Origin of the sequence: Mitsuaria sp. CC2 (genome assembly GCF_048957715.1) — a bacterium.
In the GTDB taxonomy this organism is placed as follows: domain Bacteria; phylum Pseudomonadota; class Gammaproteobacteria; order Burkholderiales; family Burkholderiaceae_C; genus Roseateles.
This window is the reverse complement of sequence record NZ_JARVXN010000029.1, coordinates 114,715-171,063: the sequence shown is the minus strand read 5'-3', so window position 1 is coordinate 171,063 and position 56,349 is coordinate 114,715. Positions and strand designations below refer to the sequence as shown.

At 68.2% G+C, this 56,349-nt stretch carries 42 protein-coding genes (1 of these 42 only partly in view); 21 read left to right on the top strand and 21 right to left on the bottom strand.

Annotated elements, in window-relative coordinates; genetic code table 11:
• The 3 genes from PV762_RS20420 to rsmB form a co-directional block, all read right to left on the bottom strand.
• On the bottom strand, positions 1–1,493 hold a 1,493-nt coding region (locus PV762_RS20420; RefSeq protein WP_421036830.1), incomplete at its 3' end, for a sensor histidine kinase.
• Positions 1,494–1,549: 56 nt separating this feature from the next.
• The gene (locus PV762_RS20415) at positions 1,550–2,164 is read right to left on the bottom strand and encodes a DUF4390 domain-containing protein (protein ID WP_421036829.1); all 615 of its coding nucleotides are present in this window, start codon (positions 2,162–2,164) and stop codon (positions 1,550–1,552) included.
• Positions 2,165–2,193: 29 nt separating this feature from the next.
• Positions 2,194–3,588 carry a 16S rRNA (cytosine(967)-C(5))-methyltransferase RsmB gene (gene rsmB, locus PV762_RS20410; protein ID WP_421036828.1) on the bottom strand — a complete coding sequence of 465 codons (1,395 nt, stop codon included), beginning with the start codon at positions 3,586–3,588 and terminating at the stop codon, positions 2,194–2,196.
• Positions 3,589–3,647: 59 nt separating this feature from the next.
• On the opposite strand from rsmB, the gene folE reads away from it, so the two are divergent.
• Positions 3,648–4,367 carry a GTP cyclohydrolase I gene (folE, locus tag PV762_RS20405; RefSeq protein ID WP_421036827.1) on the top strand — a complete coding sequence of 240 codons (720 nt, stop codon included), beginning with the start codon at positions 3,648–3,650 and terminating at the stop codon, positions 4,365–4,367.
• A gap of 22 nt (positions 4,368–4,389) precedes the next feature.
• On the opposite strand, the gene PV762_RS20400 is transcribed toward folE, so the two are convergent.
• On the bottom strand, positions 4,390–4,950 hold the full coding sequence (locus tag PV762_RS20400; protein ID WP_421036826.1) for a LemA family protein: 561 nt from the start codon (positions 4,948–4,950) through the stop codon (positions 4,390–4,392).
• A gap of 23 nt (positions 4,951–4,973) precedes the next feature.
• Positions 4,974–5,747, bottom strand: a complete 774-nt coding sequence (gene queC, locus PV762_RS20395) for a 7-cyano-7-deazaguanine synthase QueC (RefSeq protein ID WP_421036825.1) — start codon at positions 5,745–5,747, stop codon at positions 4,974–4,976.
• A gap of 126 nt (positions 5,748–5,873) precedes the next feature.
• Here queC and PV762_RS20390 point away from each other — a divergent pair, with 126 nt between their 5' ends.
• Positions 5,874–7,499 (top strand): DUF4139 domain-containing protein, encoded by a 1,626-nt coding sequence (locus tag PV762_RS20390; RefSeq protein ID WP_421036824.1) that lies wholly within the window; start codon positions 5,874–5,876, stop codon positions 7,497–7,499.
• Between the two features lie 31 nt (positions 7,500–7,530).
• Here PV762_RS20390 and PV762_RS20385 read toward each other — a convergent pair whose 3' ends face one another.
• Positions 7,531–8,805 carry a glutamate-5-semialdehyde dehydrogenase gene (locus PV762_RS20385; RefSeq protein WP_421036823.1) on the bottom strand — a complete coding sequence of 425 codons (1,275 nt, stop codon included), beginning with the start codon at positions 8,803–8,805 and terminating at the stop codon, positions 7,531–7,533.
• A 225-nt stretch (positions 8,806–9,030) separates the two neighbouring features.
• Between PV762_RS20385 and PV762_RS20380 the strand changes: the two genes are divergently transcribed.
• Genes PV762_RS20380 through PV762_RS20370 form a run of 3 tightly spaced genes read left to right on the top strand, consistent with a single transcriptional unit; the run spans position 9,031 to position 12,409 of the window.
• Positions 9,031–9,441 (top strand): BlaI/MecI/CopY family transcriptional regulator, encoded by a 411-nt coding sequence (locus PV762_RS20380; RefSeq protein ID WP_421036822.1) that lies wholly within the window; start codon positions 9,031–9,033, stop codon positions 9,439–9,441.
• Entirely contained in the window at positions 9,434–11,767 is a 2,334-nt protein-coding gene (locus PV762_RS20375) for a M56 family metallopeptidase (RefSeq protein ID WP_421036821.1), read from the top strand. The genes PV762_RS20380 and PV762_RS20375 overlap by 8 nt, the downstream gene beginning before the upstream one ends.
• 24 nt (positions 11,768–11,791) lie before the next feature.
• Positions 11,792–12,409 carry a LysE family translocator gene (locus PV762_RS20370; RefSeq protein ID WP_421036820.1) on the top strand — a complete coding sequence of 206 codons (618 nt, stop codon included), beginning with the start codon at positions 11,792–11,794 and terminating at the stop codon, positions 12,407–12,409.
• A gap of 127 nt (positions 12,410–12,536) precedes the next feature.
• Here the strand turns inward: PV762_RS20370 and PV762_RS20365 are convergent, their stop codons facing one another.
• The 7 genes from PV762_RS20365 to PV762_RS20335 form a co-directional block, all read right to left on the bottom strand.
• A complete protein-coding gene (locus PV762_RS20365; RefSeq protein WP_421036819.1) occupies positions 12,537–15,425 on the bottom strand; it encodes a M16 family metallopeptidase in 2,889 nt (962 codons plus the stop codon).
• A 184-nt stretch (positions 15,426–15,609) separates the two neighbouring features.
• Positions 15,610–16,470: a GNAT family N-acetyltransferase gene (locus tag PV762_RS20360; RefSeq protein ID WP_421036818.1), complete on the bottom strand. Its 861-nt coding sequence runs from the start codon at positions 16,468–16,470 to the stop codon at positions 15,610–15,612.
• Between the two features lie 19 nt (positions 16,471–16,489).
• Positions 16,490–17,188 (bottom strand): MAE_28990/MAE_18760 family HEPN-like nuclease, encoded by a 699-nt coding sequence (locus PV762_RS20355; protein ID WP_421036817.1) that lies wholly within the window; start codon positions 17,186–17,188, stop codon positions 16,490–16,492.
• A gap of 10 nt (positions 17,189–17,198) precedes the next feature.
• Positions 17,199–18,317, bottom strand: coding sequence for a DUF262 domain-containing protein (locus PV762_RS20350; RefSeq protein ID WP_421036816.1), 1,119 nt, complete (start codon positions 18,315–18,317; stop codon positions 17,199–17,201).
• Between the two features lie 134 nt (positions 18,318–18,451).
• Positions 18,452–19,420, bottom strand: coding sequence for an AEC family transporter (locus tag PV762_RS20345; protein ID WP_421036815.1), 969 nt, complete (start codon positions 19,418–19,420; stop codon positions 18,452–18,454).
• A gap of 202 nt (positions 19,421–19,622) precedes the next feature.
• Positions 19,623–21,452, bottom strand: a complete 1,830-nt coding sequence (locus PV762_RS20340; protein ID WP_421036814.1) for an ATP-binding protein — start codon at positions 21,450–21,452, stop codon at positions 19,623–19,625.
• Between the two features lie 200 nt (positions 21,453–21,652).
• Entirely contained in the window at positions 21,653–24,346 is a 2,694-nt protein-coding gene (locus tag PV762_RS20335; protein WP_421036813.1) for a DNA topoisomerase III, read from the bottom strand.
• A gap of 250 nt (positions 24,347–24,596) precedes the next feature.
• Between PV762_RS20335 and PV762_RS20330 the strand changes: the two genes are divergently transcribed.
• The 3 genes from PV762_RS20330 (at position 24,597) to PV762_RS20320 (ending at position 26,888) form a co-directional block, all read left to right on the top strand.
• Entirely contained in the window at positions 24,597–25,172 is a 576-nt protein-coding gene (locus PV762_RS20330; RefSeq protein ID WP_421036836.1) for an SET domain-containing protein, read from the top strand.
• Between the two features lie 165 nt (positions 25,173–25,337).
• Positions 25,338–26,189: a biotin--[acetyl-CoA-carboxylase] ligase gene (locus PV762_RS20325; protein ID WP_421036812.1), complete on the top strand. Its 852-nt coding sequence runs from the start codon at positions 25,338–25,340 to the stop codon at positions 26,187–26,189.
• A 6-nt stretch (positions 26,190–26,195) separates the two neighbouring features.
• Positions 26,196–26,888: a hypothetical protein gene (locus PV762_RS20320; protein WP_421036811.1), complete on the top strand. Its 693-nt coding sequence runs from the start codon at positions 26,196–26,198 to the stop codon at positions 26,886–26,888.
• Between the two features lie 276 nt (positions 26,889–27,164).
• Here the strand turns inward: PV762_RS20320 and PV762_RS20315 are convergent, their stop codons facing one another.
• The 4 genes from PV762_RS20315 to tkt all read right to left on the bottom strand — a co-directional run bounded on the left by PV762_RS20315 (position 27,165) and on the right by tkt (position 33,781).
• The gene (locus tag PV762_RS20315; RefSeq protein ID WP_421036810.1) at positions 27,165–28,955 is read right to left on the bottom strand and encodes a S8 family peptidase; all 1,791 of its coding nucleotides are present in this window, start codon (positions 28,953–28,955) and stop codon (positions 27,165–27,167) included.
• Positions 28,956–29,175: 220 nt separating this feature from the next.
• Complete coding sequence (gene gap / locus PV762_RS20310; RefSeq protein ID WP_067281231.1) at positions 29,176–30,174, bottom strand: type I glyceraldehyde-3-phosphate dehydrogenase; 999 nt, start codon at positions 30,172–30,174, stop codon at positions 29,176–29,178.
• A gap of 283 nt (positions 30,175–30,457) precedes the next feature.
• Positions 30,458–31,402, bottom strand: coding sequence for a hypothetical protein (locus PV762_RS20305; protein ID WP_421036809.1), 945 nt, complete (start codon positions 31,400–31,402; stop codon positions 30,458–30,460).
• Between the two features lie 318 nt (positions 31,403–31,720).
• Complete coding sequence (gene tkt / locus PV762_RS20300) at positions 31,721–33,781, bottom strand: transketolase (RefSeq protein ID WP_421036835.1); 2,061 nt, start codon at positions 33,779–33,781, stop codon at positions 31,721–31,723.
• Between the two features lie 153 nt (positions 33,782–33,934).
• Between tkt and murU the strand changes: the two genes are divergently transcribed.
• The 4 genes from murU (at position 33,935) to PV762_RS20280 (ending at position 37,636) form a co-directional block, all read left to right on the top strand.
• Positions 33,935–34,624, top strand: coding sequence for an N-acetylmuramate alpha-1-phosphate uridylyltransferase MurU (gene murU, locus PV762_RS20295; protein WP_421036808.1), 690 nt, complete (start codon positions 33,935–33,937; stop codon positions 34,622–34,624).
• A complete protein-coding gene (locus tag PV762_RS20290) occupies positions 34,614–35,120 on the top strand; it encodes a YcxB family protein (RefSeq protein ID WP_421036807.1) in 507 nt (168 codons plus the stop codon). Before murU ends, PV762_RS20290 begins: the two co-directional genes overlap by 11 nt.
• A gap of 751 nt (positions 35,121–35,871) precedes the next feature.
• A complete protein-coding gene (locus tag PV762_RS20285; protein ID WP_421036806.1) occupies positions 35,872–36,243 on the top strand; it encodes a hypothetical protein in 372 nt (123 codons plus the stop codon).
• A gap of 205 nt (positions 36,244–36,448) precedes the next feature.
• A complete protein-coding gene (locus tag PV762_RS20280; RefSeq protein WP_421036805.1) occupies positions 36,449–37,636 on the top strand; it encodes an ATP-binding protein in 1,188 nt (395 codons plus the stop codon).
• 90 nt (positions 37,637–37,726) lie between these two features.
• On the opposite strand, the gene PV762_RS20275 is transcribed toward PV762_RS20280, so the two are convergent.
• From PV762_RS20275 to PV762_RS20260, 4 genes are all read right to left on the bottom strand, one after another.
• The gene (locus PV762_RS20275) at positions 37,727–38,863 is read right to left on the bottom strand and encodes a YbdK family carboxylate-amine ligase (protein WP_421036804.1); all 1,137 of its coding nucleotides are present in this window, start codon (positions 38,861–38,863) and stop codon (positions 37,727–37,729) included.
• Positions 38,860–40,101: a cation:proton antiporter gene (locus PV762_RS20270; protein ID WP_421036803.1), complete on the bottom strand. Its 1,242-nt coding sequence runs from the start codon at positions 40,099–40,101 to the stop codon at positions 38,860–38,862. The genes PV762_RS20275 and PV762_RS20270 overlap by 4 nt, the downstream gene beginning before the upstream one ends.
• A 299-nt stretch (positions 40,102–40,400) precedes the next feature.
• Complete coding sequence (locus PV762_RS20265) at positions 40,401–43,784, bottom strand: two-component regulator propeller domain-containing protein (RefSeq protein ID WP_421036802.1); 3,384 nt, start codon at positions 43,782–43,784, stop codon at positions 40,401–40,403.
• A 117-nt stretch (positions 43,785–43,901) separates the two neighbouring features.
• Positions 43,902–44,882, bottom strand: coding sequence for a potassium channel beta subunit family protein (locus PV762_RS20260; protein WP_421036801.1), 981 nt, complete (start codon positions 44,880–44,882; stop codon positions 43,902–43,904).
• Positions 44,883–45,082: 200 nt separating this feature from the next.
• On the opposite strand from PV762_RS20260, the gene PV762_RS20255 reads away from it, so the two are divergent.
• From PV762_RS20255 to PV762_RS20215, 9 genes are all read left to right on the top strand, one after another.
• Positions 45,083–46,858: an alkaline phosphatase D family protein gene (locus PV762_RS20255; protein WP_421036800.1), complete on the top strand. Its 1,776-nt coding sequence runs from the start codon at positions 45,083–45,085 to the stop codon at positions 46,856–46,858.
• A 144-nt stretch (positions 46,859–47,002) separates the two neighbouring features.
• Complete coding sequence (locus PV762_RS20250; RefSeq protein ID WP_421036799.1) at positions 47,003–48,283, top strand: FAD-dependent monooxygenase; 1,281 nt, start codon at positions 47,003–47,005, stop codon at positions 48,281–48,283.
• Between the two features lie 76 nt (positions 48,284–48,359).
• On the top strand, positions 48,360–49,598 hold the full coding sequence (locus tag PV762_RS20245) for an MFS transporter (RefSeq protein ID WP_421036798.1): 1,239 nt from the start codon (positions 48,360–48,362) through the stop codon (positions 49,596–49,598).
• A gap of 72 nt (positions 49,599–49,670) precedes the next feature.
• Positions 49,671–50,663, top strand: a complete 993-nt coding sequence (locus tag PV762_RS20240) for a Fic family protein (protein WP_421036797.1) — start codon at positions 49,671–49,673, stop codon at positions 50,661–50,663.
• Positions 50,664–50,911: 248 nt separating this feature from the next.
• On the top strand, positions 50,912–52,144 hold the full coding sequence (locus PV762_RS20235; protein ID WP_421036796.1) for an ABC transporter substrate-binding protein: 1,233 nt from the start codon (positions 50,912–50,914) through the stop codon (positions 52,142–52,144).
• An 89-nt stretch (positions 52,145–52,233) separates the two neighbouring features.
• Positions 52,234–53,109, top strand: a complete 876-nt coding sequence (locus PV762_RS20230; RefSeq protein ID WP_421036795.1) for a branched-chain amino acid ABC transporter permease — start codon at positions 52,234–52,236, stop codon at positions 53,107–53,109.
• Between the two features lie 22 nt (positions 53,110–53,131).
• Positions 53,132–55,069 carry an ABC transporter permease subunit gene (locus PV762_RS20225; protein WP_421036834.1) on the top strand — a complete coding sequence of 646 codons (1,938 nt, stop codon included), beginning with the start codon at positions 53,132–53,134 and terminating at the stop codon, positions 55,067–55,069.
• Between the two features lie 34 nt (positions 55,070–55,103).
• Positions 55,104–55,826 (top strand): ABC transporter ATP-binding protein, encoded by a 723-nt coding sequence (locus PV762_RS20220; RefSeq protein ID WP_421036794.1) that lies wholly within the window; start codon positions 55,104–55,106, stop codon positions 55,824–55,826.
• A gap of 156 nt (positions 55,827–55,982) precedes the next feature.
• Positions 55,983–56,349: the 5' end (the start) of a DUF707 domain-containing protein gene (locus PV762_RS20215; protein ID WP_421036793.1), read on the top strand. Its footprint extends 509 nt past the window's final position; only the first 367 of its 876 coding nucleotides appear in the window; the start codon lies at positions 55,983–55,985; its stop codon lies off the right edge, out of view.

Here is a 56,349-nt window from a genome sequence, read left to right as displayed (position 1 = left end):
GAGCGCTGCGCCGACACGACCTCGCTGATGTCGTCGAACACCAGCAGCCGCGCATCCTGCGGCAGCAGTGCGCCCCGCACCAGCAGCGTCAATGCCGTCTTCTCGTCGAGCTGCAGCTCGAACGAATCCTGCCAGTGTTCGCGTTCGCCGGATTCCGAGCTCTGCAGCTCGAAGCGCTGCCAGATGTCCTTGCTGAAAGCCGCCAGCGCCGGCAGTTCCTCCAGCTCCCGGCCCACGTAGGCCGACAGCGGCAGCTTCAGGATGCGCGTCGCGCCGGGGTTGACGGTCTCGATGTGCCGGTCGCCGTCGAACACGATCACGCCGGCGGTCAGGTTGTCGAGGATGGTCTGCACGTGCGTGCGTGCGCGCTCCAGCTGTGTCACGCTGAGCTCGACCAGCGCCCGCGCGTCGGCCAGCTGCTGCGTCATGTCGGCGAACGATTGTGTCAGTCCGCCCAGTTCGTCGCGCGAGCGGAACACCGGTTTGGCCTTCAGGTCGCCGGTCGCGACCTCGCGCATGCCCTCAGCGAGCAGCAGCAGCGGCTGCACCAGCTGGTTGGACAGCGCCACCGCCAGCAGCAGCGCCGCGAACACCGCCAGGATCAGCACCAGCGTCAGCGTGCCCAGGTACATGCGCCGCAGGCCGTCGCGCAGCAGCGAGCGCTGCAGGTACTCCTGGTTCGCCGTCGACACGTTCAGTGCGTTGCTGATCACCTTGCCGGAGATCTGCTTGACGACCATCAGGTAGCGGTCGCTGTTGGTCAACTGCAGTGCGCTGCTCGGCAGCAGTGCCAGCGACCGGATCCTGGCCTCGCCCTGCATCGCCAGCTGTTCATCCTCCAACCCTTCGAGCCGTGACGCGATGCCGTTGCTGCGCGCCTGCGAGATCAGCGCCGCGCTGGGCCGCGCCGGGATCTCGCTCGACTCCCCGCCGGCGGACAGCACCACCTGGCCGTTCCCCGCCACCAGGGCCACGCTGCGCGCGCCGAGCTGGTCGCGCAGCCGTTCCAGCGCCAGCGGCGCCAGCGCACCGTCTTCCCAGCGTTCCGCGGCGGCGCGGGTGCGGGTCGTCTGTTCGGCGCGCAGGTTCTCCAGCGTGTCCTGGCCGAGCGCCAGACCGGCCTCCAGCGCGCTGGCCAGGCGCTGGTCGAACAGGCTCTCGATGCTCCGGTTCACGAACTGGTAGGACACCGTGTAGATGAGGAGACCTGGCACCACGCCGACGATCGCGAAGATCCCGGCGAGCTTGAGCAGCAGCCGGCTGCCGAAGCGGGCGCGTTTCACCCGCAGCGCGAGCCGCGTGCCGGCCACGCCGATGACGATGATCAGCGCGGTGGCGACGGCGACGTTCACCCAGAACAGCCAGACGTAGTGGCGTTCGAGGAAGCCGCGCTGCGCGGTCGTGCTGATGGACAGCAGGAACGCCAGCATGCCGCTGGCGCCCGCGATCGCGGTCACGGAGATCAACCACGCCAGGCGCGCCGACTTGGTCACGGGTCAGGATCCTTGCTGAATCACGGGAGATGGAAGGAGCTTCGAAGTCGGCGTGCTCAGGGTTGCGGCCGGTTCGGCGGCGGCGTGGACGGCGCCTCCAGCGTCAGTGTGAGATTGCGGTCCACGCCCAGCGCCCAGCCCTGGCTGCCGCCCAGGCCGATCTGCATCGGTCGCGGGAGCTGCGCCGTGTCCAGCTTGTAGCTGAACTCCAGGTAATAGCGGCCATCGTCCTCGATGTCCTTGGTCTCGGCGACGCGCCACCCCGACACGCCGCGCAACGACGCGATCGCCTCGCCCAGCGTGTCGAAGCTCTGGTGCAGGCCGCCGGTGCTCACGCGGTACTGGCGGGTGAGCGGCTGCCAGGTCAGTCTCCAGGTCCGCGTGGCCTGGGCGACGCGGGCGTCGCGCCAGTACCAGCGGTTGCGCAAGACCTGGACCTCGGCCACGAAGTACACCGCCACGCCCTTGAGCAGCGCGTCCTCGGCCTGCCGGGGCAGCTCGAAGCGCGTGCTGAAGCTCACCGCCAGGCCGTCCTCGACGCGTTCCGCGTTCAGCACCTGCAAGGCCACGCCCTGGGCCAGCGCCCAGCCGTGCAGCGCCAGCAGCGCACCGACCAGGGTCAGGCGCTGCCACCAGGAACGCAGCGGAACGGGACGGGATGGCGGAGACACGCGGCAGGATTCAGGGGGGAGTTCTCGGGTCAGGACTTCTGCAACAGCGCGTAATAGAAGCCGTCGGTGACGGCCGGCGCGCCGGAGGCGGAGTCCTGCGGACCATTGTCTGCGAGCGGCAGCAGATGCCCGGCCCCCTGGTCGAACTGACGCGACCGCGCATCGCCATGGCGTTGCAAAAACGCGTCGATCTGGTCCTGGCCTTCGGCCTTGAAAACAGAACAGGTCGCGTACAGCAGCCGCCCGCCCGGTCTGAGCAGCGGCCACAGCGCGTCCAGCAGCTCGGCCTGGATGCGGGCGAGCGACGGGATGTCGTCGGGCCGGCGCAACCAGCGCACGTCCGGATGCCGGCGCACGATCCCCGATGCGCTGCACGGCGCGTCCAGCAGAATGGCGTCGAACGGGCGGCCGTCCCACCAGGTGGCGGTGTCGCGAGCGTCGGCGGCGCGCACCGCGCCGACGAGATTCAAGCGTTGAAGGTTCTGGCTGACCCGCGCCAGCCGTTTGGCGTCGGCGTCCAAAGCCAGCAGATCGAGGCGGTTGCCGGCGAGTTCCTGCAGGTGGGCGGTCTTGCCGCCGGGCGCGGCGCAGGCGTCGAGCACCCGCGCGCCGTCGCCCAGCTCCGGCCATTCCTCTCCCGGGGACAGGTCTTGTGGCCGGCGTTGGCCCAGCAGCAAGGGCGCGGCCAGTTGGGCGGAGGCATCCTGGACCGAGGCATGGCCTCCGTCGAAACCGGGCAGGGCCTGGACCGGTCGTGGCTCGTCGAGGACGACCGCCTGCGGGAACAGTGGGCCGGCCGCATGCGCGGCGATGCCGGCGCCCTGCAGGCGGGCGAGATAGCCGTCGAGATCGTCGTGGGCCGGATTGACGCGCAGCGTCATCGGCGGCTTCTGCTGGTTGGCTTGAAGCAGGCCCTGCCACTCGGCGGGCCAATCGGCGCGCAGACGGTCCTGCCACCAGCGCGGGTGGTTGAAGCGGGCGATCGGGTCCGCCTCCGCGGCGGCGACGAGTGCTTCGCGCTCGCGCAGGAAGCGCCGCAGCACTGCATTGGCGAAGCCTGCGCTGTTGGGCGCGCGCTGGCGCACGGCATGTACGGCCTGATCGACCAGCGTGTGGTCGGCGTAGGCCGTCTCGCCGGGCCAGAGGAGGGCGAGCGCGGTCACCAGCAGGGCATCCACCCGTGGCGGCGGATTTTTCGGAGCAAGTGCGGCGCGCACCACCTGCGCCGCGCCGAGGCGGCGCAGCACGGTGAAGCTCAGCGCCTGGACGCCGGGGCGGATCTCGGCGGGGCAGCGTGCGAGCCACTCGGTGAGCGAGTGGCCGTCTCGCACGGCCTGGACTGCATCGGCGGCACTGGCCAACAGTCGATGGAGCGGAGGCGCGCCGCCGGAGGAGGGATTCTTGGGGGAAGAGGGGGCAGACACTGGTGGAGTTTAGTGGCGAAGGCAGCGAGTGTTTTTGGGGCCTGCGACAATCCGTCCTCATGACGAGCACCCTGATTCTGAGCCCCGACGAGCTGGCCGCGCTGCCCGCGTCGGATCGCATCCGTTACCGCCTGGTCCAGGCGGGTCGTCGCCACCATGCCAACGACAACATTGCCGAGTTCATCGAAGCTGGCGAGCTGGAGCAATTGCAGGCTGAGGTCCAGACGCGGATGCAGGCGGTGCTGCAATCGCTGGTGATCGACACTGACAGCGATCACAACACGCAGGAGACGGCCAAGCGCGTGGCGAAGATGTTTGTGAAGGAGGTCTTCGCCGGTCGTTATGCGCCGCCGCCGCCGGTGACCGAGTTTCCCAACGCCGAGCGTCTGAACGAGCTCATGATCGTCGGCCCGATCACGGTGCGCAGCGCCTGTTCGCACCACCTGTGCCCGATCATCGGCAAGGTGTGGATCGGTCTGCTGCCGAGCGAGCATTCGAATCTGATCGGCCTGTCGAAGTATGTGCGCCTGACCGAGTGGATCATGAGCCGCCCGCAGATCCAGGAGGAGGCGGTGGTGATGCTGGCCAACGAACTGCAGGACCGTGTCAAGCCTGACGGTCTTGCGATCGTGATGGATGCGGACCACTTCTGCATGCACTGGCGCGGCGTCAAGGACATGGACTCGACGATGACCAACAGCGTCATGCGCGGTTCGTTCCTGAAGGATGCGACGCTGCGTGCCGAGTTCCTCGCGCTGATGAAGCACAAGAAGGGGTGATCCCTTCAGCGGTCGTTGCGGCTCAGAGGCTGCGCGCCTCGCTGAACCCGACAAAGCTCATCAGCACGCGGGTGGGGAACTGCCGGATCGCGGCGTTGTAGGCCTCGACCGACTGGTTGAAGACCTGCCGCGAGAAGGCGCGCTGGCGGTCGATCATCTTGAGCTCGTCGACGGCGCTCGCGAGGTCCGGATCGATGCTCAGTTCCGCGTGGTGCTCCACCAGCGACACCATGCGCGTCATCGCGGCGCCATGCACGGCGGCGGCCACCGCCAGCTGCGCCACCGGGTCCGCCGCGTACGGCCGCGCGCGCACCGCCTGTGCGGCGGCCTTGGCTTCCACCTGCGCCGCGGCCAGTGCGTCGAGGCTGGCCTGCTCGCTCGGCAGCCGTTCCCGCAGCCGTTCCAGCAGCAGATCGCCATGCGCGAAGCGGCGCGTCAGCGCATCGTCCAGCTGCGCGTAGGCCTTGCCGATCTCATTGCGCAGCAGCATCACGCGGTTGTAGGCGCCGATGCTCCAGAAGACCAGCACTGCGGCCAAGCCCCACAGCCACCAGTTCAAGTGGAACCCGGTCACGTCGTTCATGGCATCGGCGGCGATCACGGGGCTCAAGGGGCGACGGCCGGGCCGGCCGTTGTCGTGCTCTTCGTGAGCTGGAACTCGTTCCAGCCCTTGGCGCGCAGCTCGCAGGCCGGGCAGTGGCCGCAACCCCAGCCCCAGGCGTGCCGGGTCTTGCGCTCGCCCAGGTAGCAGGTGTGGGTGTGCTCGATGATCAGCTCGTTGAAAGCCTCGCCGCCCAGCGACTCCGTCAGCGCCCAGGTCTGCGCCTTGGTCAGGAACATCAGCGGCGTGTCCAGCGTCATCGGCGTGTCCAGCCCCAGGCTCAGCGCGACCTGCAGCGCCTTGAGCGTGTTGTCGCGGCAGTCGGGGTAGCCGGAGAAGTCCGTCTCGCACATGCCGCCCACCAGGACCGACGCGCCGCGCCGGTAGGCCAGCGTCGCGGCGAAGGTCAGGAACAGCAGGTTGCGGCCCGGCACGAAGGTGTTGGGCAGGCCGTTGGCCTGCAGCTCGATCGCGCGTTCCTGCGTCAGCGCCGTGTCGGAGATCTGGCCGAGCAGGCTCAGGTCCAGCAGGTGGTCCTCGCCGAGCTTGGCGGCCCACTGCGGGAACTGCGCGGCGATCTGCGCGCGCACGGTCTGGCGGCAGTCGAGCTCGATGCGGTGGCGCTGGCCGTAGTCGAAGCCCAGGGTCTCGACCTCGGCGAAGCGCTCCAGCGCCCAGGCCAGGCAGGCGGTGGAATCCTGGCCGCCGGAGAACAGCACCAGCGCCTTGCGGCGCGAGGCGTGGACGGCGGGGATGGTGGCGGTGGCGGCGTCGGACATGGGGAAATGGAGGGGCGCAGGCCGGGGGACCCGCGGTTGACAGGGAATGCGGCAGGCCGGAAGTGTGCCAGCACCGTGATAGCGTCGTCGGCCACAGAGGGTGTGGACATGCAACGGGAGAGGCCGATGAAGCGATTCGGCAACGTCAACAGGGGGCGGTCCGCCGCGGTCGCGGTGGTTGTGCTGGGCGCCGCGCTGGGCGGCATGGGCGCGGCACGCGCGCAGGGCGCCAGCGCGATCAGCCAGGTGCTGCTCTATCCGGGCGGCGCTCAGGTCGAACGCACGCTGACCGCCCCGGCCGGGACCGGCGTGGCGCGGTTCGCCTGCCTGTCGCCCTACCTGGATCGCGATACCTTGCAGGCTGAGGCAGCGCCTGGCGTTTCGCTGGGCGACCTGCAGTTGGAGCTGCTGCCCGTGGAGCAGGTGCCGGAGTGTCAGCGTGTCTCTCCGCGCATCAAGGAACTTGAGCAGCAGCGCAGTGCCGTCGATGCGGAGATGGGCGGCGTCGACCTGGCGCTCAAATACCTGCGCAGCGTCACCGATCGCGACGGCAAGCCCGGGGTGGCGTTGAACGCCTCGGTCGAGTCGCTGCGGCGCAGCGGCCAGGAACTGCTGACCCGCGAGAAGGCGCTGCAGACGCGCATCGCCGAACTCGATCAGCAACTGCGCATCGCGCGCGCCGCCGAGCCGGCGGTCAGCGGTCAGGTGGGCGTCGTGCAGCTGCGGTTGTCGAGCCCGACCACCGTACCGGTGAAGCTGTCCTACCGCGTGCGCAACAGCGGCTGGACGCCGCAGTATCGCGGTCGGCTCGACACGACGAAGGGCACGCTGACTGTCGAGCGGCTGGCCCGCGTCGCCCAGGGCAGCGGCGAGGACTGGAACGACGTCCGCCTGAGGCTGTCGACCGAGCAGCCGCGGCAGGCGATCGCGCCGCGCGGGCTGCCGATCTGGCGGATCTCGATGGCGCCGCCGCCGACCGTGTCGTCCGCGGACACCCGCCGATACGCCGAGAGCCCGGCGCCCATGATGGCGATGGCCGCCGCGGCACCGGCCATGGTCATGCGGCCCGGCACGGGGCAACAGGAGCTGTCTCCGCCCGTGGTGGTGAACTTCGATGCTTCCGTCTTCCAGGGCGAGTTCGCCGCCGAATACGCGCTGCCGCAACCGGTCACGCTGCGAGGCAACGGCCAGGAGCTGTCGCTCACGCTGGGCCAGCAGACCTTGGACGCGCGCCTGATCGCGCGGGTCCAGCCGCAGATCGAGGCGCAGGCCTATCTGTTCGCCGAGGCCAAGCGGCCCGCGGGCGCGTTTCCGAACGGTCCGATGCAGCTGTATCGGGACGGCAGTCTGATCGGCAGCATCCCGTTCCGTCCGAACGACGGCACCGAGTGGACCTTGCCGTTCGGTACCGACGACTGGCTGCGTGTCGATGTCAGTCCCGAGCAGCGCGACGGAGCCGACACCGGACTCATCGCCACGCGACGGGAGCGGATCGTCACGCGTCAATGGGCGATCGAGAATCGGCGCACCCGGGCGGTCACGGTGCAGGTGCTGGAAGCCGCGCCGGTCGGCGAACACGCCGACATCCGCGTGCAGACGCAGTTCTCGCCGGCAGTGACGCAGTCGGATTGGGGCAGTCGACCCGGCGTGCAGCTGTGGGAACTGCCGTTGGAGCCGGGCAGGACGCAGCGCTTCAGCGCGGTCTACCGCATCAGCGTGCCCAAGGACGCCAACGTGCTGGGCCTGCCCTGAACGGGGCGGCGGGCGGGATCGCGGGGGCTGATCAGCCCCTGATCTCGCCCTGACCCAGCACCACCCACTTCATCGACGTCAGGCCTTCGAGGCCCACCGGGCCGCGGGCGTGGAACTTGTCGGTGGAGATGCCGATCTCGGCGCCCAGGCCGTACTCGAAGCCGTCGGCGAAGCGCGTGCTGGCGTTGACCATCACGCTGGCCGAATCGACCTCGCGCAGGAAGCGCATCGCGCTGACGTGGTTGGTCGTCAGGATCGCGTCGGTGTGGTGCGAGCCATGCCGGTTGACGTGCGCGATGGCCTCGTCGAGCGAGTCCACCACCTTGATGCTGATGATGGGCGCGAGGTACTCGGTGTCCCAGTCCTCGGGCGTCGCGGGCTTGAGCAGGTCGCGCGGTACCGCTTCCAGCAGCGCGAGCGTGCGCTCGCAGCCGCGCATCTCCACGCCCTTGGCCGCGAACACCATGCCGATGCGCGGCAGGAAGTCCGCCGCCTGCTTCGCATGGACCAGCAGCGACTCGGTCGCGTTGCAGGGGCTGTACTTCTGCGTCTTCGCGTTGTCGACGACGGTCACCGCCAGGTCCAGGTCGACCTCGGCGTCGACGTAGCTGTGGCAGTTGCCGTCCAGGTGCTTGATCACCGGCACGCGCGCCTCGCGGCTGATGCGCTCGATCAGGCCCTTGCCGCCGCGCGGGATGATGACGTCGACGTAGGCGGGCATCGCGATCAGCAGGCCCACCGCGGCGCGGTCGGTCGTGTTGATCAGCTGCACCGCGTCGCGCGGCAGGCCGGCTTCCTCGAGGCTGTCCGCCACCAGCGCCGCGAGCGCCAGATTGCTGTGCAGCGCCTCGGAGCCGCCGCGCAGGATGCAGGCGTTGCCGCTCTTGATCGCCAGCGAGGCGGCCTCGATGGTCACGTTGGGACGGCTCTCGTAGATCATGCCGAACACGCCCAGCGGCACGCGCATCTGGCCGACGCTGATGCCGGTCGGGCGGCGTTTCATGCCGGTGATCTCGCCGATGGGGTCCGGCATCGCGGCGATCTGGTCGCAGCCTTCGGCGACCGTGGCCAGCACCTTCGCGGTCAGACGCAGACGGTCGACCATCGGCGCTTCCAGGCCGGACGCAGTGGCCGCGGCGAGGTCGCGTTCGTTCTCGGTCGCGAGCGCGGGGCCGGCCTCGCGCAAGCGGCGGGCGAGGGCCTGCAGGGCGAGGTTGCGTGCGGCGGTCGGGGCCGCGGCCATCAGCGTCGCGGCCGCGCGGGCCGCCTCGCCGACGCCGGTCATGTAGGCGCTGAGGTCGGTCATAGGTCTTGGATTCTGACCGATGCCCTGCTTCGACCGTCGCGCCGGGGCCATCGAAAGCCGCAAGGAGAGCCTTCGCGGTGTCGACGACGAGCCAAGGCACTGACACGACGATGGAAGTGCGGAAGCCTGGGTCGAGGGTTTGTCCCAGGAACCCGGCCCTTGCGGTGGAGGTGTTTGATCTTCTACAGTTGTAGTACGACAGGTGTAGAGATACGGAATCCGATCATGGACGAGGTCATCAACGACGACGGCAAGGGCGATGTGTCGCTCAGCGAACTGCAGCTGGCGCTGATGCGCGTGCTGTGGACGCGCGGGCAGGCCAGCACCGCCGAGGTGGCGGAAGCGCTGCGCGACCAGCAGCGCCCGCTCGCGCACACGACCGTGGCGACCTTGCTGACGCGCCTGGAGAAGCGCGGCCTGATCGCCAGCGAACGCGACGGTCGCGCGCTGGTCTACCGCGCCGCGGTGAGCGAGCCGGAAGTGCAGCGCTCGATGGTCTCGGGCCTGTTGAGCACGCTCTTCGGCGGCAAGCCCGAGGCGCTGCTGAGCCATCTCGTCGCGGAAGGCGGACTCGGCGACGACGACCTCGCCAGGATGCGTGCGCTGCTGAAGAGCAAGGGAGGCCGCCATGATTGAAGCCCTGACCGGTTGGCTGTTGAACTACCTGCTGCACAGCACGGTGATGCTGGGCGGCGTCTGGGCGCTGGAGCGCGCCGGCTGGCTGAAGCACCCCGCGTGGCGCGAAGCCTTCTGGCGCGCCGCCTTCTTCGGCGCGGTGCTCACGGCGAGCGTGCAACCGTTGACGCAGGTCACGCGGGTGGCGTTGCCGGAACTCTGGGCACCTGTGTCCGAACAGGGAAGGCCCACCGATGTCGCCTCGGAAACAACCGGCGAATCCTCGGCAACGCCGACAGCCGCGCCCACCTTCACGCCACGCCCGACCGAACGCCCGGCCGCCGGTCTGACCGTCGTCGCCGATCAGGCGATCGACATCGGCGACGAATCGATGCACCGGCGTCGCGAACTCCTGCGCGACGGCCTTGCCGCGATGCTGCTGTCCTGGCCGCTCGTCGCGCTGTTCGGCATCGGACTGACACTGCTGCGCTGGCTCGCCTTGCGCCGACAGGTGCGCGCGCTCCCGGTCTGCGATGACGCCGAGCTCGGCCAGGCCGCGACCGAATTGGCCGGCATCGCCGGCGTGCGCGCGCCGACGCTGCGCGTGAGTCCGCACTGGGCCAGCCCGCTGGTCGCGCCGGGCGGGCAGGTCTGCCTGCCCCGACGCTTGATGCGCACGCTCGACGGTCAGCAACGCGTCGCGGTCCTCGCGCATGAGATCGCGCACCTCCGCCGCCACGACCTCGCCTGGCGCCTGGCCGCGCGGCTGGTGTCGCAGCTCGGCTGGCTGCAGCCGCTGAACCGCCTCGCCGTGCGCCGGCTGGATCTGCTCGCCGAACTGGCCTGCGACGCCTGGGCGGCGGCCGAGGCCGGCGCGATGCCGCTGGCCGAAGGCCTCTACGTCTGCGCCCGCGACATGGCCGCCGCCACCGCCGCAGCGGAAGGCCGACGCGGCGCCCGCCCGATGCCGGTGCTGGCCAGCGCGATGGCCGCGGCCCGCTCACCGCTGATGGCCCGGATGGATGCGCTGCTCGCAGGTTCGCCGGCGGCCGGCACCACGCCCGCCCGCCGCCGCCTCGGCCGCGTGCTGATCGCCGGCGGCCTCTGCGCCGTGGCGCTGGCCGTGCCCATGCTGGTCATCGGCAAGGCCCCCCGGCTCAACGTCGACCTGAGCGGCGTCGGCGGCGCGTTCTCATCGGCCTTCAGCGGCATGAAGGTCACGCGGCAGGTCATGATCAGCAACGGCGTCGAGCGCCGCGTGAACTACTCGGGCGACCTGGCATTCAACGCCGACGAGACCGACGTCGTCTCGCTCGACGACAAGCTGTCGATCATGGAGCGCGTCGACGGCGTGACGCGCCGCATCGAGATCGCCGCCGACGGCAAGGGTGGGCAGGTGCGCCGCTTCTGGCTGGATGGCGACATGAAGCCGATCGACGCGCCGGCGCAGGCGTGGATCACGGCGCAGATCGAGCTGGTCGCGGAAAGCGCACAGGGCAGCGGACCGCGCGTGGAGCGCCTGCTGCGCCTGGGCGGCGTCGAGGCGGCGCTCGCCGACATCGGCAAGGCGCCGGAGTCGATGGCGCGCCGCAGCCGCATCGAGGCGCTGCTGGAGAGCGGTCCGCAGAGCGACGACACCGTGTCGCAGCTGATCGCGCTGTCCGGCCGGATGAAAGACGACTTCCAGCGCCGCACCGCGTTCATCGCGCTGATCCAGCACCGGACGCTGGCGCCCGCGCAGCAGCGCGACCTGCTGTCGCTGGTCCCGACGCTCAAGGGCGATTTCGACCGCCGCGAGGTGATCGTGGCGCTGTCGCCGCAACTCGCCAACGACGCGGCCGTGATGACTGCATGGCAGCAGGCGGTGCGAGGCTTCGGCGGCGACTTCGACAAGCGCACCGCGATCGTCGCGCTCATCGACGAAGACCATGAAGCGACGCCGGACCGCCTGCGCACGGCGATCGCCGCGAGCGGCATGATCGGCGGCGACTTCGATCGCCGCACCGTGCTCACCGCGGCGGCCCACCGGATGCGCGGAGACGCGGCGCCGTATGCCGCCACCTACGTCGACGCGGTAGGCGGCATCTCCGGCGACTTCGACCGCCGCACCGCGCTGACCGCGTTGATGGACGAGACCCAGGTCGACCGCGAGGTCGCGCTGCAGATCCTGCGGGCCTCGGGCGCCATGAGCGCCGGTTTCGATCGCGCCGAGCTGCTCATCGCGCTGGCGGAACACCTGCCGGCCGACCAGGAGGTGCTGTCGCAGTACCGGCAGGCGGCGCGCGGGCTGAGCACGCACGACCGGGGCCGCGTGGAGGCAGCGATCGATCATCTGACGCCGACCTGAGCGCCTCGGCGCACAATCGCCTGCATGGCACTGCACACCTGGACCCTCTACTTCCTGGCCGTGATCGGCCTGTCGCTGACGCCCGGCCCGAACAGCCTGCTCGTGCTCGCGCATGGCGCGGCGCACGGCAGCCGGCGCACCGTGTGGACGATCGCCGGCGGCGCGACCGGCTTCGCGGCGCTGATCGGCCTGTCGATGCTGGGCATCGGCGCGCTGCTGCAGACCACCGCCAGCGCGCTGCTGGTGCTCAAGGTCGTCGGCGGCGCCTACCTGATCTGGCTGGGGATCCAGCTGTGGCGCTCGCCGGCCATCCGGCTGCGTCCTGCCGAGGGCGCGTCGGCGGCACAGGGACGCGGTCGCGTGCTGTTCCGGCAGGGCCTGCTGTCGGCCGTGTCCAATCCCAAGGTGCTGCTGTTCTACGGCGCCTTCCTGCCGCAGTTCATCGATCCGCAGCGCGACCTGCTCGTCCAGTTCGTGTGGCTCGCGGCGACCTTCGTCGTCACCGAGGCGATCGTCGAGTTCCTGATCGCGAGCCTGGCCCACCGCGTGCGCCCGTGGCTGGAGCGCTCGGGCCGCGGCTTCAACCGCGTCTGCGGCACGCTCTTCGCCATGATGGGCGCCGCGCTGCCGCTGACGCGATGAGGGGATGACACGGTCCCCCCCTGGGAGACGGGGTCGCTGAGCAATCCAGCGATGCAACGACAACGGGCGCCTCGGCGCCCGTTGTCGTTGGTGCCCGCGCGAGGTCCGCGCGGTCGGGGTCAGGTCATCACGGCTTCGCGGCCGAGGCCGCCGCCGACGGCGCGGTCGCGTCGACCGGCGCGCCCTGCAGGTCGCGGATCTCCAGCGGCTTGCGACCGAAGGCTTCCAGCTGCGGCAGCACCTTCGCCTTGTCGCCGACGGCCACGACGATCAGCGCGGCCGGATCGACGTAGGTCTTCGTCGCCTTGTACGCGCTGCTCGCGTTCACTGCGCCGTACTTGCGCGGCAGCGAGGTGATGCTGTCCGCCGGCGCGCCGACCGCCCACTCGCTGGCGTAGCTCGAGGCCACGACCCGGTTGGTGTCGAACAGCCCCGGCAGCGCCAGCAGCTGCGCGTTGCGCACGCGATTCAGCTCGTCGGCGCCCATCGGCTTGGCGCGCATGCCGTCGATTTCCTTGAACATGTCGGTCAGCGCCGGTCCGGTGACGTCGGTGCGCACGCTGCCGCGGATGCCGAACAGGCCGCTGTCGCGGTTCATCGTGTAGGCCGAGTAGATGCCGTAGGTGTAGCCCTTGACCTCGCGCAGCTGCGTGTTGATGCGCGACGTGAAGAGACCGCCCATCGCGGCGTTCATGACCTTGATGTCCTCGGCGTCGGGCGTGCCGGCCTTCGGGCCCGGGGCGACGACGCTCAGCGCGGTCTGAGGCGCGTTCGGCTTGTCGACCAGGATCACGCGCGCGGCGACCGGCCGGGGCGCGGCCGCGTTCACCGGCGAGGCGGCCGAGGCCGGGCGCACCCACGCGCCGAACAGGCGCTCCGCCAGCGACTTCAGCTCGTCGGCCGAGATGTCGCCGGCGACCACCAGCGCGGCCTGGTCGGGCCGGTAATGGGTCGACCAGAACTGGCGCAGCGCGGCGGCGTCGGTGGCCTTGATCGAGGCCTCGTCGCCGATCGCGGCCACGGCCAGCGGATGGCCGTCGCCGTAGATCGCGCGGTTGGCGACGATCGCCGCCACCGCCGGCGCCTGCTCGCGCTGCTGCTGCAGCGCGGCCAGGCGCTGGTTCTGCATGCGTGCGATCTCGGCGGCATCGAAGGCCGGATGCAGCGCGACGTCCGCCATCAACGCCAGCGTCTGCGCGAAGTTGCGCTTCAGGCTGCTGGCCTCGATGCGGGCCTCGTCGCGGCCGGCGCTGGTGCTGATCGCCGCGCCCAGCGCGGCGGCCTCGTCGGCGATCTGCTGCGCGGTGCGCGTCTGCGTGCCCTGCTGCAGGATGCCGGCGGCGAAGCTCGACAGGCCGGGGCGGTCCGTCGGGTTCGCGGTCTGGCCGGCGCGCACGACCAGCGTCGCGCTCACCAGCGGCAGGCCCGGATTGGGCACGTGGATCAGCGTCAGCCCGTTCGCCAGCGTCAGCCGCTTGCCTTCCGGCAGCACCGAGGCCTTGGCCTTGCCGCCCTTGGGCTGCGTCTTGCGCCAGGCCACGTCGGGGTTCATCGATTCGCGTTCGCCCTTGGCGGCCTTCTCCGGCATCGGCGGGGTCGCCACTTCGGCGGCCAGCTTCTGCTCGCCCGGCGTCGCCAGCACGACGACGCGGGCGTCCTTCTTCAGCTGCTGCGCGACGACGTCGCGGATCTTCTCCGGCGTGATCGCCTGATAGCGCGCCAGGTCCTTGCCGATGTAGTTCGGATCGCCGGCCTGCTGGTTGTAGTAGTTGATCTGGTCCGCCAGGGCCTGGACCTTCTCCAGGCGCGCCAGCGTGCCGGTCTCGATGGCGGCGCGGGCGCGGACCATCTCTTCGGGCGTCGGCGGATTCACGGACAGCTCGGCCACGGCGTCGTCGACGACCTTCTGGATCTCGTCCAGCGACTTGCCGGGACGCGCGATCACCTCGACCGAGAACACCGAGCCCAGCGACAGCGAGTACTGCTGCACCTGCACCGACTGCGCCAGCTGCTTGTCGTAGACCAGCGTCTTGTAGAGACGGCTGGACTTGCCGCCGCCGAGCACGTGCGAGGCCAGGTCCAGTTCGGCGTCGCCCGGCTGGAACACGGCGGGGGTGTGCCAGGCGATGTCCAGGCGCGGGAGCTCGATGCGGTCGGTGACCTCGATGCGTTTCTCCTCGGTCAGCTTGGGCTGCGGCACGTTGACCGGCGGCACCGGATCGCCGGCCTTCAAGGGCCCGAAGTACTTCTGGACCAGCTGCTTGGCCTGCGCCGGATCGAAGTCGCCGGCCAGCACCAGGGTGGCGTTGTTCGGTCTGTAGTAGCTGCGGGCGAAGGCCTTGACGTCGTTCAGCTTGATCGACTGGATGTCGGCGTGCGAGCCGATCACCGTGGCGCGGTACGGATGGCCTTCCGGATAGAGCGCCTGGTACAGCGCTTCCTCGACGATGCCGTAGGGGCGGTTCTCGACCGACTGGCGGCGCTCGTTGCGGACGACGTCCTGCTGGTTGGCCAGCGAGACCGAATCGACCTCGTCGATCATGTAGCCCAGCATGTCGGACTTCAGCCACAGGCCCAGTTCGAGCTGGTTGGACGGCAGCGTGAAGAAGTAGTTCGTGCGGTCGAAGTCCGTCGAGCCGTTGGAATCGGTGCCGCCGGCGGCGTCGATGATCTTGTCGGCCGAGCCGCGCGGGATGTGGCGGGTGCCGGCGAACATCAGGTGTTCGAAGAGATGCGCGAAGCCGGTCTGGCCCGGGGCCTCGTTGCGCGGCCCGGCATGTACCCACAGGTTGAAGGCCACCAGCGGCAGGCGGTGGTCCTCGACCAGGATCACCTCGAAGCCGTTGGCCAGCTTCACCTTCTCCAGCTTCACGTTGAGCTTGCCGTCCACGGTGGTGACGGCGCTGGCGCCGGCCGCTGCCGGAGCGGCCAGCACGGCCGACGTGGCGGTGGCGCCGCCGAGGGCCGTCAGGACGGCCAGGGTGATGGCGGCGGGTGCCGCGGGCATGAATCGCATGGTGGGACGCTTCCCTTCAATGTTGGTGCAGTGCACGCTAACCAAAGCGGGGCACCGTCACAAGTGCCGGAACTCTGAAAGATCAAGGTTCGGCGAGTTGGAACCGATCGGCTCGCCGGCCTCACGTCAAGGCGCCGTCAACACGACGCCGGGGCAGCACAGTATCCGTGGCGGATGCAGCCGGTCACAGCGGACGCAGCATCAGCTGCTGATGCAGCGGCTGCGCGACGGCCCCCAGCGCGCGCAGCGCGCCGCCGCCGAGGTCCTCGCGCTGCAGCTGCGGCACGCGCAGGCGGCGCTCCGGGTACACCGCCGCGAGCGCCTGGATCAGCGCGCGGGCGTCGGCCTCGTGCGGCGCGATGAAGCTGTGCACCATCACGGTCTCGTCGGGAAGGCTGAAGACGATCTGGCCGTCCCCGGTCTGCCAGCCGTGATAGTCGACGCCATGCCGGATCGTGGCGGCCGTGACCTGTAGCGGCAGGTCGGGGATGCGGTGCTCGGCGCCTTCGAGCCAGCCCAGCAGATGCGGCATGTCGATCGCGTGGAGCGCCCCGCCGGTCGAAGGCGCGATCGTGCCGGGCTCGGCAACGAAGCCGAAGAGGTCGTGCTGCCTGCGGAACCCGCGTCCCTCATACAGGCGTCGTGCGCGCTCGTTCTGCGCGAAGACTTCCAGCTCCGCGGCACGCAGTCCGGCCGCGGCCGCGCGCGCGATGAAGTCGTCCAGCAGCGCGGGGGCGGCGCCGGTGCCGCGCGCGGCCGGGACGGCACCCATGGTCGCCAGGCGCCATCGGTCCGACACCGGGCGCGGCGCGACGAAAGCGAAGGCCAGCGGTGCGCCGGCCGTATCCAGCGCCACGCGCGACAGCGGCAGATCGACGCCCTGCCGCGCGAGGAACATCGGCCACTGCGCGAACGGGATCTGGAAGGGGCCGATCAAGTAGTCGGCAAATGCGGCGGTGAACGCGGCGTGGAGGATCTCCGGGGCGACTTCGTCGCCGCGGACGAAGGAGTGGGATTCAAAGCGAGGAGACAAACTCCGATTCATGACGTGGTTCTTCGGTTCGCTAAAGCGCTACCGATGCGCCCGGTGTATTGATTGGTCCGGCCACGAGCGGCGCTCCGGAAGGTACCTTCAAGAAAGTCTTCTGCGCGACCGCGTTCTCGATATCGGTCTTGAACCAACGGAGCATTTCCAGGATCTCGTCGACGAGCGTGTGGAAGCGCTGAGCATCGATCTGAAGGTACTCTCCATGAGCGATTCCGTTTCGAGTCGCTAGCAGTGTCTCGTCTAGAAGCGGAAAGCGCGTTGAATATTGGCTGCAATCGATGCCTAGCCAGTCGGCAATGTTCTTGAAAACCTCCGAGTTGAGGTTGGAATCTGAGCTGACGGCGGCCTTGGAAAGGCGCACGCCTTGATCTTGCTCGTCTCGTAGGAACGTGACTGCCGCAACAGCAGCGTTGGCTTTGTTGGACGCTCCCATCTGAGAAAGCGTGGTCCTCATGCCCAGTGCAACGAAGCAATCCTGCAAATCACGATTCTTATCCGCTCGGTGCGCTAAGTAGGCGATGTAAGCGTTCGCAGCCCCCTTCACGAATCCTTCCCAATGCGCATATAGCATTGCAACCCCTGCGCGCACATGAACATCAACGTTCTTGCCCTTCGCGGAAATGACGGACGACCGAAGCTCATGAACCTCTTTCAGGCGCCAAGCCATTTCGCCGTCCAGATGGACTAAAAGTTGGTCCGCTGATCGGATCTTCATGGTGTGCGGATCATCCGGCGAAGTGATCGCGACCGAACGGGAGCAGGTGCGTCAGACGCGTTGTGCCTCGAACGCCCATGCCCGAGTTGTTGACGTAGCGGGGCTCGCTCCAGAGTGAACGAACTCGCTGCGCCAACCAAGCCTCTCGTGCTTCGGGCTCCATATCCTCAATAGCCCTCCGGTTCAGAGCCACACCGAATGCGATGGCATCGAACCCGGATATCAAGAACTTTCCCGTGTGGCGCTCACCGTCCCAACGCTTGAACACATCGGGTCCTTCAGCAGATCGGAGCGTGTCGAAGACCCAGCGGAAAAGGTCGCGTTCCTCCTCCATCTCTGCCGCAGTCAAATGGGCGAGCTTGCGAGCAGCATCGTCGAGGTACTCGTTCACATCCAAGCCCCGGGCGTAGGGGTGGCGACGATAAGCAATGAAGCGCAACGCCATCTCGACATGTTGCTGCTGCCGCCTCTGAGAGTCGGTGAGCTGCACGGTTTCTCGAAAGCTCTCAATCTCGGTGAGTCGAGCCATCCACGCGAAAAATTCCGGATTGATCATCACGAGGACGCTGTTTCGCACCTCCTGTTCACTGAGCTTGGAGCCTCCCGTGTTGAGTCTTTGGAAGAGTTCGAACTTGGTGTCTTGATCGCTCTCTTTGCGGAGGATCTCCACGCGCATGCGTGCACGCTTGATCTCAAGCTGCAATGCGACGTTGAATGCTTCGTCGTCCTCGGTGCCATCTGCACCTTCCCACTTCATTCCCGCAAGCGCTGGCAGGAGGTTTGTTCCTCCGAGAACCAAGCGATCGTATGGTGCTCCCTCAGGCGTAAGTAGGTCACCAGTCAATTGAAGGACCGTCGAGATTCGTTGTAGCCCGTCGATCAGTTCCCACACTCCGTTCTCACGCTGAAAGACGAAAACCGGAGGCACGGGAATGCCGAGAAGAATGGATTCAATGAACCGGGTCTTTTGTGACTCCTCCCACCGGAAGAGGCGCTGGTAGTTCGGATCAATGACCAGTTCTTTGTTCCTGTACAGGCTGGCGATCTCTCCGAGAGACATGTCGTACCCATCGGTGACGACTTGTCGGCGCGCCGTGTTGAGTTGGCTCTGCAGATCTTGGACTGACATGGCCGAGGGCCTCTTTCGATGGGGAAGGAAGCATTCTGCCCTCGTCATGTGGAGGCCGAAAGCATGCTTGTGTCGATGGCCCGCGGGTGCATCGATTCGTGCTACACGCAGCCGAGAATGACGGGACTGATTCTCTATAGCCACGCCGGGATCGCCAGCCAGATCGGCGCCGTGGCCGCGAACAGCAGCGTGCCCAGCACGATCGCACCGGAGGCTTCGGCCTCCAGCGTGCGGTAGCGTTGCGCGAACATCATCGCGTTGGAGCCCGGCGGCAGCGCGGCCATCATCACGATGACGGCGAGCGGCATGCCCGACAGGCCGAAGCCCCAATGTGCGATGCCCAGCACCAGCGCGGGCAGCACCAGCAGCTTGAGCGCCGCCAGCCCGAGGAGTGTGCGCATCGCGCCGCGCGGCATGCCGTAGTACGACAGCGACATCCCGATCAGCACCAGGCACAGCGGCACCACCGCGCTGCCCAGCATCTGCAGCACCTCGTCGAGCACGGCGGGCAGCGGAATGCCGGTGGCGTGCCAGGCGAAGCCGCACAGCACCGGCAGCACCACCGGATGGATCACGGTGTTGCGCATGGTCATGAGGAGGGTGCGCTTCAGGCTCGCGCCGCCGCTGGCGTGGCGGGCGAGGTCCATCTCGACGAGCACGGTGGCGATGGTCAGCAGCGTCAGCGCGTGCAGGCTCACCACGGTGATGTGGACCGCCAGGCCGCTTTCGCCGAACACGCCGGCGACCAGCGGCACGCCGACCTGCAGCGTGTTGCCGAAGCTGGCGGTGATGCTGCGCACGGCGGGGGCGGCGGGGCTGTCGGGATGGCGCTTGCGCTCGTAGAAATAGACGGCGACCAGCATCAGCACCACCGGCGCGAAGAACGCGGCCACGGTGAGCCAGGGCAGTTGCGAGATCTCCACGCGCGCGGTGGTGCGGAACATCAGCGCGGGGACGAACAGGTAGAACGCGATGTTCGAGAGGATGCGGGCCGGGTCGTTCTCGCCGCCGGCCTTGCCCAGCCAGCGCATGTGCCCGACGAACCAGCCCATGCCTGCGGCGATGAAGATCGCCAGCAGCTTGTAGAACAGGACGGCAGTCATGGCGAAGCAGTATGCCGTCCGACGCGCGCCGCCCGCGCGCCGCCCGCACAGCCGCCTCCGTTCAACGTGAAGTCAACCATCGCAGCGACGACGTGCGGTCAGCGATTGCTGCTGGGGCCGGAATGGGGCTTGGGGTTCGCGGCCGCGAGGCCCCATGCCCCGGGAGAGCCCGCGCTTGGCGGATCGAAGTCTGAGGGCCGTCTCAGGACGCCAACGGCAGTTCCAGCGCGAAGCTGAAGCGGCTGCCTTCATCGGGCGAGGTCTCGACGGTGATCTCTCCGCCCATGAGCCGCACCAGCTGCTGACTGATCGCGAGTCCGAGCCCGGTCCCGCCGGTGCGGCGCGATTGGTCGGCCACCTGCTCGAACGGCTGGAAGAGCCGCTCCATCTGATCCGGCGCCATGCCGATCCCGGTGTCCGAGACGGTGAAGCGCAGCATCAGGCTGCTGGGTCCTTGCGCCACGACATCGACCGCGAGTCCGATGCGGCCGTGGTCGGTGAATTTCACCGCGTTGGACAGCAGGTTCAGCAGCACCTGCCGCAGCCGCTGCCCGTCGGCCCGCACGCGAGAGGGCAGTTGCGGGTCCAGCTGGACAGCGAAGGCCAGGCCCTTCTCCGCCGCGCGCGGCCGCATCGACTCGCTGCAGATCTCCAGGAGCGCCCGCAGGTCGAGCGGGCTCAGTTGCAGCGTCAGCTTGCCGGCCTCGATGCTGGCCACGTCCAGCAGGTCGGTGATCAGCACCAGCAGGTGTTCGCCCGATTCGCGCATGAGGCGGATGCGATGCTTCTGCGCGTCGTTGAGCGAGCTGTCCATCTGCAGCAGTTGCGCGAAGCCCAGGATCGCGTTCAGCGGGGTCCGGAACTCGTGGCTCATCGTGGCCAGGAAGCGGCTCTTGGCCTGGTTGGCCGCTTCCGCCCGCTGCTTGGCCTGCGACAGCTCCACGGTGCGTTCGGTCACCAGTTCCTCGAGATGGTCCCGATGCTGCGTCAGTTCCTGCTCCGCCAGCCGGCGCAAGGTGATGTCGCTGACCAGGCCCTCGATGCGCGGCGCGCCGTCGAGCACCAGATGCAGGCTGAGTTCGACCCAGAGGTCGCGGCCGTCGCGCGTCGTCACCAGCAGCGGCACCTGCTGCAGCAGCCGGTGGCGCTCCAGCGCGCGGGCCAGCCGGCGGTATTCGTCGCGTTCGATGCGCACCACGCGCCGCAGGGTCACGCCTTGCGCGTCCTCCGGGCGGCCCAGCCCCAGCATCTGCGCCAGCGCCTTGTTCACGCGCAGCAGCCGGCCGTGCCCATCGGCCTGGAAAATGCCTTCGGCGGCGTTCTCGAACAGGCTGCGGTAGCGCTGCTCGCTGCTGCGCAGCCCTTCGGCGAAATCGCGCAGCTTGCCGCTCATCGCGTTGAGCTGCTCGGTCAGGTCACCGATCTCGTCGGCATGCTCGGGCTCGATGTGGGCGCCGAGCTCGCCGCTCGCGACGCGCTGCGCCAGGCCGCGCAGCCGCGAGACCGGACGCTCCACCAGCCGCCGCACCAGCACATAGCTGGTCAATCCGATCGCCAGCAGCACGGTCGCCAGCAGGCTGGCCACCAGCCGGCGCGTCTCGCCGAGCGTCTGGTCGATGTGGCTGCGGGTGTAGACGAGCGACGCCCGGCCCAGCGCGCCTGCCGGGCCCTGGGCGCCGGCACGGTGGCTCAATTCGAATTCCAGCGTGATCGGCCGCACCGCCGGCGTCTGGCGGGTGCGCTGCAAGGTTTCCAGGCCCGGGGCCGCCAGCGTGATCGACTGGACCTCCGGATCCGCCATCACGGCGTCCAGCAGTTCCGACAGCGCGGCGCTGTCGAGGTTCCACACGGGCTCTGCGAAGCCTCGCGCCACCAGCTGCGCCATGCGCTGCTGGCGCTCGACCAGCGCCTCGTTGAGTTCGTGCTCGTGACGATCGACCCAGTACAGGCCGATCAAGCCCACCAGCACCGTCGCGCTGAGGCTCAGCGCGGCGACCAGCCGCGTCTGGATGCTCAGCGTCGATCGTCCCATGACCGCATGCCCTCTCCTGAATCGCAGAATTGTTTGCGGTCGAGTGTCGCGCAAATGCGAGGGGCGTCCGGAAAATGAGGCACGGACCGACCCCCTGGATTTCACGGGTTGCGATTTGGGGGCGCGCGAAAGGCCGGTCGCAGCCGGCCTCCATGCGCCCGACTGAGCGGGGAACCCGGTTCAGTGGATCGCGCGCACGATCAGCCCTTGGCCGCCGCCTTCTTCGCTGCGACCTTCTTCGCCGCGACCTTCTTGGCTGCTGGCTGTGCGGCCGGCTTGTCGGCGGTCCTGGCCGCCGGTTTGCCTGCCGTCTTCGCGCCCGGCTTGGCGGCGCGCGGCTCGAACTCGAACATCACCTTGCCTTCCTTCTTGTCGTAGGCGAGGAAAGCCTTGAACTTGCGGCGCGTCTTGTTGGAGACGAAGTTCTCCAGCAGGTCCGTCTTGCCGGTCGCCAGCAGCTTGGTCATCTGCTCGGCCTCGATCGGCTGCTGCAGGATGATCTTGCCGCTCTTGAAGTCGCAGGTGATCTTGTCGCCCACCGCATGCTCGCAGACGTAGTTGCTGCCGAAGTCGAACACACGACCATTGCACTTCGGGCAGTGGCCCAGCGGCGTGTAGGTGCTGAAGTCCACCGGCTCGCCGTTCTCCTCGGCCTTCTTGGCGTCTTCGCCGAAGTCGAATTCCAGCTTCCAGTTGTCGATCTCGGCGTCGAACACCAGCGCCAGCTCGGCCGTGAAGGGCCAGCCCGCCTTGGAGCGGAAGCCCTCCAGCGGACCGACCTTCTTGTCGCGCAGGAAGGTCTCGACCTCGGCCAGCTCGAAGCTGCGGCCGCCCGGGATCTTGGGGATGGAGAAACCGCACTCGTCGCCGTTGCCGACCTTGCCGGTGCAGGTGAAGCGGCGGTAGTTCTCCTTGACCACGCCGCCGCACTTCGGACATGGCGTCTTCAACGTCGCGTAGTCGCCGGGGATGGTGTCGCGGTCGTATTCCTTGGCCTTGCGCACGACCTTCTCGGTCATCGCGGCGATCTCAGCCATGAAGTCCTCGCGCTTGAGGCGGCCCTTCTCCATCTCGGACAGCTGGAACTCCCAGTTGCCGGTCAGTTCGGGCTTGGACAACTCGTCGACGCCCAGTCCGCGCAGGAGCGTCATCAGCTGGAAGGCCTTGGCGGTCGGGATCATCTCCCGACCCTCGCGCAGCATGTACTTCTCGGCCAGCAGGCCTTCGATGATCGCCGCGCGCGTGGCCGGCGTGCCCAGGCCCTTCTCGGCCATGGCCTCGCGCAGCTCGTCGTCGTCGACCAGCTTGCCCGCGCCTTCCATCGCCGACAGCAGCGTCGCTTCCGTGTAGCGCGCCGGCGGCTTGGTCACCAGCGCCTTCACGTCGGTGCTTTCGGTGCGCACCACCTCGCCGGCCTTCACCGGGACCAGCATCGCGCCGCTGGTGCCCGGCTCGGCGTTCTCGTCGGTGGCTTCCTTGCCGTAGACGGCCTGCCAGCCCGGCTTGACCAGCACCTTGCCGTTGGTCTGGAAGGCGTAGGACTTCCCGGCCGTCTTCACGGTCGAGATGCGCGTCGTGACCTGGAATTCGGCTGGCGGGAAGAACACGGCCAGGAAGCGCTTGACGACCATGTCGTAGAGCTTGGCTTCGGCCTCGGTCAGGCTGCCGGGGGCCTGCAGCGTCGGGATGATCGCGAAGTGATCCGACACCTTGGTGTTGTCGAACACCTTCTTCGTCGGCTTGATGTAGCCCTTGTCCAGCGCCGTGCGAGCGTGCGGCGCGAGCGCCTTCAGCGGGCCGGGCATGTCCGAGTTCGCGATCATGCGCGCGGTGTCCTGCGCGACGATCAGGTAGTCCTCGGGCAAATAGCGCGAGTCGGTCCGCGGATAGGTGAGGACCTTGTGCTTCTCATACAGCGCCTGCGCCAGACCCAGCGTCGTCTTGGCCGAGAAGCCGAAGCGCGAGTTGGCTTCCCGCTGCAGCGTGGTCAGGTCGTACAGGCCGGGGCTGGCGGTCGTGCTCGGCTTGGATTCCTCCGTCACCGTGGCGGGCTGACCCAGCGCCGCGGCGGCGATGGCGTCGGCCTCGGCCTGCGTCCAGACGCGGTCGGCGCGCTGTTCGGGATCGTCGGCGTTCTTCTTGAACGCGGTGTCGAACCACTTGCCTTCGTACTGGCCGGCCTCGGCGTCGAAGTTGCCCCGGATTTCCCAGTAGTCGCGGTAGACGTGCTTACGGATCTTCTCCTCGCGCTCGACGACGATGGACAGCGTCGGCGTCTGCACGCGGCCCACGGTGGTCAGGAAGAAACCGCCGTCGCGCGAGTTGAACGCGGTCATCGCCCGCGTGCCGTTGATGCCCACCAGCCAGTCGGCTTCCGAACGGCAACGCGCCGCGTCGGCCAGCGGCAGCATCTGCTGGTCGGTGCGCAACTGCTCGAAGCCGTCGCGGATCGCCTGCGGCGTCATCGACTGCAGCCACAGCCGGCTCACCGGCTTGGTCACCTGCGCCTTGGCGGTGCCGGCGTACTGGACGATCAGACGGAAGATCAGTTCCCCTTCGCGCCCCGCGTCACATGCATTGATCAGCGAGGTCACGTCCTTGCGCTTGATCAGCTTGACCAGCGCGTTCAGGCGGCCCTTGCTCTTGTCGATCGGGTTCAGATCGAAGTGGGGCGGGATCACCGGCAGGTGGGCGAAGCTCCACTTGCCGCGCTTGACGTCGAACTCCTCCGGCGCCTTGATCTCCACCAGATGGCCGACGGCCGAGCTGACGACGTACGCGTCGTTCTCGAAATACTCGTCATGCTTTTCAAATTTGCCTGACAGCGCGGTCAGCGCCTTGACGATGTCTTGCGCCACCGACGGCTTTTCCGCGATCACCAATGCCTTGCTCATGCGCTTGCTTCTTTCGTCTTCATTCAGGCGTCCAGGATCTTCATGAACGTCTGCCTACAATCCGGCCTCGCGCGCGCCCACGCACCTACGTACGTGTGTACACGCGCGCGCACCCATGAATTCAATGTACCGGACTCGCTCCATGCCGCAACCGCGCCCCGCTCCGAGAGTTCCCGCCCCCCTCGATGCCGGCGTCGACCCCACCGCCGATCCGACCGCGGACCCGACCCCGCTCAAGCGCAGCCAGCGCATCGAGGTCCGCGCCTCCGGCGTGCACGGCCGCGGCGTGTATGCGGTGGCGCCGCTGAAGGCGGGCGACAAGCTGATCGAGTACAAGGGCGAACACATCTCCTGGGACGTGGCGCTGGACCGTCATCCGCACGATCCGTCGCAGCCGGACCATACCTTCTACTTTCACCTTGAGACCGGCGGGGTCATCGACGCGGCGGTCGACGGCAACCGGGCGCGCTGGATCAACCACGCCTGCAGCCCCAACTGCGAGGCCCGCGAGGTCGACGGCCGGGTGTTCATCCATGCGTTGACGGACATTTCCCCTGGCGAGGAGCTGTTCTACGACTACGGTCTGGTGATCGAGGAGCGCTATACGCCCGCGCTGAAGAAGCGGTTCGAATGCCGGTGCGGCACGCCGGGCTGCCGGGGCACCATGCTGGCGCCCAAGGAGAAGGCGCCCAAGGAGAAGGCGCCCAAGGAGAAGGCTCCGAAGGAAAAAGCGCTCAAGGGGAAGAAGTCCAAGGCCGAGGAGAAGACGTCCAAGGAGCAGAAGGCGTCGAACGCCTCCCCGCAACGCACATCCAAGGGCGCCTGAAGCGCGTTGGAGGGAGCGTGCTCACCCTGTCAGGTCCTACAGCCACCGATTCATGGTGCGGGGCTCCGGGCGGGACCATCTCCCTCTAGACTCCGACCATTCACGATCACCGGGCAGCTCGGCCCGGGAAGACCAAGACGGGATCGCAGGATCACATTCGCGGCGATGCAAGAACATCAGAACTGGGGCGCAGAGGCCCTGTGGCAAGACCTGGAGCCGTTGCTGCCGGGGCTCAGCATCGAGGTGCTGGCGCGGGTCGAATCGACCAACGCCACGCTGATCGAGCGCGTGCGCCGCGACGAGGGCACCGTGGCCGCGGGCCGCGCGGGCGATCGACTCTACGGGCGACGCCAGCACGACCTGCACCCGTGCCTGCTGATCGCGGAACACCAGACCCACGGACGCGGCCGGCAAGGCCGCGCCTGGCACAGCACGCCGGGCGCGTCGCTGACCTTCTCGCTGTCGATCCCGGTGGAGGTGGCGGACTGGTCCGGGCTGTCGCTGGTGGTGGGCGCCGCGATCGCCGAGGCGCTGGACCCCGAGGGCAGCCGCCTGGGCCTGAAATGGCCCAACGATCTGTGGCTGGACGAGCGCAAGCTCGGCGGCATCCTGATCGAGACGGTGCCGGCCGGCAGTTCGCGCATGGCGGTGGTGGGCGTGGGCCTGAACGTGTCCGACCGCGCGAAGGTGGCGGAGTCGCAGCTCAACACGGGCTTCGCCTGCCTGCAGGAACTGATTCCCGACGTCACCCCGCCGCAGGCGCTGGCGCTGCTGGCGCCGGCGCTGGTGAAGGCGCTGGCGGCTTTCCCGCAGGGCGGCTTCGGCGCCTGGCGTGAGCGCTTCGCGCGCCGCGACCTGCTGCAAGGCAAGGCGATCACCGCCGGCGTCCTGGAAGGCAAGGGCGCGGGCGTCAGCGACCGCGGTGAACTGCTGATCGACACCCCGCAAGGCCGCCGGACGGTCAGCGGCGGCGAGGTCAGCGTGCGGCTAGGCGGCGCTTCCGCCGGACAGGGATAAGCCACGATGCTGCGCGCTGCGGTCGTCCTGCTCTTCGTCGTCAACGTGCTGGTGTTCGCGTGGAACAAGGGGTGGGTGGCCGGCATGGCACCCGCCGCGCCGCGCCTGGACCAGCAGATCAACCCGGAGCGGCTGGCGCTGCTCAACCAGAACGCGGTCACGCAGCTCGCGGCACGGTCGTGCCTGGAACTGGGACCGCTGATCGGCGATGAGCTGCTCAAGCGCGCCAACGCGGCGCTGTCGGGCGCCGGGATTCCTTCGTCATCGATCGAGACGACGGCCGTCAACAGCGGCGGCGTGTGGGCGCTGGCCACGATCAAGATGCCCAGCAAGGACTTCCGCGAACGCAAGGAAGACACCTATCGCAGCGCCAAGATCGCCTTCGAACCGCTGCAAGGCTTCCCCGACGAACAACCCACGCTGGTGCTCAGCAAGCACGACAGCGAAGCAGCCGCGCAGGCGGCGCTCGACGGGATGACCAAGCGGAACTACAAGGGCCTGCGCGTGATGCGGCTGCAGGAACCGCTGCAGCAGACGACGCTGCGCCTGTCACGGCTGGACGGCGTCCAATCCGGCAAGCTGAACGCGCTGGCCAATCCGCCCTGGGGCGAGAAACGCAAGGACTGCTCGGTGGAAGCGCCTGTGGCTTCTTCCGCCGCCAGCGCCGCGAACGGATCGAGCTCCGGCGCGAGCCGCTGACGACAAAACCTGACCCTCTCGCTTCCTCTCGGGGAGAAGAACGCTCAACCCTCCTTACTCCCTCTCCCGCATCGCGGGAGAGGGCAGGGGTGAGGGCCTGCGGCGGTGGAAGTACGGGAACCTTCCTGGAGACCGCCCACCTGAGTCGTCCGGTGCGTTGGCCGCCGAGGCATGAGGCCCCGGAGTCAAGCTCCGAAACCTCACGCCTCACCGTCCCCAACCATTGTTGTACTGCCCCGGTTTTGCTACCGAGGACTTCTTCGATCCCAGGCTCGATTACTTCGAGCGGATCCTGGCGAGACGCGGCTTGGGCCAATGCAGCGCCACGATTGCCATCACCAGAGCGGCCAGCCACAGGCCGCTCATGGCACCACCACCACCACCACCACCACCGCCGCTGCTGGACGGGGTGTCGTTGGTCGGCGTCGGCGTCGGCGTCGACGTCGTCGTGACAGCCGCGATGGCGGCATTCGCATCCAACATGCCGGCGCCACAGGTGCTGGTCGTGCACGCGCATTCGAGCTGAGGCTTCGCGCTGTCGCCGGCCACGCATTGGGCAACGCCTGTTGTGGCTTGCGCCGGGAATGCCCGCGCCGACGACTGCAGCGCTGCCTTGACCTGCGTCGGCGTGAGGTTCGGATTCACCGCCAGCATCAACGCGATCGTGCCGCTGACCAGCGGCGTGGAGAAGCTGGTGCCGGTGCCGCTGTAGTTGAACGCGTTGCTGTTGGCGACCGGCGTGGTCGTGCCGCTGTTGCTGGTGGACAGGATCGGATACAGGCAAGGGCTGCCCTTCTCCGTATTGACGCAGTTGCCACCCGGCGCGCTGATGGTCACCTGCGGGCCGAGGTTGGAGAATCCGACCTTGGTGCCCGCATGGCGCAGGCCGGCCACGGCGATGACGTTGGCGCAGTTGGCCGGCGTGCCGACGGCGATGCCGCCTTCCTTGGTCGGATCGTCGTTCTCGACGCCGTTGCCGGCCGCGACGACGACGGAAGCGCCCTTGTTGTACGCCGCGGTGATCGCGTCCTGGTAGGTCGAGCTGCACGCCCCGTCGCCGCCCAGGCTCATGTTGATGACCTTGGCGGGCGTGGCGTTGACGGGCAGGCCGGGCACCTCGACGCCGGCCGCCCAGCGCATGCCGGCGGCGATGTCCGACGCCCAGCCGCCGCACTTGCCGAGCACGCGCACCGGCTGGACCTTGGCGCCGTAGGCCACACCGGCCATGCCCTGGCCGTTGTTGGTGGCAGCCGCGATCAGGCCCGCCACGCGCGTGCCATGCCAGGAGCTGTTGTCGATGTCGTCGGAAGTGCAGCTGGACCCCAGCCGGCCGTTGGTGATGTCGGACTGGTCGACCCAGTCGCCGGGATCGCTCGGGTCGCTGTCGGCGCCGTCGCCGTCATTGGCGGTGGCGATGACGGTGGTGCCGCTGTTGCGGAAGCCGATCATGTCGTAGCCCTGGACGAACTGTCCGGCCAGGTCGGGATGATCCAGGCGGGCGCCGGTGTCGAGGACCGCGACGACAACGCCGGTGCCGGTCGACTTGTCCCAGGCGGCGGGGGCGTTGATCGACGACAGCACCGTCGAATCGGGCGCCTTGAGGTACCACTGGCCCGCAGTGACGCCGGCTGCGGAGGCGGTGGCGTACAGCGGGTCGTTGGGCACGGAGAAATGCTTCCACCAGCGGTCGACCTCGACCGACTCGACGTCGCCATCCGTGGCCAGACGCTTGGCAAGTTCGGCGGAACTCATGCCGGTGGCCGTGTAGACGTGGGTGCGGTTGTCCAGGCTGCGGCGGACCTGCAGCGTGGCGGCGTGTCTCAAGCCGAGCGTGGTGCCGCGCACCTGCGCGATGTCCTTCGCTTCGGAGGCGGTGGCGCGGGTCGCCAGCGGCCGCGCCTTGACGGCGTCGGCCTGGGCCTTGAAGCGCACGATGACGCGGGCGAAGTCGGGCTGCTGATCCGGCTTCAGGGCGGTCCCGGTGACCGCGCCGGCAGTGCCGACCCCGAACAGACCGATGACGGCCGCGGCGGCGGCGAAACGCTTCGGCAAAGACAGCACGGACATGCAGAAACTCCACAAAACTGAGCTAGCCAGTTTATGGGGGAGGCCGCTAAGAAATTGCTAATGGCGCGACACATTTGCTGCGAGGCATCACCTCTAAAGGGGGATTCCGCACGCAAAGAGCAGCTATCGGCGAACAAAGTGGTGACTGTTCGTATCGACGGCGCTCCGGGAACGAAAAAGCCCCGCCGGGGCGGGGCTTCGGAGGACGGGAAGGAGCCGCTTACTTGGCGACGACCTTGACCATCTCGAGCACCTTGTTCGAGTAGCCCCACTCGTTGTCGTACCAGGACACCAGCTTGACGAAGGTGCCGTCCAGCGCGATGCCGGCGTCGGCGTCGAAGATGGAGGTGCGCGGGTCGCCGCGGAAGTCGGTGGCGACGACCTTGTCCTCGGTGTAGCCCAGCACGCCCTTCAGGGCGCCTTCGCTCTGGGCCTTCATTTCGGCGCAGATCTCGGCGTAGGTGGCGTTGTTGTTGAGCTCGACGGTCAGGTCGACGACGGAGACGTCGGAGGTCGGCACGCGGAAGGACATGCCGGTCAGCTTCTTGTTCAGCTCGGGGATCACGACGCCCACGGCCTTGGCGGCGCCGGTGGAGGACGGGATGATGTTCTCGAGGATGCCGCGGCCGCCGCGCCAGTCCTTGTTGGACGGGCCGTCGACGGTCTTCTGCGTGGCGGTGGTGGCGTGCACGGTGGTCATCAGGCCGCGCTTGATGCCCCACTTGTCGTTCAGCACCTTGGCCAGCGGGGCCAGGCAGTTGGTGGTGCAGCTGGCGTTGGAGATGATGGCCTGGCCGGCGTAGGTCTTGTCGTTGACGCCGTAGACGAACATCGGGGTGTCGTCCTTGGACGGGGCCGACATGATGACCTTCTTGGCGCCGGCGGTCAGATGCTTTTCGCCGGTTTCCTTGGTCAGGAACAGGCCGGTGGCTTCGACGACGATGTCGGCGCCGACCTCGTTCCACTTCAGCTCGGCGGGATCCTTGACCTGGGTCAGGCGGATGCGCTGGCCGTTGACGATCAGCGTGTTGCCGTCGACCGCCACATCGCCGTCGAAGCGGCCGTGGACGCTGTCGTACTTCAGCATGTAGGCCAGGTAATCGGGCTCGAGCAGGTCGTTGATGGCGACGATCTGGATGTCCTTGAAGTTCGCCACGGCGGCGCGGAACACCATGCGGCCGATGCGACCGAACCCGTTGATACCGATCTTGATGGTCATGAGGAAAGTCTCCTGCGAGTGAAATGAATCGATGACGTCATGGGCGCGTCGCCCAGCCAGTGGACGTCGTGCCGCGGAGGTGTTCGGTCCGGCGCGTCGAGCGGGTCTGCGAGGCAGCGGGCCGGGGCGCCGGGAACCCTCGATTTGAACAGATCGGCGGCGACCGACGTTTCGAGCGGGTTACCGGGTTACATCGATCTTCAGAGGCGCGGTACGAGCGGGCACTTCAGCCGTGGTGTCGCCCGAGCGGCTGCCCAGCCAGCGAGCCAACTTGTCGCGCGCGTCAGGTCTTGGCCTGCAGGTCCAATTGGCCGCATGGCACGCGGATCTGGAGGTCCTCGCCGAACAGCGCGCGAGCCTGCTTGGGCGACGAGAACTTCAGGTTCTGCCGGGCGAGCCAGTCGATGAAGATCGCCCGGTCCGGCTTCTTCTCGCCATCCGTGACCTCATTGGGCAGCGCAGGTCCGTACATCGTGTAGTTCACGTTGAACGGGCAGGCCATGGTGTTGAAGTCGAAGCGGACACCTTCGGCTTGGGGGTTCTCGGTCATGGCCAGGAAGTCGACGAGGTTCAGCTGTTCGACCTTGAGGACCTGGCGTTGCTGGCCGGGCGGATAGAGCCTGAAGCTCTGCCGCAGCACGACGGGGGAATCGCCCGCCTTGCGGCACGGCATGCGGGACCAGCGCGCCCACTCGACGACCGTGTCGACGGCGAACCGCACGGCCTGCGCGTGCAGCACCTTGACCTCCGGCGGCTGTTCGCCGTCGCCCGCGAAGGTCATCGCGATGACGATGTTGTTGACCTCGCGACCGGCGTTCAACACGTCGAAGACCATGTCCTGCTTCGGACGCGTGTAGCAGACCTCGAGCCGTCCGCGCGGCGTGGTCTCGTCAGGGGCCAGCGGCAACGGTGCCTTCTGGGAGTTGGAGAACTCGAACTCCTGGACCGCGCTGACCGTGCCGTCGGCCGGCTGGAGGCAGGGAAGGCGATAGCGGTCGAGATGGCGCGTGACGACGTCGAGCATGTCCTCGCGCAGCGAATTGGCCAGCAGCTGCACGTCGGGCGCCTTGTCCGGCGCGGTGAACTGGAGCTTGACGCGGGCGAAGCCGCCGGTGCGATCGTAGTTCCCGCGCTCGGGGAACTTCGGCGGCTGCTCGGGCCGTTGCAGACAGCTGAGCGATTGCGCCGGCGAGGGCGGACTGACGTCCGTGGTGCCGGAGGCGGCCATCGCGCTACCGGCGATAGCCCACGAGAGAAGCGTGCCGCATGCGCGTGCGAAGAGATGCCGTGTCATCGTGCTCCCTGGATTCGAGTCTTGTCCCTGACCCGAGGGCGGCTGAGCACGCCCACGGGCGTCAAGCAGTCTATGCGGGGGCGCAGGCGAATCGAGACCCCCTTCGGAGGGGGAGAGCAGGCGGAGGCTTCTTCTCCTGTCGCCGGCATCGGCGGCATCGAGCGCCCGGAACCGGACGTGAAAAGAGGTGCACGAGGCACCTCTTCCCGTCGTGCCGGAACGGTCCGGCGCGAAACACGTGCGAAAGGGCGCTCAGCCCTTCAGGCGCGCCTTGCCCAGCACCACCTTGACGGTGTCGGCGACGTTCTCCGGCGTGAAGCCGAAGTGCTTGAACAGCACGTTGGCCGGGGCCGATTCGCCGTAGGTGTCCAGGCCGACGACGGCGGACACGCCGTACTTCCACCACAGGTCGGTGACGCCGGCTTCGATGGCGACGCGCGGCAGGCCGTCCGGCAGCACGCCCTTCTTGTACTTGGCGTCCTGGCGGTCGAACAGGCTCGTGCAAGGCATCGAGACCACGCGCACCGGGATGCCGGCCACGGCCAGCTGCTGCTGCGCCGCGATGGCCAGCTGCACTTCCGAGCCGGTGGCGATCAGCACGGCTTGCGCCTTCTTCTTCAGGCCGACGTCGGCCGGCTCGCTCAGCACGTAGCCGCCGGTGGTGATGGCGTCGACGGCCTCGCCCGACTTCTTCAGGTAGGGCAGGTTCTGGCGGCTCAGCGCCAGCACGCTGGGGCGCTGGCTGTTGGCCAGGGCCAGGGTCCAGGCGACGGCCGTTTCCGCGGTGTCGGCGGGACGCCAGACGTCCAGGCCGGGGATCAGTCTCAGGCTGGAGACGTGCTCGACGGACTGGTGCGTCGGGCCGTCTTCGCCCAGGCCGATGGAGTCGTGCGTGAACACGTGGATCACGCGCTGCTTCATCAGCGCGGCCATGCGGATCGCGTTGCGGCTGTAGTCGCTGAAGGTCAGGAAGGTGCCGCCGTAGGGGATGAAACCGCCGTGCAGCGCGACGCCGTTCATGATCGCGGCCATGCCGAACTCGCGCACGCCGTAGTTGATGTGGCGGCCGCCGTTGGAGCTGCCGTCCTCTTCCAGGCGGAAGGCGGGCGTGCTCTTGGTGTTGGTCAGGTTGGAGCCGGTCAGGTCGGCCGAGCCGCCCAGCAGCTCGGGCATCGCGGCGGTGAAGGCTTCCAGCGCGATCTGGCTGGCCTTGCGGGAGGCGACGGTCTCCGCCTTCTCATGCGCGCCGATGACGGCCTGCGCGGCGACGTCGGCGAAGTTGGGCGGCAGCACGCCGGCGATGCGGCGGGAGAACTCGGCGGCCAGTTCCGGGAACTGCGTGGCGTAGGCGTCGAACTTGTCGTCCCAGGCCTTTTCAAAACCGGTGCCGGCGTCCTTGGCGTCCCAGTCGGCGTAGACCTCGGCGGGCAGCACGAAGGGTTCGTGCGACCAGCCCAGCGCTTCGCGGGTCAGCTTGATTTCCTCGGCGCCGAGTGGCTCGCCGTGGGCCTTGGAGGTGTTGGCGCGGTTCGGGCTGCCCTTGCCGATGTGGGTCTTCGCGATGATCAGCGAGGGCTTGTCCTTGCTGGTCTTGGCCAGCGCGATGGCGGCGTCGACGGCGTCGACGTCATGGCCGTCGACCGGGCCGACGACGTTCCAGCCGTAGGCTTCGAAGCGCTTGGCGGTGTCGTCGCCGAACCAGGGACCGACCTGGCCGTCGATGGAGATGCCGTTGTCGTCGTAGATCGCGATCAGCTTGTTCAGCTTCCACGAGCCGGCCAGCGAGCAGGCTTCATGGCTGATGCCTTCCATCAGGCAGCCGTCGCCGAGGAAGGCGTAGGTGTGATGGTCGACGATGGTGTGGCCGTCGCGGTTGAATTCCTTGGCGAGCTGCTTTTCAGCGAGCGCGAAGCCGACGGCGTTGGTGATGCCCTGGCCGAGCGGGCCGGTGGTGGTCTCGACGCCGGGGGTGATGCCGACTTCCGGGTGGCCCGGGGTCTTGGAGTGCATCTGGCGGAAGGCCTTGAGCTCGGCGATCGGCAGGTCGTAGCCGGTCAGGTGCAGCAGGGCGTAGATCAGCATGGAGCCGTGGCCGTTGGACAGCACGAAGCGGTCGCGGTCGGCCCACTGCGGATTGGCCGGGTTGTGGCGCAGGTGGCGCTTCCACAGCGCGACGGCGATCTCGGCCATGCCCATCGGGGCGCCCGGGTGGCCGGAGTTGGCCTGCTGGACGGCGTCCATCGCCAGGGCACGGATGGCGTTGGCCATCTGGGTGGTGTTCGGGGTGACGACGGCAGCGCTGGTCTCGGCCATGGTGTTGGTCTCGGGCAGGGGTTGGGGCAAACCCGAGATTCTAGTGAACGTGCCGGGGAGCGGTTTCCGGGTGTGCGCGGGGTGACGAAAAGTGGCCGAAAGCGTATCGCGGAGCGGGCTCTAAACTCGCGGCCTCAATTTCTGGACCCATCGATGCGAGCCATGATCCTCGCGGCCGGGCGCGGCGAGCGCATGCGGCCGCTGACCGACCACACGCCCAAGCCCTTGCTGAAAGTGCGCGGCAAGCCGCTGATCGAGTGGCACATCGAGGCCTTCGCGCGAGCAGGCATCCGGGACATCGTGATCAACACGGCGTGGCTGCACGAGCAGTTCGAGGCGACGCTGGGCGACGGCGCGCGATTCGGCGTGACGCTGCATTACAGCCACGAAGGCGAGCGCTACGGCCGCGCGCTGGAGACCGGCGGCGGCATCGCGACGGCGCTGGACCTGCTGTGCGCGGATGGCGACGACGCGTTCTGGGCCGTGTCGGCGGACATCTTCATTCCCGACTTCGAGTTCGACGCGGCAAAGGCAGCAGCCTTCGCGGCGAGCCCGCTGCTGGCGCACCTGTGGTTCGTGCCCAAGCAGCCGCGACATCCGACGGGCGACTTCGGCATCGACGCGGCGGGCTTCGCGACGATCGATGGTGACCTGGAGGTCTACAGCAACATCGGCCTGTACAAGCGCGCGTTCTTCGACGGCGTGCAGGCAGGACAGCATCAGCGCATCCGCGCGAGCCTCGATCGAGCGATCAACGCGCGGGCGGTGACGGCGGAGCTCTACACGGGCCCATGGGCGAACGTGGGAGCTCCGGAGCAACTGGAGGAGCTCAATGGGAAATGAACCTGTCCGCTTCGCGGGCGAAGTGACGTGGCCGGAATATCGCCACATCCGACGTCGCCTGCCGCCATGGTGGGGACGGACAGCTACCGTCTTGCCGATAGCGATGCTCGTCATTCTGTGGACCGTCAGCGACTTCACATTGATGCGCAACGACCCCGGCAGGTTCGTCTTCGAACTGCTGCCGTTCGGGCTGTTGTTTGCGATCGCTGTCGGGGCCGGTTTCCTGATCGAGCGCCAACAATGGAAGACCTACAGCCGCACCCAGGCCAAAGCCAGTGGCGAGTTGAGCGCGGCGGGGCTGCTCTGGAAGACGGAAACGATCACGGCCCAGTTGCCGTGGGACAAGATCACCGGATACAAGCTCGACGATCAACTCGTCCTGCTCTATTACTCCGCGATGTGCGCGCATGTTCTGCCGCGAAGCTTCTTCGCCAATGAGGCCTCTTGGAACGCGCTGCAGACCTTGGTGAAGCAGCGCGCGAAGGCGATCGGCTGAGCACTGACGCCTCGGATCTTTGAGATCGCAGATTGCGATCTCAAACGATGCAACTCAGAAACGAGAAACCCGCCTTTTGCACGTCTGCTTGCGCAGAACCCTGGCCGAAAACCAGGACGTGTGGCGGGTGTGTTGCGGCGAAGTTTAACGCGATGCCTTCACTCGTCGCAAGTCTGAAGTGGCATCGCATCACCTGTCGGGCCATCTGCCATGGAAGGCCGATGCCAACAGGAGACACCCATCAAGCAAGACCCGGGACTTTGTCATGCGAGCGCATTCGTGGAGTCGGATTTCGCGCCGCACTTCGAGCTTCTTTGACGCAGATCAGAGGACCGCGAAATCGCGCTATGTCGGACTTGAATTTTGAGATCTGCCGACAGCCGTCAACCTGACGACTCGTTGACAAGACCTGGCCCTTCGGTGGGAAGCGGATACCCAGGCATCCCCCACACAACCCCACGAAGGCGGAATCGCCGGAGCACTTTGATTTTTATCAGAGAGTGATTCGTCGACCGGTTGCACGATGCACGCAGGTGCTTCAAACACACCAGCGCTCCAGGCCTCGCGATCAAAGCGAGGCTCTTCCCGTACTCATCGTTTACGGGCGAGATGGGTCATTCCGTGAGGGTGACCACACGACGGAGTGCTGCGTGGTTTGACATCTCGCCCACCCCTTCGATTCGATCGACCGCATGTCGCGACTCGGCAATCGAAGCCGGTGGTTTCCAAAGTTCTTCGGAGTTTTACGAACATGGGAACCCTGCATCAAACGCGTATCAACGAAACGCGCGGCCCGATCCGCGACCGCCGCCCGCTGGCGGACTGCGACCTCGGCTCGCTCATCCGCCTTCAGAACGAGTGGGGCATGAGCGACGCGCAGCTCTTCGGCCTGCGCCTCGGCGCCGACGCAGTCTGCCTGCGCACCGACGTGTCCGTCGCCTCGGCCATCGCCAACCTGCGCAACACGCTGGTGTCCGCAGCGGCGACGCTGTCGCTGGTCGAGGACAACTGCGTGGAGGGCGATCCCTCCCGCCATGTGGTCGAGAGCGTGCGCCAGTCGCTGCGCGAAGGCCTCGGGATGCTCGGCATCGTCGGCCGCGCAGTCGACGAGGTGCCCGTTTGAGACAGCAATCTGCGATCTCAACGAGCAGAGCACCGCTAGAGCAAAGCCGCCCACGATCTCAGGCCAATGACATGGCCCGAGATCGTGGGCGGTTTCTTTGGCGGCGTGCACATGTCTGAGATCTAGGAGTCCGCTTCAAATTGGTGCGCCCGTAGATGGCAAGACCTGACCCTCTTCCCACCTAGGAAGGAAGCGCCAGAAGTCTTTGCCCGTATCCATCTTTCATCGCACTGCGCTGGCGCAAGAGCTGGCAACCCACATCCTGGATGACGACCTTGCACCTGCACGGTCCGGCCTTTTTCTCGGCGCCCGTCGTCGCACCGGCAAGTCGACGTTCCTGCAGCAGGACCTCTGCCCCGAGCTGAAGCGCCGCGGCGCCATCGTCATCTATATCGACCTCTGGGAGGATCTGGATCAGGACCCAGGCGATGTCATCATCGAGGCCATCCTCGGAGAGCTCGCGCAGCATGAGGGTGTCGTCATGCGCCTTGCCCGTTCGGCCGGCTTGGAGCGGGTGAATATGGCCGGGGTCGCATTCACCCTGGACCGGGTCGGCCTGGGCAAGCAGGTCTCGCTCGCCAAGGCGTTGGCCGCGCTTTCCGATGAGTGCCAGCGAATGATCGTGCTCATTGTCGACGAGGCTCAGCATGCGAACACGACAGAGAAGGGGAGCACTGCGCTCTGTGCCATGAAGGCCGCTCGTGACAAGCTGAACATGGGGCCGCATCACGGGCTACGCATCGTGGCGACGGGATCGAATCGCGACAAGCTGGCAGTGATGGTGGCGTGGAAGGACCAGGCGTTCTTCTGCGCCCCCATGAAGGAGTTCCCCCCGCTTGGCGTCGATTTCCTGGACTGGATCTGCCAACGTGCACCGGCTTCGGCGGCGTTGCGCGTGGACGCGGTGGCCCGGCTGTTCAAGCGTTCCGGCTATCGTCCCGAGTGGATGCAGGATGGTCTGAGCGCGCTGGCCGCGCGAGACGACTGGACTCCCGCGGCGGCGGCCGCTGCCTTTGAAGAGGCCGTCGAGGCGCGCGCCGACCTGCGGGTCCAGGGCCTGCTCGGTCTGGTAGGGCTGCTCAGCCCGCTCCAATCCGCCGTGCTGCGCGTGCTCGCAGCGCAGGGCCGGCGTTTCGTGCCCTTCTGGGATCGCACCTTGGAAACCTACCGGCTCGTGATCGAGGTAGACGACGGCAACAAGGTGACCGAGCCCATCAGCGTCGAGAGCGTACGGCTGGCCCTGGAGGCGCTGAAGGACAAGGGCTTCCTCTGGCGTTCTCCCCATGGTGTTTACACCCTGGAGGAGTTCGGTATCCGTGAGGCGCTGGAGGAAGGACGCCTGCTGACGGCGTCGACGCAGCGTGTCACGCTGATGGGGAGTCAGGCGGTCTGACGCGGCACGCGGGCTGGATGTCACGCATTCACCCTGCGGATAGCAACTCTGCGGCGACCTTCTACGCGAAGGTCGCCGCTGTCGGGTCGATCACCTCGCCGTCCCCACCGGCCTTCCCGCCCAGCGCTCGCATTGCTGCCGCACCAGCTCGTTCAGCAGCTGTTCCTTCTCCACGACCCCGCGCGCCCACGTCGCGTCGTTGCCCTGCCAGCGCATTTCCTCGCGCACATACCGCAGCGCCGGTTCCGCCTTCAGCGCGACCGCGTGCGGCTCCAGCGCGTGCAGCGTGACGTTCAGGTCCTCGCGCAGGCTGCGGTGCTCACCGCTCTTCGGATCGACGAAGGTTCCCTCCAGCCCGAACCGGCACGCCTGGAAGCGGTTGAAGGTGTAGGGCAGGTAGTCGTCCTCGTGCAGCGCGAACGGCTTGTCGTGCGAGATCCACCGCGCCAGGCACTGGATCAGCGCCGCCAGCGCCGAGGCCTTCTCGATCGTCAGCGGCGTGTCGAGCACCCGCACCTCGATCGTCCCGTACTCGGGCTTGGGCCGGATGTCCCAGTAGAAGTCCTTCATGCTCTTCACGACGCCCGTGTGGGTCATCTTCTCGAAGAACACCAGGAAGTCGTCCCAGGTCAGCACGAAGGGCGCGCGACCCGACAGCGGGAACGCGAACACCGAATTCAGTCGCGCCGAATGGAAGCCGGTGTCATTCCCCTGCACGTACGGCGATGACGCCGACAGCGCGATCAGATGCGGGATGAAGCGCGACAGCCCGTGCAGCAGTCGCAGCGCGTGGTCCGGGCCTTCGCAGCCGATGTGCACGTGCTGCCCGAACACCGTGAATTGCTTGCTCAGGTAGCCGTACAGCGACGAGATCTCCTGGAAGCGCGGCTTGTCGAAGATCCGCTGCTTGCTCCAGTGCTGGTACGGATGCGTGCCGCCGCCAGACAAACCGAGGTTGAGCCGGTCGGCGCTGCGCACCAGCGCATCGCGCGTGACCGTCAACTGCTCCAGCACCTGCTCGTAGTTCGTGCACACGTTGGTGCAGAGCTCGATCATGCTGTCCGTGATCTCGGGCGTGACGTCGCCCGGCACGGTCTCGCCCTTCATCACCCGCAGCAGGTCCTTGGACCCCGGCATCAGGTCGTAGTCGTGGCGGTTGACGATCTGGAGCTCGAGCACCACGCCCATCGTCAGGGGCTTGGAGATGGCAAACGGTTCGAGGCTCATTTCTTCGCAGCCTCCTTGACTGTCGTTTCAGGGTGATGTTCGCCGGCGAGGCGCAAGCCCCATTGCACGGCGATCGGTCCCACGAGTTCCATCAATGCGATCGTGGACAGGATGACCGGCGCCAGCGTCGCCGCGACCTGCGGATGGTGCAGCTGCACCTCGCTGAAAAGCACCAGCATCGTGCCGGACACCGGACTCAGGCACACCGCCAGCGCGATGCCCTGGCGGGCGTCGATGCCGCTCAGGCGCGCCATGCCGGTCAGGGCCAGCGCCTTCGCGACCAGGCGCAGCAGCAGCAGCGCCAGCGCCAGCACCGCACCCATCGCCAGCGCGTCCAGCGTCCACGCGGAACCGACCGCGACGAACAGCATCAGCACCAGCACCCCGCCCGCCGTGCCGAAGTGGCGCGGCCAGACCCACGGGCGTTCGGTCGTGTTGCGCAGGATCATGCCGGCCAGCAGCGGCACCAGCAGCGTCGACAGGTTCAGCACCCGCGCCACGCTCAGCGCCACCAGCACCAGCCCCAGCAGCATCAGCACCGAGTTCTCGTTGCGCAGGTCCAGCCGGCGCATCAGGTTCGCGGTGAGCCGCGCCAGGAGCGCGGCCACGATGATCGATCCGATGAAGGCATACAACGGTTGCGCGACGGCCTCCAGCCAGTCGCCCTTCTGGTCCAGCGCGAGCCAGCCCAGCAGCAGCTTGTGCGCGAGCACGCCGTAGATCGTGTTCAGCGAGGTCAGCGCGAGCATGCGTTCGCTCACCTGACCGGCGGCGCGCAGCTCGGCGCCGACCCGGCCGACCACGGCGGCGCTGGACGCCATCGTGAGCACCGCGCAGCTGAAGGCGATCAGCGGCGCGACGCCCAGCAGCATCAGACCGACACCGACGATGCCGAAGGAGGCGACGGCCTCGGCCGCGCTGGCGCCCAGCAGCGCCTTGTTGTTGCGCAGCCAGCGCAGGTTCACGCGCGAGCCCATCTCGAACAGCAGCAGCGCGAGCGCGAGATCGACGACCAGCCGCAAGCGCGCGTCCAGCGCGCCGTTGGCGAAGATGCCGTGACCCAGCGCCGCCAGCACCATGCCGACGACGCTGTAACCGACCACGCGGGGCAGGCCGAGCCGGCGGTTGACGAATTCGCCGAGCACGCCGGCGGCCACCATGGTCAGCGAGGCCCAGAACAGCCAGTCGGGCCGGGGCGGCCAGCTGCTGAACTGCAGGAAGTTCGCAAAGTCGTTCATCAAGACGAAGGTTCTCCTCGAGTCGTGGACGGCGGCCAGCGCGGGATCCGGTGGGCCGGGGAGCCCCCGATCATCGGGCCAATCCGATCGCCGCCGCGGCGATGTCGGACAGGTGCTGGCAGCCTTTACTTGTCGGCTTTACCGATTGCCGGTCATCGGCAACCGGGCGGGAGCGTCAATTGCCTTCTCCGCGCCGGTCTTGTCGCTCGTGTGGCAATCGGCGGTCCGGGAGGGATCCCGGTGACGGCCGTGCCTCAGGGTCAGGACTTGCCGGCGCCGATCCTCCGCGAGGATGCGGATCAGGTCTCGGAAGCGGGGGCCGGCGGCGAAGAGCGCACGACCGTCAGGCCGCCGCTCGACAGCCAGTCTGCCATCGTTTCACGCGAACGCTGGCGCAAAGCGCCCTCAAGGTCGGGGACATCTTCGCGCGGCGCGACACCGACGACACCCTCCCATCCGTTGCGGCCGCGGCGTTTGACCGCGTAGAGCGCCTCGTCCGCCAGGGCGATCGTCGCGGCCCAATCCAGCGCCCGCGGGAACGCCGGCGCGAGCGGGAAGGCCGCGAAGCCCACCGAGCAGGTCACGTCGACCGTCCGGCCCTTGCCGAGATCGAAGGGCGTGCCGCTGACCTGTCGCCGTGCGCGTTCGGCCAGTTCCGCCGCATGCGCCCGCGAGGTGTCGCGCGCGACGATGAGGAACTCCTCGCCGCCCCAGCGGACGAGATAGTCCGCCTCGCGGAACACGGCGGTCAGACGCTCGCGCATCTGCTGCAGCACCGCGTCGCCCGCAGCGTGGCCGAGTCGGTCGTTCAGCGACTTGAAGTGGTCGAGGTCGAGCAGGAAGAAGATCAGGTCGCCGTCGTCCGACGGCGTCGCGCCGCTGCCGTGGCCGTTGCCGTTGCCATTGGCGCTGCCGCCGCGGTCGCCACCTCCCTGTTCGTGGCGACGCACCGCGAGCGCCACGTCCGCGTCGACGTGCTGCGTCAGGAAGCGGCGGTTGCGTAGCCCGGTCAGGGGATCGGACAGGCTGGACTCCTCCAGCGCCACCGTCTTCGCCTGCAGGTCGAGCGACAGGCGCTCCAGCTCCGCCGTCCGCGCCCGTACCTTGATCTCGAGCGCCAGCTGCGAACGCCGCAGGTAGGCGGTCCGCAGGGCCACCAGCAGGTAGACCAGCAGGATCAAGGCCGCGCCGCCCAGCGTGCGCGCCCACCAGGTCTGCCACCACTCGGGCATCACGCGCACGGGAATGTCGAGCGCCAGCGGGCTCCACACGCCGTTGCGGTTGGTGCCGCGCACGCGCAGCCGGTACTTGCCCGGATCGAGGTTGGTGTACACGGCCACGCGCAGGTCGGCGCCGGTGCTGATCCAGTCCGGGTCGAAGCCCTCCAGCTGGTACGCGTAGCGGTTGCGTTCGGGTTCGCTGAAGTCGAGCGCGGCGAACTCGACACTGAAGCTGCGGTTGTCCGCACCGATGGTCAACCCCTCCTCGGGCAGCTTGCCGGCCGCCAGGCGCTGGCCGTCGACGCGCAGTTCGGTGGTCACGAGCGGCGGCTGGTAGGCCCAGGCTTCGAAGCGCTCGGGCGTCACCACCAGCACGCCCTTGCTGCCGCCGAACAGCAGCCGGCCGTCGCGCGTCTTCAGGTAGGCGCGGAACCAGCCGGTGCCGATGTCGACGCCGTCGGCGTTGGTCAGCTCGTAGTAGTGGTCCTTGGCTGGGTCGTAGACGAAGTTGTGCGACCAGATGCGGCCCTCGCCATCCTCAAGGAGGTTGGCGCCGAACGAGCGGCCGATCACCCCGTGCTTCTCGCTGACGCGTTCGAACGCCGCGTCGCGGCCGTCCCAGTGGGTGAGCAGATGCAGCCCCGCCGCGGTGTCGACCCACAGGCGCTGCTTCGAGTCGACCAGCAGTCCGACGATGGAGTGGTGGCTCATGTCCCGGCCCGGCTGGGCGCGCGCCGGGATCAATTCCGTGCCGCCGGGGGCGAGGCGGTACAGCCCTTTCTCGGTGCCGACCCACAGCCCGCCGTCCGCGGTCTCCGAGAGCGCGTTGACGTCGCCCGTCAGCGGCTGACCGCCTTCCTGCCGGAGCCGGATCGGCGTGGTCTGTGCCGCCGGGGCGCCCGGCGGCAGGCGGTAGAGACCGTCCTGCGTGCCGATCCACAGCGTGCCGTCGCGGCCGGCGAGCAGCCGCCGTGCACGGCCCGTGCCGGCCTGGATGACGCGCAGCAGCTGGCGGTCGCGGGTGTACTGGTGCAGGCCGCCGTCGCTGCCGAGCCAGATCGTGCCGTCCTTCATCTGGACGAGGCTGGAGATGCGGCCGCCCGACAGCCCGCCGCGCTGCCCCGGTGCGGGGCGCAGCGTGGCGATCGAGCGCAGTTGCTCGTCGAGCACGGTCACGCCGCTCTCGTTGCTCCCCAGCCAGACCTCGCCGGAGTCGAGCTGCACCATCGCGCGGGTGCTCGGATCGATCAGCTGCGCCTGCTTGCCGGCGTCGCGGCCGCGCACCCAGGTGCTGGTGTTGGCGGGGTTGTGACGCTGCAGCCCGCCGCCGTAGCCGCCGGTCCAGATCCAGCCGGCGCGGTCGCGCATCAACGCGCGGACCTCGTTGCCGCCGAGGCTGCCGCGGTTCAGCGGATCGTGCTTCATGGTCCGCAGCAGTTCGCCGCCGGCGACCGAGCGCAGTTCCAGCCCGCCGTTGCGGCCCAGCCAGAGGTGCCGGTCGTCCAGCGCGACGAAGGTATTGACCGAGCCGTTCACCGCCTCTTCGGCGCGTTCGAGCAGCGTGCCTTCGCCGGTCTTCGGGTCGACGAGGGCGAGGTCGCCCTGCTGCGTGCCGGCCCAGACGCGGCCGTCGGGCGCGACGAACAGGCTCAGCACGATCTTGCCGGCAAGACCCGGCTTGCCCGGCGTCGAGAACACCGGTTCGAAGCGGTCCGAGCCGGCGCGCTTGCGCGCCAGGCCCTTCCAGGTGCCAATCCACAACGCGCCTTCGCGGTCGATGGCCAGCGATTGGACGCGGTCGTCGGGCAGGCCGCCCGGCGCCCCTTGGCGGTAATGCTGGAAGCGGCCCTCGACCGGGTCGTAGCGGTCCAGCCCGTGGCCGATGGTGCCGATCCAGATCTGTCCGTCGCGGTCCTCGGCCAGCGCGCGGATGGTGCCGGCGGAGACCGCGCTGCGCGGCAGCTGAGGATTGGCGTCGGAGCGGAACAGCGACAGCTTCTCGCTTTGCGGGTCGTAGGCGGCCAGGCCGTCGGCCTCGGTGCCTATCCACAGGCGGCCGTCGCGCGCCACAAGCAGGGCGCGGATGAAACCGAGGCTGCGGGCCGAGCGCACGCCGTTCTCGATCGGCGCGCCCGGCTGGCGGAAGTTGTAGCCGTCGAAACGGACCAGCCCCGCGCCGGTGCCGATCCACAGGAAACCGGTGCGGTCCTGCGCGACCGCCGAGATGATGTTCAACGGGACGGGCGCGTCGATGCCGACCGTCTCGAAACGGGGCTCGGCCAGCAGCGCGATCTCCGGCGGCACGGGGCGGTCCGTGCGCTCCGTGTTGTCGACGCGTCCGGTGCCTGAGCCTTCCGGGAACGCCGCGACGCCGCGCGGCGCGATCGCCATGGCCGAAGCCAGGACCAGCACGACGGCGGCGCACAGACTCGGCAGCAGGGGAACGGCACGTCGTCGCAGCATCGCGCGGGATGCTAGCCGTCCTGTCGTCCCGAATGCGGCACTGGCGCGACAACCCGGCCCCGTCAATGAGGGGCTTGGCGGGCGGTCTGCGGACAAACCCCGAGGGGAGAGCCGCGCTTATTTCGCCAGCGGCAGCGTGATGGCGTCGATGCGTGCCAGGACCTCGGGCGTCAGCTTCGGCGTGACGGCGAGCGCGCCCAGGTTGTCCTGCAGCTGCGACAGCTTGCTCGCGCCCAGGATCACCGTCGACACGCGCGGGTTGCGGTTGATCCAGGCGATGGCCAGCTGCGCCATCGTGCAGTCGAGTTCATCGGCGATCTTGCCGAGTTCGCCGACCGCCGCGTTGCGCTGCGGTTCCTGCAGCTGCTCGCGCAGCCAGGACATGCTTTCCAGCGATCCGCGGCTGCCTTCGGGAATGCCGTTGCGGTACTTGCCGGTCAGCAGGCCGGACGCCAGCGGGCTCCACGTCGTCAGTCCCAGGCCGATGTCGTCATAGAGCCGGGCGTAGTCCTTCTCCACGCGCTGGCGGTGGAACAGGTGGTACTGCGGCTGCTCCATCACCGGCTTGTGCAGGTGGTGGCGCTCGGCGATCTCCCAGGCGGCGCGGATCTCGTCGGCGCTCCATTCGCTGGTGCCCCAGTAGTGCGCCTTGCCCTGCGTGATCATGTCGCTCATCGCGCGCACCGTCTCCTCGATCGGCGTGTTCGGATCGGGACGGTGGCAGTACACGAGGTCGATCTCGTCCAGCCCGAAGCGCTTGAGCGAACCGTCGATGGCCTGCATCAGGTACTTGCGGTTCAGCGTGTCCTTGTAGTTGACCGTGGTGCCCGACTTGTCGATGCCCCAGTAGAACTTGGTCGACACCACGTAGGTGTGGCGGCCCCAGCCCAGCTGCCTGAAGACCTGGCCCATGATCTCCTCGCTCTTGCCGAGCGCGTAGGCTTCGGCGTTGTCGAAGAAGTTGATGCCGGCGTCGCGGGCCGCGGCCATCAGTTCGACGGCCGAGCCGGTGTCGACCTGGTTGTGATACGTCACCCAGGAGCCCAGGGACAGTTCGGACACCTGCAGGCCGCTGCGGCCGAGTCGACGGTATTGCATGCTTTTCTCCGTGGTTGCTTCCCTGAGCGTTCTCTCAGAGGCGCGCAAGCGTAGCGGAGCGCGGCGCGACTGTCAGACGGCACGTCGAATGCCCCGTGACCGCTGTCGTCGTGATGTCACCGTGAAGCTGAACACTGTGCCGCGCACATGCGACTGCACGTGCTTCATCTTCCTTCCGCAAGCCGACCGCGCGCCCGACCATGACCAAGAAGCCCCTGCTGAACCTGCTCAAGAACGACGACCACATGGCGTCCTCCGAGCCCATCGACCACACCCGGCGCCACCTGGTGCGCGGCGCGCTGGCGGCCGGTGCCCTGGCCGGACTGCCGCTCGCGGGCTGCGGCAGCGACGACGGCGACGCGCCGCAGGTCGCGGTCGTCTTCAGCCACGGCGTGGCCAGCGGCGACCCGCTGAGCGACCGCGTGATCCTCTGGACCCGCGTCCTCGCGCAGGACAGCGCCGACGTGCGCGACGTGCCGGTGAGCTGGGAGGTCGCGAGCGATGCGAACTTCGCCTCGGTGGTGGCCAAAGGCGACGCGACTGCGCGCGCATCGAGCGACTTCTGCGTGAAGGTCGACGCCACCGGACTGCGGGCGGGCGTGCGCTACTGGTACCGCTTCAAGGCGTATGCCGCGACCTCGACCGTCGGCCGCGCGAAGACCCTGCCGACTGCCAACGTGGCCCAGGTGCGGCTGGCGGTGTTCTCGTGCTCGAACTATCCGACCGGCTACTTCAACGTCTACGCCGAGGCGGCCAAGCGGGCCGAAACCGACAGCTACGACGTGGCCGTGCACCTCGGCGACTACATCTACGAATATGGCCCCGGCCAGTACGCGAGCGGGAGCGCGCAGGCGCTGGGCCGCGTGGTCGAGCCGCAGAAGGAGATCGTCGCGCTGGCCGACTACCGCCGCCGCTATGCGCAATACCGCGCCGACGCCGATCTGCAGAAGCTGCACGCCGCGCTGTCGATGATCGCCGTCTGGGACGACCACGAGGTGGCGAACGACGCCTGGAAGGACGGCGCCGAGAACCACCAGCCGGCCACCGAAGGCGACTACGCGGTGCGCCGCGCCGCCGCCGTGCAGGCCTGGCACGAATGGCTGCCGGTGCGAGACGGCAGCGATCCGCTGATCACGTACCGCAGCTTCAACTTCGGCGCGCTAATGTCGCTGCACATGCTGGACACGCGGGTCCTCGCGCGCGACAAGCAGCTCAGCTACAACGACTACCTCACCGCGTCGGGCCTGGACAGCGCGAAGTTCCAGGCCGACATGGCCCGCACCGACCGCTCGTTGATGGGCGCGACGCAGAGCCAATGGCTGCAGGCGCAGATGCAGGCGTCGACGGCCACCTGGCAGGTGCTGGGGCAGCAGGTGCTGATGGGCCGGATGAACATCCCGGCGCCCATCCTGTTCGAAGTCACCCAGCCGGGCACCGGCGTGTCGGTGTCGCAGTACGCGGCGATCGTGGCCAAGGCGCAGACGAATCCGGCGAGTCTGACGGTGCAGGAGCAGGCGGTGCTCGCCGCTCCCAGCATCCCCTACAACCTCGACGCGTGGGATGGTTATCCGGTGGCGCGCGAGACGTTGCTGGGCACGGCGCGTCAGTTGGACAAGAACCTGGTGGTCCTGGCCGGCGACACGCACAACGCCTGGGCGAACGATCTGCTGGACGCAGGGAATCGCCCGATCGGCGTCGAGTTCGCGACCTCGTCGGTGACCTCGCCGGGCTTCGAGGAGTACGTGCCGAACGAGAACCCGCAGCAGTTCGCCGGCGCGCTGACGCAGCTGATCGGTCCGCTGGTCTATGCGGACACCTCGCGCCGCGGCTACATGACGGTGACCGCGACGGCAACGGAATGCCGCTGCGACTGGATCTATGTCAGCACGATCCTGAACCGCGAGTACACGGCGACCGTCGGACAGTCGCTGCGCACGTTGCCCGGCGCGAGCGGACGGAAGCTGGTGCCGGTCTGACGATCTGATCGCAGGCCGCCTTCTTGCTCCCTCTCCCGCTTGGGGTGAGGGTCGCACGCACGTCTCGGTGCCGAGGAGCCCGGCGCTATAGTCATCCGCAGCCGGCCGCCTGACGCAGCCGGCATCAGTTTCCGGGTCGACGTCATGTCCCAGCCTCCAGTCTCCGACGCTACATCCGCCGCCTCGCCGGCCGCCGACGCTTTCGATGCTTCCTTCGACGGCAATGCGCCGCCGCTGCGCCTCGCGGTGATCGGCGCGGGCCCGGCGGGTCTGGCGCTGGCGCTGCTCGCGGCCCGTTATCTGCCGCAGGCGCAGATCAGCCTCTTCGACGCGCGGCCGCTGGAGCGCGACGTCTCCGGCGATCCGCGCACCATCGCCCTGTCGCTGGGCAGCGTGCAGCTGCTGCAGCGGCTGCGCGTGTGGCCCGCGGCGCGGGCGCAGGCGATCCGCGAAGTCCACGTGAGCCAGGCGCCGCCGACGCTCTCCAGTCCCTGGTTCGGCCCGTCGGGCGAGCCTGAAGTCCACCTCACCGCCGCCGAGCAGTCGGTGCCGCAACTCGGGGCCGTGCTCGCCTACGGGCAACTCGTGGCTCCCTTGCAGGCCGCCTGGCAGCAGGCGAGCGCGCTGGAACCGAAGCGACTGATCAGCCGTTTCGGCCAGGCCGTGGACGGCATCAAGCAGGACCGCCCCGACGAGGTCGAGATCGACGCCGGCATCGCCGAACGTTTCGATCTGGCGGTGGTCGCCGAGGGCGGCGTGTTCTCCGACCAGGCGCGCAAGGCGCTCGCGCACGACTACCAGCAGAACGCCTGGGTGGGCACGGTGACCTTGTCGCCGGACAGCCCGACGGGCGTGGCCTACGAGCGCTTCACGCGGCGCGGCCCGCTGGCGTTGCTGCCGCTCCCGGACCGTGACGGCCAACGCCGCGCCGCGCTGATCTGGTGCCAGCCGCAGGACGAAGACGAGGTCGCCGGCCTGACCGATGCGCAGCGAATGACGGTGATCCAGCAGCAACTGCCGGACCGCGTCGGCCGGCTGCAAGGCATCGGTCCGCTGAAGTGTTTCCCGCTGGGCCTGAACGCCGAACGCACGCTGGTCGAAGGTCGCCGCATCCGCATCGGCAACGCCGCGCAGACGCTGCACCCGGTGGCCGGGCAGGGCCTCAACCTCGGCCTGCGCGACGCCTTCGCGCTGGTCGAGGCGCTGCGGCGCGATCCGCGCATCGACACGGCGCTGCGCCGCGTCGAGTGGCAGCGCGCGCCGGACCGCTGGGCGACCATCCTCACGACCGACTTCCTGGCGCGCACATTCGCCTGGCGCTGGCCGGGACTGCCGGCGGCGCGAGGTCTGGGCCTCGCCGCGCTGCAGGCGCTGCCGCCGCTCAAGCGCGCGCTGGCCGGGCAGATGATGTTCGGCCGGCGATGAGCCGCGATGCCGCGCTGTTCCGCCGAGCCCTCCTGCCTATCCTCCCGTTGAGCCGCCGCCGATCGCGCCCCTTCCCATGAGCAGTCCCCCGGGCGCGGCGAGTGCCGCCGCCTCCCTCCACGACTACGCCGAACCTGGCACCACCGCCTACCGTCGCATCGCGTTCGCGCTGTTCCTGGCGGGTTTCACGACCTTCTCGCTGCTCTACAGCGTGCAGCCGCTGCTGCCGCTGTTCGCGGCGGAGTTCCACGTCGGTGCGGCGGCCAGCGCGCTGTCCCTCTCGCTGGCGACGGGTGCGCTGGCGTTCGCGATCCTGTGCGCCGGGGCGCTGTCCGAGAGCATGGACCGCAAGCGGCTGATGTTCGCGTCGATGGCGATGGCCGCAGTGCTCAACCTGATCGCCTCGGTGGTGCCGAGCTGGCACGGCATGCTGGTCGCTCGGGCGATCGAGGGCCTGGTGCTAGGCGGCGTGCCGGCCGTCGCGATGGCCTATCTTGCCGAGGAGATCCACCCCAAGGGCCTGGGCCGCGCGATGGGTCAGTACGTCGGCGGCACGGCCTTCGGCGGGATGATGGGCCGCGTCGGCGTGAGCGTGCTGAGCGATGCCTTCGGCTGGCGGCCGGCGCTGTTCATCGTCAGCGTGCTGGGCCTGGCGGCGGCCATCGGCTTCTGGTTCCTGCTGCCGCCGTCCAGGCACTTCGTGCGCCGGACCGGCGTGAAGCTCTCCGAGCACGTGGCGGCGTGGCGCGGGCACCTGATGCATCCGATGCTGCCGCTGCTGTTCGCGATGGGCTTCCTGATGATGGGCATGTTCGTCGCGGTCTACAACTACGCCGGCTTCCGGCTGATGCGCGCGCCGTTCTCGCTGAGCCAGAGCGCGATCGGCCTGATCTTCTGCGCCTATCTCTTCGGCATCGCCGCGTCAGCGACGGCGGGCGGACTGTCCGACCGATTCGGCCGCGCGCCGGCGCTGCTGTCGGGCATCGCGCTGGCGATCACCGGCGTGCTGCTCACGCTGACGACCTGGCTGCCGGCGGTGATCCTGGGCATCGTGCTGCTGACGATCGGTTTCTTCGTCGCGCACTCGGTGAGCAGCGCCTGGGTCGGCGCGCTCGGCGGCCGCAGCAAGGGGCATGCGGCGTCGCTGTATCTGCTCGCGTATTACATCGGCTCCAGCACGCTCGGCGCGATGGGCGGATGGTTCTGGGATCACAGCGGGTGGGGGGCGCTGGTGGGGTATGCGCTGGTCGTGCTGCTCGCTGCCGCGATCGCGGCATGGACGCTGCGAACCCGCCAACGCGCGCTCGTTCAATGAGGCAGCTTTAGGTCATTTCCCGTCGCACCCGATTCCGAAGAATCCGGCCTCTCATGATCTCTGAGAGGCTCCATGCAGAACAACGCTGTCCTTGCCCGCACCACGCCGGCGACTCCCCGATTTCCCGAAGAAGACCTCCACTTCTCGCTCCCCGCGGACGCACGGCCGGCCGCGCCCTTCCGCGATGAGTTCCTCGATCCCGAGCCCGGACTCTCGCCGATGCGCGCCGGCCGATGCGCCTTCATCCAGGCGCTCGCCCGTCCGCTGGATCGCGCCTTCCTCAGCGAGTTCCTCGTCGACTTCACCTGGGCGTCGTCCTTGCTGGAGGGGAGCAGCTACTCGGTCCTGGACACCGCCACGCTGCTCGAATGCGGGGAGCGCAACCCGTCCAAGCCGATGGACGAGGCGGAGCTCGCGCTCAACCATCAACGGGTCGCGGAGCATCTCTGGTCCCATCGCGAATGGAGCGTCGACAACGTCTGCAGGATGCACGCGCTGCTGACCGACGACCATGGTCTGGCGGAGGTCTGCGACTCCGATCACTTCCTGCCGATCGAGCAACGCGGCAAGCCGCGCGAGTTCCAGGACATCCGGCTCCGCCAGTCGGCCTACCTGCCGCCCTTTCGTCCGGGCACCGGCCACGCGACTTCGCTGCTGGGCCAGGTGATGGCCATCGCCCGGACGCTGCATCCGGTGCAGGCGGCGTTCTACCTGCTGACCCGCTTGGCCTACATCCAGTCCTTCGCCAACGGCAACAAGCGGACCGCGCGCATCGCCGCCAATCTGCCCTTGCTGGAGTCGGGGATGCTGCCGCTGTCCTACGTCGATGTCGACAAGGCCGAGTACCTCCGCGGCATGGTGGCGTTCTATGAACTCGGCAGCGCTCGCGTGCTCGAGAGGACCTTCATCCGTGCCTATGCGAAGTCGGTCGTGCGTGCGAGTCGGGTGTCCGACGTCATGAAGGCGGAAGGCTTCGACGCTGACGCGGTCAGCGAGCATCTGGCCGAGTACGTCACCTCCGGTCGGCGACCCACCGGCAGGCATGCAGCGGCCTTCATCGCGTGACTGCCGCAACGCCTGCGGATGCACCGTCCTGGCGCGCCGCGTCCACACGTCCAACTCCCTGACACGACGCTGAACACCCCGATCGGGGTTTCCGAGTAAGTAGTGGCATGCGTGCAATTCGACACGCTTGATGCACCATGTGCCGAGAAAGCTGACGCCCAACGACGGGCCGTTTGTTGTCTGACGGCTTCCTCGTTGGCGGGTTGGCATTCCGACCCCTCATGCACAAAGACCATTCGGAGACAAACATGAAGTTCAGCGCGCGTTGGATCACCGCTACCGCCCTGGCCGCCGCCAGCTTCGCCGCCCTCGCGGCCGACCCGATCAAGATCGGCGTCTCGGGACCCTTCACCGGCGGCTCGTCGTCGATGGGCGTCAGCATGCGCGACGGTGTGCGATTGGCGGCCCAGGAAATCAACAAGAACGGCGGGGTCTTGGGCCGGCAGATCCTGCTGGTCGAACGCGACGACGAAGCGAAAAACGAACGCGGCGTCCAGATCGCCCAGGAGCTGATCAACCGCGAGAAGGTCGCCGCCACCGTCGGCTTCATCAACACCGGCGTCGCCCTGGCCGCCCAGCGCTTCTACCAGGACGCCAAGATCCCGGTGATGAACAACGTGGCCACCGGCTCGGTCATCACCCAGCAGTTCAAGGACGCACCCGACAACTACGTCTTCCGCAACGCCGCCCACGACTCCATCCAGGCGCCGATGATCGTGGAGGAAGCCATCACCCGCCGCGGCTTCAAGAAGGTCGCCATCCTGGCCGACTCGACCAACTACGGCCAGCTCGGCCGCGCCGACCTGGAGAAGGCGCTGGAACTCAAGGGCGTCAAGCCGGTCGCCGTCGAGAAGTTCAACATCAAGGACGTCGACATGACGGCCCAGCTGCTCAAGGCCAAGGAAGCCGGCGCCGAGGCCATCCTGACCTACGGCATCGGGCCCGAGCTCGCGCAGATCGCCAACGGCATGACCAAGCTCGGCTGGAAGGTGCCCATGGTCGGCAGCTGGACGCTGTCGATGGCCAACTACATCGACAACGCCGGCCCCGGCGGGGAAGGCGCGCGCATGCCGCAGACCTTCATCCAGGAACCGACCACGCCCAAGCGCCAGGCCTTCATCGTCAACTACCTGAAGACCTTCAACCCGAAGAACAGCCGCATCGATTCGCCGGTGTCGGCCGCGCAGGGTTACGACTCGATCTACCTGCTGGCCGCCGCGATCAAGCAGGCCGGCGGTACCGACGGCCCCAAGGTCAAGGCCGCGCTCGAAGACCTGAAGACCCCGGTCGAAGGCGTCGTGACGACCTACAACAAGCCGTTCACCAAGACGGACCATGAGGCCATCACCGCCAACATCCCGGTGTTCGGCGAAGTGAAGGGCCAGCGTGTGGTCTACGCCTACGACGCCGACTTCAAGGCCGCCTCCGAGGTCAAGGTCAAGGACGTCAACGCCAAGGGCGCGATGCCGCAGAAGAAGTGACCCCGTGAAACGGCCGCCTCGCGCGGCCGTTTTTCCGCGCGCCGTCCTCGCGACGGCGCCCTCGTTTCTCCCGCAGTCCCGGACTCCGTATGCAGATCCTGACCCAACTGGTGTTCAGCGGCATCGCGCTCGGCATGATCTACGCGGTCATCGCCTTCGGCTACCAGCTGACCTTCTCGACTTCCGACACCCTCAACTTCGGCCAGGGCGACGCGCTCATGCTCGGCGCGCTGGTCGGCCTGACCCTCGTCGGCCACGGCGTCAACTACTGGCTCATGATCCCGATCGTGTGCCTGTTCGGCGCGCTGCAGGGCGCCTTCGTCGAACGCATCGGCGTGCGGCCCGCCATCAAGATCAAGTCGGAGTTCGGCTGGATCATGTCGACCATCGCGCTGGGCATCATCTTCAAGAACGTGGCCGAGAACGTCTGGGGCCGCGACGACCTGAAGTTCCCCTCGCCGCTGCCGGAAGCGCCGATCAAGTTCCTGGGCGCCAACGTGCTGCCGATGGAGATCCTGGTCGTCGGCGGCGCGCTGGCGATGATGCTGGCGGTGGAGCTCTTCAACCGCCGCTCGATCTACGGCCGTGCCGTCGTCGCGACTTTCAACGACCGCGACGCCGCCAAGCTGATGGGCATCAACACCGGGCTGGTGATCACCTTCTCCTATGCGCTGTCGTCGCTGACGGCGGCCTTCGCCGGCGTGCTGATCGCGCCGCTCACGCTGACCGGCGCCACGATGGGCGCGGTGCTGGGCCTGAAGGCCTTCGCCGTGGCCATCATCGGCGGGCTGACCTCGGGCATGGGCATCGTCGTCGGCGGGATCATCCTCGGCATCGCCGAGACGACCACCGGCTTCTACCTGTCCACCGGCTACAAGGACGTGCCGGGCCTCGTGCTGCTGCTGATCGTGCTGGCCTTCAAGCCGGCCGGCCTGTTCGGCAAGACCGCGATCAAGAAGGTCTGAGCCCATGAGTGCCATTGCAAAGATGAACCCGAAGCGGCTGGTGGCCGGCGCGATCGCGCTGGTCGCGCTGATCGCCTTCCCGCTGGTCTCCGGCAACCCGTATTACATCCACCTGGTCGAGACGATCCTGATCTACGCGATCGTCCTGTTCGGGCTGGACATCGTGGTGGGCTACACCGGGCAGGTGTCGCTGGGCCACGCGGGTCTGTTCGGCGTCGGCGCCTACACGGCCGGGGTGCTGGTCATGAAGTTCGGCCTGCCGATCTACGTGACGCTGCCGGCCGCGATCGCGGTGACGGCGGGCTTCGGCGCGCTGCTGGCGCTGCCCGCGCTGCGCGTGACCGGCCCCTACCTCGCCATGGTGACGCTGGCCTTCGGCACCATCATCCAGATCCTCATCAACGAGATGGACTTCCTGACGAACGGGCCCATGGGCATCACGCTCACCAAGCCCCAGCTGATGGGCCACACGATGACGGAGGACGAGTACTACTGGCTGGTCGTGGCGATGCTGATCGCCTCGCTGGTGTTCGTGCACCGCGTGCTGCGCTCGCACCTCGGGCGCGCGTTCGAGGCGTTGCGCGGCAGCCCGGTGGCGTCGGACTGCATGGGCGTCTCGGTCTACCGCTACAAGGTCTACGCCTTCGTGATCAGCGCCGGCCTGGCCGGCCTGGCCGGCGCGCTGTACGCCTACTCCGAGCAGTACATCTCGCCCAACACCTACAACTTCGAGCTGACGGTCTTCTTCCTGCTGGCGATCATCATGGGCGGCCGCAAGACCCGCACCGGCGCACTGCTGGGCGCGGCGATCGTCGTGGTGCTGCCCAAGCTGCTCGACGACCTGGAACTGTTCCGCTACGTGTCGGTGATCTTCGCGATGCTGGTGACCGCCGTCACCGTGGTGGCCTACCGCCGCGGCAAGGTCGACCTGAAGCAGGCCGCGATCCCGGTGGTCGGCAGCATCGCGCTGGCGGCGCTGTCGTTCGTGCTGCAGTCGATGACGGACTGGCGGCTCTCGATCTTCGGCCTGATCACCCTGTTCGTCGTGTATTACCTGCAGGACGGCATCGTCGGCTTCGTGCGCAACGCGATGCACCTCAAGGCCAAGCCGGTGGGCGAGGGCGGTCCGGTCGGGGAGAAGCCCTCCGACGCGATCTCCCAGGCCGCGGGCGGTGCGGGCGCCGGCGGCGGCGGCGAGGTCCTCATCGACGCGCGCGGCGTGCTGATGCAGTTCGGCGGCCTGAAGGCGCTGAACAACGTCGACCTGCAGGTGCGGCGCGGCACCATCCACGGCCTGATCGGGCCGAACGGTTCCGGCAAGAGCACGATGATGAACGTGCTCACCGGCATCTACGTGCCGACGGCGGGCGAGCTGAAGTTCGTCGACCGCTCGCTGGTGGGGCGGACCTCGGCGGACATCGCGCTGTCAGGCATCGCGCGGACCTTCCAGAACGTGCAGCTGTTCGGCGAGATGAGCGCGCTGCACAACGTGATGGTGGCGCTGCACCACAGCTTCGGCAGCAACCTCGTGCAAGTGGCGCTGCACTCGCCGCGCTACACGGAGGAAGACGCCAAGGCGCGCGCGCGCGCATTGAGCCTGCTGGAGTTCGTCGGCCTGGCGGACCTGGCGTTCGAGGAAGCGCGCAACCTGCCTTACGGCAAGCAGCGGCTGCTGGAGATCGCCCGCGCGCTGGCGCTGGATCCGCGCCTGCTGCTGCTGGACGAGCCGGCGGCGGGGCTGACCGCGCCCGACATCAAGGAGCTGATGCGCATCATCGGCAAGATCCGCGACCACGGCATCACCGTGATCCTGATCGAACACCACATGGACGTGGTGATGGGCATCTGCGACGTGGTGTCGGTGCTGGACTTCGGCCAGAAGATCGCCGAGGGCAAGCCGGCGCAGGTGCAGGCCGATCCGAAGGTGATCGAGGCCTACCTCGGCGGGCAGGCGGCATGAGCGCGGAGCGGAACGGGAAGCTGGACGGACTCACATGCTGAAGATCGAACAACTGCATGCCGGCTACGGCAAGGTCGAGGTGCTGCACGGCATCTCGGTGGAAGTGCCCAAGGGCAAGGTGGTCACCCTGATCGGCTCGAACGGGGCGGGCAAGACGACGACGATGCGAGCGGTCAGCGGGATGATCGCGGCCAGCGCCGGGCAGATCACGCTCAACGGCAAGCGCATCGACGGGCTGGAGTCGTACCACATCGCCCGGCTGGGGTTGGCGCATTCGCCGGAGGGTCGCCGCGTCTTCGCGACGATGAGCGTCACCGACAACCTGCGGCTGGGCGCATTCCCGCGCTACACCGGCGCGCGTCCCAAGGGCGACGTCGAGGCCGATCTCGAGAAGGCGATGGAGCTTTTCCCGCGGCTGAAGGAGCGGCGCCTGCAGCTCGCGGGCACGCTGTCGGGCGGCGAGCAGCAGATGCTGGCGATGGCGCGCGCGACCATGCTCAATCCCGAGGTCGTGCTGCTGGACGAGCCGTCGATGGGCCTGGCGCCCATCCTGGTGGACGAGGTGTTCCGCATCATTGCGCGGCTGAAGTCGGAGGGCGTGACGATGCTGCTGGTGGAGCAGTTCGCCGCGGCGGCGCTGGCGGTGGCCGACTACGGCTACGTGCTGGAGAACGGGCGCATCTCGCTGCACGGGCCCGCGGAGAAGTTGCGGACCGATCCCGCGGTGAAGGCGGCGTACCTGGGCGGCGGGCACTGACAGGTCGGCTGCCGTTCGTATCAAGGTCGATACGAACGGCGACGATCGTGTCGGGGACTCAACGGGCCGGCCAAACCGGCGATACGCAGCACCGCTTCAATGGGAGGCACCGCGCGGCCCTCGCCGCGACGGCGCCCGCCCTCGTTGAAGCGACCCATGCCCTCTCTCGCCCTGCCCGAACGCCCCCGCCGCAACCTCGTGATCGTGCGCGCCGGCGACTACTCGCTGCATCCGCAGTGGGTGGCCGACCCGCAACGCAACTTCGACCTGCTGGTGTCGTACTACGGCGCGGTCGAGGGGCTGCACGAGGACAGCTGCGATCTGTACGAACGCCGCCGCGGCCCGAAGTGGCCGTGCCTGGGCGAGCTGCTCGGCGGGCATCCGCCTCTCGCGGAGCGCTACGACGCGGTCTGGTTGCCCGACGACGACCTCGCGGTGGACACGGCGACGATCACGCGGATGTTCGATCTCTTCCATGCGCACCGGCTGGCGCTGGCGCAGCCGGCGTTGACGCGCGAGTCGT

What these genes read in the sequence shown, in the direction of transcription:
- folE (WP_421036827.1), top strand. Translation starts at nt 3,648, where the DNA reads ATGACGAGCACCCTGATTCTGAGCCCCGACGAGCTGGCCGCGCTGCCC.
- PV762_RS20400 (WP_421036826.1), bottom strand. Translation starts at nt 4,950, where the DNA reads ATGAACGACGTGACCGGGTTCCACTTGAACTGGTGGCTGTGGGGCTTG.
- queC (WP_421036825.1), bottom strand. Translation starts at nt 5,747, where the DNA reads ATGTCCGACGCCGCCACCGCCACCATCCCCGCCGTCCACGCCTCGCGC.
- PV762_RS20390 (WP_421036824.1), top strand. Translation starts at nt 5,874, where the DNA reads ATGAAGCGATTCGGCAACGTCAACAGGGGGCGGTCCGCCGCGGTCGCG.
- PV762_RS20385 (WP_421036823.1), bottom strand. Translation starts at nt 8,805, where the DNA reads ATGACCGACCTCAGCGCCTACATGACCGGCGTCGGCGAGGCGGCCCGC.
- PV762_RS20380 (WP_421036822.1), top strand. Translation starts at nt 9,031, where the DNA reads ATGGACGAGGTCATCAACGACGACGGCAAGGGCGATGTGTCGCTCAGC.
- PV762_RS20375 (WP_421036821.1), top strand. Translation starts at nt 9,434, where the DNA reads ATGATTGAAGCCCTGACCGGTTGGCTGTTGAACTACCTGCTGCACAGC.
- PV762_RS20370 (WP_421036820.1), top strand. Translation starts at nt 11,792, where the DNA reads ATGGCACTGCACACCTGGACCCTCTACTTCCTGGCCGTGATCGGCCTG.
- PV762_RS20365 (WP_421036819.1), bottom strand. Translation starts at nt 15,425, where the DNA reads ATGCGATTCATGCCCGCGGCACCCGCCGCCATCACCCTGGCCGTCCTG.
- PV762_RS20360 (WP_421036818.1), bottom strand. Translation starts at nt 16,470, where the DNA reads ATGAATCGGAGTTTGTCTCCTCGCTTTGAATCCCACTCCTTCGTCCGC.
- PV762_RS20355 (WP_421036817.1), bottom strand. Translation starts at nt 17,188, where the DNA reads ATGAAGATCCGATCAGCGGACCAACTTTTAGTCCATCTGGACGGCGAA.
- PV762_RS20350 (WP_421036816.1), bottom strand. Translation starts at nt 18,317, where the DNA reads ATGTCAGTCCAAGATCTGCAGAGCCAACTCAACACGGCGCGCCGACAA.
- PV762_RS20345 (WP_421036815.1), bottom strand. Translation starts at nt 19,420, where the DNA reads ATGACTGCCGTCCTGTTCTACAAGCTGCTGGCGATCTTCATCGCCGCA.
- PV762_RS20340 (WP_421036814.1), bottom strand. Translation starts at nt 21,452, where the DNA reads ATGGGACGATCGACGCTGAGCATCCAGACGCGGCTGGTCGCCGCGCTG.
- PV762_RS20335 (WP_421036813.1), bottom strand. Translation starts at nt 24,346, where the DNA reads ATGAGCAAGGCATTGGTGATCGCGGAAAAGCCGTCGGTGGCGCAAGAC.
- PV762_RS20325 (WP_421036812.1), top strand. Translation starts at nt 25,338, where the DNA reads ATGCAAGAACATCAGAACTGGGGCGCAGAGGCCCTGTGGCAAGACCTG.
- PV762_RS20320 (WP_421036811.1), top strand. Translation starts at nt 26,196, where the DNA reads ATGCTGCGCGCTGCGGTCGTCCTGCTCTTCGTCGTCAACGTGCTGGTG.
- PV762_RS20315 (WP_421036810.1), bottom strand. Translation starts at nt 28,955, where the DNA reads ATGTCCGTGCTGTCTTTGCCGAAGCGTTTCGCCGCCGCCGCGGCCGTC.
- gap (WP_067281231.1), bottom strand. Translation starts at nt 30,174, where the DNA reads ATGACCATCAAGATCGGTATCAACGGGTTCGGTCGCATCGGCCGCATG.
- PV762_RS20305 (WP_421036809.1), bottom strand. Translation starts at nt 31,402, where the DNA reads ATGGCCGCCTCCGGCACCACGGACGTCAGTCCGCCCTCGCCGGCGCAA.
- tkt (WP_421036835.1), bottom strand. Translation starts at nt 33,781, where the DNA reads ATGGCCGAGACCAGCGCTGCCGTCGTCACCCCGAACACCACCCAGATG.
- murU (WP_421036808.1), top strand. Translation starts at nt 33,935, where the DNA reads ATGCGAGCCATGATCCTCGCGGCCGGGCGCGGCGAGCGCATGCGGCCG.
- PV762_RS20290 (WP_421036807.1), top strand. Translation starts at nt 34,614, where the DNA reads ATGGGAAATGAACCTGTCCGCTTCGCGGGCGAAGTGACGTGGCCGGAA.
- PV762_RS20285 (WP_421036806.1), top strand. Translation starts at nt 35,872, where the DNA reads ATGGGAACCCTGCATCAAACGCGTATCAACGAAACGCGCGGCCCGATC.
- PV762_RS20275 (WP_421036804.1), bottom strand. Translation starts at nt 38,863, where the DNA reads ATGAGCCTCGAACCGTTTGCCATCTCCAAGCCCCTGACGATGGGCGTG.
- PV762_RS20270 (WP_421036803.1), bottom strand. Translation starts at nt 40,101, where the DNA reads ATGAACGACTTTGCGAACTTCCTGCAGTTCAGCAGCTGGCCGCCCCGG.
- PV762_RS20265 (WP_421036802.1), bottom strand. Translation starts at nt 43,784, where the DNA reads ATGCTGCGACGACGTGCCGTTCCCCTGCTGCCGAGTCTGTGCGCCGCC.
- PV762_RS20260 (WP_421036801.1), bottom strand. Translation starts at nt 44,882, where the DNA reads ATGCAATACCGTCGACTCGGCCGCAGCGGCCTGCAGGTGTCCGAACTG.
- PV762_RS20255 (WP_421036800.1), top strand. Translation starts at nt 45,083, where the DNA reads ATGACCAAGAAGCCCCTGCTGAACCTGCTCAAGAACGACGACCACATG.
- PV762_RS20250 (WP_421036799.1), top strand. Translation starts at nt 47,003, where the DNA reads ATGTCCCAGCCTCCAGTCTCCGACGCTACATCCGCCGCCTCGCCGGCC.
- PV762_RS20245 (WP_421036798.1), top strand. Translation starts at nt 48,360, where the DNA reads ATGAGCAGTCCCCCGGGCGCGGCGAGTGCCGCCGCCTCCCTCCACGAC.
- PV762_RS20240 (WP_421036797.1), top strand. Translation starts at nt 49,671, where the DNA reads ATGCAGAACAACGCTGTCCTTGCCCGCACCACGCCGGCGACTCCCCGA.
- PV762_RS20235 (WP_421036796.1), top strand. Translation starts at nt 50,912, where the DNA reads ATGAAGTTCAGCGCGCGTTGGATCACCGCTACCGCCCTGGCCGCCGCC.
- PV762_RS20230 (WP_421036795.1), top strand. Translation starts at nt 52,234, where the DNA reads ATGCAGATCCTGACCCAACTGGTGTTCAGCGGCATCGCGCTCGGCATG.
- PV762_RS20225 (WP_421036834.1), top strand. Translation starts at nt 53,132, where the DNA reads ATGAACCCGAAGCGGCTGGTGGCCGGCGCGATCGCGCTGGTCGCGCTG.
- PV762_RS20220 (WP_421036794.1), top strand. Translation starts at nt 55,104, where the DNA reads ATGCTGAAGATCGAACAACTGCATGCCGGCTACGGCAAGGTCGAGGTG.